Here is a 57671-nt window from a genome sequence, read left to right as displayed (position 1 = left end):
GGGTCGATCGCCTCCAATAAGCAGTCGGCAACTCCCCTCCGGTGGTCAGCGTAGCACAGCCTGTTTCTACCGCGCACAGGAGGACCAAAGCCGGTGATCGCTTTTTAGGATATCGCGTTCCTCAGTGACGCGAGCCAGTTCCTTCTTCAGCCGCCTGATCTCCTCGGCCTCGTCGTTGCCCTTGGAGTCCGACCCAGCAAACTTCTTCTTCCATTCATACAGCGAATGCTGGCTGACGCCGAGACGCTGCGAAACCTCAGCCACCGGATAGCCCCGCTCCGTGATCTGCCGCACCGCGTCACGCTTAAACTCTTCGCTGAAATTCGATTTGCCCATGATGCTCTTCTTGCCTCAAAATTAGGAAAGAAGGCGTCTACAAATCTCGGGGCTATTCATCTCGGGGCTATTCAGCCATCCCCACCTGAAGGATCACGCTGCGACGGCTCATTCAGGTGAGGATGCTTATCGGATAGTCACGCTCAACCGGCTACCAGCTTCGTCTCGAGGAATTCCTCGATGCCCCAACGCCCACCTTCACGACCATTGCCAGACTGCTTGTAGCCGCCGAAAGGCGTACCGGGAGCGCGTGCAGAACCGTTGAGCTGGACCATGCCGGCTCGGACATTTCTGGCCACGCGCTTTGCCTTGGCAAGGTCTTCAGTGTGAATATAGGCGGAAAGACCATAAACGGTGTCGTTTGCGAGCTCTAGCGCCTCCTCCTCGCTATCGAAAGGTGTGATGGCGAGAACAGGTCCGAACACTTCATCGCGGAATAGCGAATGTTCTGGGGTCACGCCCGCAAATACGGTCGGGCTGACGAAAAATCCGCGTTTGTGGTGCTCGGGCCGGCCGCGACCTCCGGTGACCAAGTTCACGCCTTCGCTGACAGCCTGGTCGATGTAGCGCAGGACCTTGTCGTACTGCACCTTGGAAGAAAGCGGCCCGATGTGGTTTCCGGGGAGATCGGCTCTCTCGACGACAATGCCCTCTGCCACTTCGGTGGCGAGCTTTACCGCCCTGTCGTAGACGCTGCGCTCGACCAGCATACGAGTCGAAGCATTGCAGGACTGCCCAGTGTTGTTGAAGCAGAAGTTTGCGGTCCAGCGAACGGCCTTTTCGACGTCAGCGTCAGCGAAGATGATGCTGGGAGACTTCCCGCCGAGTTCGAGCGACACACGCTTGATACTCGGCGCAGCGGCGTGCGAAATCGCGATACCGGCGCGCGTCGAACCTGTGAAGGAGACGACATCGACGTCTGGATGGGCAACCATGGCAGCCCCGGTCACGGTGCCGGTGCCCTGCAAGAGGTTGAAAACCCCCTTCGGCAGATTGGCAGCCTCGACGATCTCGGCGAAGATCTGACCGGACACTGGCGATATCTCCGAGGGCTTAAGGACCACAGTACAACCTGCAGCCAAGGCCGCGCCGACCTTTAGGGTGATCTGATTAAGCGGCCAGTTCCATGGCGTGATCAGCGCTGCCACGCCAACGGCTTCACGCAAAATTTCCTGATTTTCGGTCCCGATGAGAGCGGGCTCGGCAAAATGGAACTCCTGCAGGGCCTTGATGAAAGCGCGCAGATGGTTCGCGCCCGCGCCGATCTGACTTGTACGAGCGAAATCGATCGGAGCACCCATTTCGGCTGCCAACGCCCTTGCCAGGTCTTCGGTCCGGGCAATGTAAGCCTCAAGAAGCCGACTAAGTGCATCGACACGCACGCTCTTTTCGGAGGCGCTCCATGCCGGCAGAGCGTTTTTGGCGGCCTTCACGGCGCGGTCGACGTCCTCTGCGGATGCAATCTGAAACTCGGCAAATGCTTCTTCGGTGGACGGGTTCACCGCCCAGAACGTGTCGCCTCCCGTGGCCGGCTGCCAAGTATTGTCGATATAGATGCTAGGACTAGGTGGCATTGCAGTACCCTTTCGTTTGATTGTCGAGGTCGGCCGGCCCAAAATCAGGGGTAGGCCGTCGATCGTAAAAATTTGGATTCCAGCCTTCCGACCAGTCTACTCTTCGGTCGGATGGCGAAGCATGAAAGAAGCCGCGGGCCGCTGCGTTCGAAGCTGCGGTCAGTTGGTCAGTACGATCCTGGCGTCGACCCGGCCCTGCTCAAGACGGGACATCGCTTCATTGACTTGAGCCATACCCATCCGTGTCAACGGAATCGGCGTCAGAACGCCATCTTCAGCCAGCCTGATGAGATCCTTGAGGTCTTCGGACGTTCCGGTGATGCTGCCGATAATCGAAAGCCCGGTCACAGCCAATGTGTAGAGCGGGAGGGCCAGTTCGCCGCCGTAAAGGCCGACCTGGATGGTCCGTCCGCCCTTGCGCAGGATACTCAAGGCCAGCCCGGACGTTTCCGAGTTGTTGACGAAATCCAGCACGGAGCTGACCTTACCACCGTTGATCTCGATAACCCTGGCTGCGGTGTCCTCGTCGGCGAGTGCCACAAAATGATCCGCGCCTTCCCCCAACACGAGATCGCGCTTAGCCTCAGATTTATCGAGGACGAGGATCTTGTTTTTCGTCAGCGCCCTCAGCATGGCGACGGCTTGCACGCCGAGCCCGCCCGCACCGATCACGACGAAGAGCTCGTCAGGCAAGAGTGGCATGATCTTGCGAATTGCCGACCGTACGGTCAGGCCGGAGCAAGCGTATGTTGCCGCCAAAGCCGGGTAGATGTTGCCGGTCGAGGCGAGGTATCTTGAGTGAGGCACTATAACCTCATCGGCAAAGCCCCCGTGTTGCATGAAGCCAAGGCTACGGCTACCTATTGCACAAATATTGTCACGACCGTTGAGGCAATCGTTGCATTTCCCACAACCAAGCCATGGGTAGACAATTACCTGATCGCCTATCTTTACGCCCTGTGCGTCCGGTCCAAGGGCGGAAACCTTGCCCACGATTTCATGGCCCATGGCAATAGGGGTTTCAGGCTGCGGTCGCTGCAGAACGCCACGGCTTCCGTAGTCAGTCACTCCTTGCCAAGTATGGAGGTCCGAATGGCAAACTGCGCAGTGCGTCACATCAACGACGACCTGTGTCCCGGTCGCGTCAGGGGTTGCGATCTCGACGGCTTCCAACCTGCTGTGATGCGTTTTGTTCAGCCAGGCCCTCATCTCTTCCTCCGTAGTTTCCTATGGTGATTGCCGCGTGTCGAACCTGGCGGCCTTCTCACGCAATACCTTTGCCCGACAGAGCGACCGGCCTGCGCAGACGGTTGAGTCAGCCGCTCAAGTCGAAAGAGCGACCTCACAGGAGGTCACCTCAGCGCCGAAATCCTCAAAATCCGCCGTCTCGGTGACAAGCGGGCAAAGAGAAATGGAGCCATTGAACTGAAAGCCCGGGTCGAGCTTGGTTCTGCGCGTCCTTACGCTGCGGTTTGATGTTCACGCGAGTTCCCTCGTATCCTCTAACTGGAGTGATGTGGAAATTTCGACAAGACTGTTGAACAACGGCTTGAAGCCTCTGACAGGCAGTTGATCAAGTGCTACCAGGATCCGGGCGCGCCGCTCTTCGTCCAGCACCTGCGAACCGAGCTGTTCGAATTTCTCTTTCACCTGCTCGTAGGACATTGGATTGGCAACATCACCGAGCGGGTGGAGAACAGTGAGTGCTTCTTTGCCATGGCCCTGATCCATGATGACTCGACAAGGCGTTCCTTTGGGAAAGCTTGACGCGAAATCCGGATGGGCCTGCAAAACAGTACGTGCTGATAGCTCAAGAACGGCCTGGTCCGTGAGATAAACGGGATCGACCGGCTGCAGAGCGCGTCCACCGTGGATCGCTGCAAGGGCACAACTAAAGTGATAGCTATACTGCGCACCTTCCAGGCCCGCGGGGTTACGCTCGTTCGACAGTTTCAGCCCTTCAGCGAATGTCTCGATGCGAAGGCTTACTATAGGAGCACTTGGACGGCGTAGTTCAAGTATGGCGTCGATGGCCGCGTGCATGTAGCGGCAGCATGCGTAGGGCTTCAGATAACAATCTTCGAGCCACCAATGAATGCCGAGATCGCCGGTAAGAACCGCGCGCGTGTAGCGCGTCCCATCGTCCAGGAGGTCAAGCGGACCGGTCGCTCCAGCCTGAGCACGGAAGGCCGCCGTCAGCCCGGTCACGACAGCTGGCGGAATGCATTCCTTGACGGTGTTGCCGTCGGCCTTAGAGACCGCTTCGTTGATACCTATCGGGCCTTCGGCACCGGCGATCCCAATTGCATGGGCCATCTGGGAAGTGGTCAGTTTCAAAAGACGCCCTGCGCCTGCCGCGACACCGAAATTCACCCAGCGACCGCTGATATAGGTGTCGATCGTCGCCGTCGGGCGAGCCGTGGCAACGCGCAATGCGATGTCATAGCCAACCGCAATTGCCTCGAAGATCTCCTCGTCGCTCGCGCCTATCTGTTGTGCGACGGCCAGAACAGCCGGAATAATCCCAGCCCCGGGATGCCCGGCTGCGCCACGGTGACCGTCATCGAGATCGAGAGCACTTGCTGCTGCGGAATTCGCCATGGCAGCACCAACGATAGAGAGGCTTCGATCGGTCAACCAGACATCGGCCGTACCTTGGCCATAGGCGGCGTAAGCGGCCTTTCTGGCGGCGATAGCCAGGTCTGAGTTGAATCCCGCCGCACTCGCTGCGAGAAGGTCTGTGATGAGTACCGCGCAAGCTTGCCGTGCGGATTGTGGAAGGCTACCAGCCGGATGGGTAGCCGCGAAATTAGCAAGTTCCTGAATAGCGTGCATGAATGGCATCACCTTTGGCTGAGCGATGGCGCGGGGCGGCGGACGAAATGCCCGTCGCTCTTCATGTTCCAGAGCGCTGGTTCCGGCACGAAACCGATGGGCTTCATCGGGCTGCGTGGTGGTAGCGCCTCTCGCCTTGCCTCTGGTCGAACCAGCCGTTGATCCGGATGGGTAATCGGAATGGCGGAAAGCAAGCGCTGGGTATAGTCATGGCCAGGGCGCCCGATTACGTCGTCCCTGCTGCCGATCTCAACCAGTTCACCAAAGTACATAACGGCAACCCGGTCACAGATTTTCTCCACGGCCGCCATATCGTGGCTGATGAACAGATACGAAATGTCGAATTCCCGTTGAAGGCTCATCATCAGTTCGATGATCTGCGCCTTGACGGCGACATCGAGGGCAGAAACGGCTTCATCGGCGATAATCAACTTCGGCGCCATTGCCAACGCACGCGCGATGCAGATGCGCTGGCGCTGGCCGCCGGAGAATTCATGGGGCAGGCTGTCGGCGCGGTTGGGAGGGATTCCAACCTTGTCGAGCAACCACTCCATTTTCTCGATCAGCGCTTTACCGGATGCGATCCGATGGACTTTCATAGGCTCGATGATCGCCGAGCCGATGGTCTGGCGACTGTCGAGCGACCCAAATGGATCTTGGAAGATCATCTGGATGTCACGGCGCATGCGAGCCAGACTTTTAGGATCGGAATAGTCAATTACGTTGCCATCGACCGTGATCGTGCCACCATGCCGCGATACGAGATCGATGATCGCCTTGCCAATCGTTGACTTACCGGAGCCCGACTCCCCGACAAGGCCGAGCGTCTCGCCCTTACCGATCGCGAATGAGACACCTTCCACAGCATGGACGTGGCCCAGTCTCCGGCCGAGCAACCCGCCGGTATGAACAAATCTAACCGAGAGATCGCGCACCTCAAGAAGGGGCTTGTCACCTTTGCAGCTAAGCGGAAGGGCGTCGAGTTCTGTCGCTGACGCACTCCCGATATCGGTTTTGCCGGCTATCGAGGGAGCTGCTTCGATCAGGATCCGAGTATAGTCGCTTTCCGGCTCGCTGAAAATTTTGTTTACAGTGCCTGCTTCGATCTGGTGACCGCTGCGCATGACCAAGACTTCGTCCGCGACTTCGGCGACCACGCCCATATCATGCGTGATGAATAGGACGGCCGTCTTTGTATCCTGCTGAAGATCTTTCAGAAGTCGAAGGATTTGCGCCTGGACTGTGACATCGAGTGCGGTGGTCGGCTCGTCGGCAATGATAAGTACAGGATTGCAAGCAAGGGCCATGGCGATCATGACACGCTGGCGCATTCCGCCCGAGAACATATGCGGATAATTGTCGATCCGGCGCCCGGGGTCAGGGATCCCGACCTTCTGGAGCATTTCAAGAACAGCGTCGCGGAGAGCCCTGCCCTTCAATCCACGGTGGATCCGGATGGCTTCGGCGATTTGGTCTCCGACGCGCTGGACAGGATTGAGCGATGTCATTGGCTCCTGGAAGATCATACTGATCTTGCCGCCCCGGATCCGGCGCATCTCTGCTTCGGGCAGGTCGAGCAGTTCCTTGCCATTGAGGCGAATGGACCCGCTCACTTTCGCGGTACCCTCCGGCAGAAGGCCCATAATCGCCAGCGAGGTGACGCTCTTTCCCGATCCGGATTCACCGACGACCGCCAATGTCGAGCCGGCGGCAATATCGAAGCTAAGATCGTGGACGATCGGCTTGCTACCGAATGAGATCTTGAGATTTTTGACTGAAAGTACAGGGTATTCGGACATCAGGAAGCATCCTTCAAACGCGGATCGATAATGTCGCGAAGACCATCGCCGATGAGGTTGAAAGCCAGGACGAGGAGAAGGATGCCAAGGCTCGGAAACAGGGCAAGGTGCGGCGAGCTGAGAATGTTTTCAAAGCCATCACGGACCATTCCGCCCCATGTCGGAGCCGGCGGAGCTATTCCAAGACCGACAAAGGCCAAAGAGGCTTCCGTTCTGACAGCGTTTGCCATCCAGAGTGACGCCATAACCATGATTTCGGGAAGAATTGCCGGCAGGATGTGCCGATAGAGGGTTCGATTTGAAGAAAAGCCCATAGCACGGCAGGCCTGCACGTATTCACGGTCGCGCTGGGTGATAACGGCAGCGCGGGCAACGCGGGCGAAGGCCGGTATCGACGTGAAGGCAATCGCGGCAACGATATTGGTCGTCGTCGCCCCCATAAGGGCAACGAGTGCAATGCCCAGAATGAGCGAAGGGAATGCCAGAACGACGTCCATGATCTGCATCAAGACGATGTCGAGACGGCCGCCCCTGAAACCTGCAATCATTCCGATGAACGTGCCAATGACCATGGCAACCACAACGGCCAGGAAGCCGATGATCAGCGAGTAGCGCGCTCCGTAGAGCATGCGGGTCCAGATATCTCGGCCGAATTGGTCGGTACCAAAGATGTGGGCAGCACTCGGCAAAGCGAGCTGGTCGACGATGTTCTGTTTGGCGGCCGGATAAGGAGACAGTTGCGGAGCGAATATCGCGCCCAAAACGAGAAGAACGACGATGAGCAAACCTGCCCAGGTGGAGAAGTTGATCCGGCGAATGACGGCCTGGGTCTTTTCGAGCCGGCTGCCGGAGCTCTTTAGCGTTACATCTGAGCTTGTCATTTGTATTGAACCCTGGGATCGAGGAAGCCATAGGTAAGGTCGGTCGCAAGGTTCACGACAACCACGATGAAGGTATAGACAACGATCATCCCCTGCAGCAGCGTATAGTCGCGCTGGCTCAAAGCCGTCAGAATGAGTTTTCCAAGGCCTGGCCGGGAGAAGACGATTTCGGTCAGAACCGAATTACCAATCAGAATGCCCAGATAAAGGCCGACAATAGTCGTGATCGGAACAAGGCAGTTACCGAGACCATGGCGCCAGATGACGGCGCTGTGGTGCACCCCCTTGGCTCGGGCCGTTCTCACGAAATCCTGACTCAACACTTCCAGCATCGCCGAACGCGTAACGCGCGTGACATAGGCCATCATGATCAAAGCAAGAGATACGGCCGGTAGCACCATCTGCCAGAGACGGTCGCCAATCCCTTCGCCTGTCCCTGCACTGATGACAGGGAACCATCGGAGCTTAATTGCAAATGCGATCAGCAGAATGATCGCCGATACGAACCCGGGAAGCGACAGGCCAAGCAGCGAAACGAAGCGGAGAACGTAATCCACGGCTCTGTTGCGATGCACCGCTGCCCATACGCCCGCGGGAACACCGAAGACGACGCCGAGCAGCAATCCAGCAAATGTCAGCTCTAGAGTATACGGCAAGACCGACATGACTTCTTCAGTCACGGGGCGTCCTGAGGCCATCGATGTGCCAAGGTCACCCTTGAGCGCATTGAGCAGGAAATGGCCGTACTGAACGAGTACCGGTTGATCGAGCCCGAGTCGCGTGCGCATTGCGGCAATGCTCTCGGGGCTGGCCTGATCGCCGAGGATCATCTGGACCGGATCGCCGGGTAGCACTCGGACCATGAGAAAGACGAGCGTCAGAACGCTTATCAACGTGAAGACGGCAAAGCACATTCGCTTTGCGAGATACAATAACATTGAGACCTGCTCCCCTGACGCGCTTTAGGCAATTGGCCTGTGCGAGTTCTGATACGCATCTAGCTTTAGCTGCTGCGAGCGGGATCAGAATTAACAAGATTCAAGTCGCTGTCAACAAATTCTCTTATTTAATATTTTTTTCTATTCAATATTACGATATTTAGAATTTAACGCTGAGACCCGATCAACGGTATGAGACGCGCGGGTGCGGGACCAGACGTTCAGCTTCGAACGATCTTCTCGATGCTGTCCACCTCGGCTTTCAACAATTCGACGATGTGCGTCCTGCGCGAGACGGTCAGGAAGTCCGTCGGCAGGTTCACACTTAACGCTGTTGTGGAGACGCCGTTGAAGTTTCTGACAGGAATGGAAAGAGCGGAAAGACCGGCAATCAGAGTTGACTGGGTCTCGGCATAACCACGCTCTCTGGCATCGGACACTGTGGCAGCGATCACGGCTCGCGTGAGGTCGTAGCGCTCGTAGGAAGGTTCGTTCGCGCTTGTGAGCGCTTCAACGTCGTCTTGGTCCAGTGTGGACATGATCGCGATAGAGGCCGCGCCTACCCCCATGGGCACCATGCTCCCGACGTTATCTGTGAGTGTGGAGATATTCTGGCCGGCCCACACGCGATCAACCACGATGACATGATGATCGTTGCGGCACATCAGGAAGACGGTGGCACCCACCTCCTCGCTAATGCGAACTAGCGCAGGACGGGCAATAGAGCGGATGCCTGCGGCGTCTGCGGCTTTGACGCCGAGCGCGAAGAGTTCAATGCCGAGTCTGAGACTCATCTTATGATCGAGCCGCTCAAGCCATCCGTTTTTCTCGAATGCTCTCGCGAGGCGGTAGATCGTCGGCACGCTCATGTTCAAGGCGGCTGCGATGTCTTTCACCTTGGCGCCGTCCGATCCCGCGGCAGAAATGAACTTCAGCAACGCGATCGACTTGCCGATAACCTGTGCACCCTCGACGCTCTTTTCACTCATAAATCACTCTCCCTGCCACCACATCATATCATTTATCACAATATGATACGATTTTTATTTTCCAAATCATATTGTAATTCTGATTTTCGATGATAGCTTCATTTGCAAGTAAGAAAAAACAAATCTCTGTCTGAGGGGATAGAGCTGGTCGGCACAGTTTTTGTCGAGGATTTCGTTGCGACATGATCGAGCTGCGTGGGCAGGTCACAGAGCGCCATCGAAGGCAATCCGTGAGTTCCTACAGCTTGAGAATGACGGCGGTAACGTAGTGACCGCTAGAGAACCCCAATCCGCGGCGCCGAACTACGCTTTCCCCTTAGCCAATACACCGTTCGGGCTGGGTCGATGTGACCACTGGTCCAGCCGGAACATTTACGAGGTTGGGCCACACCAGCCTCCCCCGACAGCAGACTGGGGGCTTCAAGCCGCCAACAACAAGCGTCAACGGAGAAGTAGATGGGCATTCGTATAGGTTCCGATACTGGCGGCACGCACACAGACCTTGTGCTGCTCGACGATGATCAGGCGAAGATCGTTACATTGAAGGTTCCGACCACACCGGAAGACCTGAGCAATGGTATTGCCAAAGGGATCGAAACGATTGTCGAGCGCGCCGGCCGCCAGATGAGCGAGGTCGATCGCTTCGTCTACGGCACAACGCTGGTCACCAACCTTATCGTCGAAGAGCAGCAAGTCGATATCGGCCTCATAACGACGGGCGGTTTCCGCGATGTCTTGGAAATTGGCCGGGCATCGCGTCGCCCGAATGTCTACGATATTCATTGGCGTCCGCCGACCGCGCTGATCTCGCGCGATCTTCGCGTCACCGTCAGTGAGCGCATTGCAGCCGACGGTTCGGTTGTCACCCCGATCGACGATGCAGATATTGCTGAGCGGCTATCCGAACTGAAGTCTAAAGGCGTGCGCTGCGTCGCGGTCTGCCTTATGAACTCCTACGCCAACCCGGAACACGAACAGCGAATCGGCAAGGTCGCGGCTGAGAAGTTTCCCGATCTCGCGATCTCGCTGTCTTGCGAGGTAGCGCGCGAGTTCCGGGAGTACGAGCGGACCAGCACAACGGCGATCAACGCATTCGTTGGCGGCCCATTGACACGCCACCTCGATGGCCTGGCTGACGCACTCGCCGCGAAGGGTATCACACCGGCTCCCTACATCATCCGGGGCAATGGCGGCGTAATGTCTTTCACCTCTGCCAAGAAGCTTCCCGCGGCACTGACGCATTCCGGTCCGATGGGCGGCATAATTGGCGGCGCCGCTCTGGCGGAAAAGGCTGGTGTCAACAAGATTATCACGCTCGACATGGGCGGCACGAGCGCTGACGTATCCCTGCTTACCGATGGCAAGGCAGAGATGACGACCCGATCGAGCGTCGGCCGTCACCCGCTCCTTCTCCCTATGCTCGACCTCATCACGATTGGTGCAGGCGGTGGCTCGATCGCCTGGGTGGATCAGGGCGGCGCGCTGCGCCTCGGGCCGCGCAGTGCGGGATCGGTTCCCGGTCCGGCATGTTATGGCCAGGGCGGTGAAAATCCGACTGTCACTGACTCCAACCTCTATGGCGGCCGCCTCAATCCGGAATACTTCCTCGCGGGCGCGCGCAAACTTCATCCGGAGAAGTCTCTTGAAGCCATCTTGCGCAAGGTCGCAGAGCCTTGCGGTATTTCTGTCGATGCCGCAGCGAGCGGGATCATGGCCCTTGCTGAAGCGCATATGGTCAACGCCATCAAGCTCATCACCGTTCAGCGCGGGCTTGATCCACGAGACTATACGCTTGTCGGCTTCGGCGGCGCCGGCCCCCTCCACACCCTCCGCCTGGCCGAAGAGCTCGGGATCCGCTCAGCTCTCATCCCCCCCGCCCCGGGCAATCTCTCTGCACTCGGCATGTTGACTGCTCAGGTTCGTCACGATCTTGTTCGCACCAAACTTGCCTATCTCGGCGAAGTCGATGCCGCGGAACTGTCGGCAGGTTTTGACGAACTGATCGAGCAAGGTGAAAAGGCTCTCGCTGACGAAGACATCCCGGCCGGCACCTCTCAATACGTGACGAGCCTTGATCTTCGCTACAAGGGACAGAATTTCGAGCTCAATCTCGAACTTCCCGCAGGCGATATGCAGGCAGCACTCGACGCACTCCAGTCCCGTTTCGCCGAACGTCACAAGCAGATGTACGGGTACGACAACCCTGGCAAGCCGATCCAGATCGTCAACATGCGCGTCGCTGCGATGTCGACCAAGCCCGACTTCGTATGGCCGACTTTCCCGGGCGAAGCCGGCGGCAAGGCCACGGTCATTAGCCGTCGCAAAGCGCTGATCGACGCCAATCGCTGGGAAGAGCTGCCGATCTATCGGTTGGACGACCTGCGCGAAGGCTACACCTTCACCGGCGCTTCGATCGTCGAATATCCCGGTTCCACGCTTTTCGTTCCGCCCGGCTGGACTGCCCGGTGCGATGCTTACCGCATCCTCCATCTGGAACGCTGAGGAGACACTATCGTGAACACCAATATCCAGACCACATCCGCCGCAACCATCGATCCGGTAACGCTCGAAATCGTTCGCAATGCTCTGACCTCGATTGCCGAACGCAATGCCCATCGCATGATTCGCGCGTCGACGTCGATCATCGTCAAGGAAATGGAAGATTGCTCGGCGGCCGTCTTCGACGGACAGGGGCGCCTTCTGGCGGAATCGGCGACCATTCCGATCCACCTGAATTGCACCGGCGTTTGCCTGCGGACCATTCTCGAACAGTATCATGCGCCGGAAACCTGGCGCCCCGGGGACATCGTCATCACCAACGACCCCTATGCGGGCGGTGCGTCGATGTCGACGGCCCATACAAACGACTATGTCGTCTTCATGCCCGTCTTCTTCGAAGAGGTATTGGTCGGCTTCACCGGTCTGATGGTCCATCATCAGGAAATCGGCGCCATGAACATGGCGACCCGCGGCTGGAACCTGGAAATCTGGCAGGAGGGCCTGCGCGTTCCCCCCATGAAGATCGGCGAGAACGGGATCGTCGACGAACGATGCATGCGTATCATCCTCAACAACACCCGCCTTCCCGACAACATGGAAAACGACCTTTTCGCGCAGGTCGCCTCGGTTGCGGCGGCTGCCGAAGACATGAAGGCGATGTTCGACCGCTACGGCCGCGAAACGCTCTTCCATTGCTTCGAAGCGCTGATCAACTATTCCGAGCAACGCACGCGCGCGGAAATCTCACAGATCCCGGACGGTGTCTACGAACACGAGGAACTTATCCTTGACGATGGTGCGAAGGGTGGACCTTACAAGCTGAAGCTCGCGATCCACAAAACCGGTTCCGACATCCTCTTCGACTTCACTGGTACTGACCCGCAGATCCGCGGGCCGATCAACGCACCGCTCGCCACGACCTGGGCCGCTATCTTCTACGCGATGCGTTGTGTGACCGACCCCTCAATCCCGTCGACGGAAGGAAACAAGCGCCCGTTCAAGGTCATCGCACCGGAAGGCACGCTGGTAAATGCCAAGAAACCGGCAGCTGTCTACCAGCGCATGGTCGTATGCCACAGCCTTGTGGATCTCGTGATGGGTGCGCTTTCGCAGATCGTGCCGGAACGCGTCATGGGCGACTCTTGCGGATGCCTTTATAACTTCACCTCAGCCAGGGAGCGCGACACGGGCAATCCGAGCGTTTTTGGCGAAGTGGTACCGGGCGGACTTGGTGCAACGTCCAAGGCTGACGGCATCGACGTCATGTCTTGCCACGTCACCAATTGCCCGATCCCGCCGATCGAAGCGACCGAAGCCGAATGCCCGGTTCTTTATGTCCAGCGCGAGCTTCAATCCGGAACCGGTGGCGCCGGCAAGTGGCGCGGCGGCGTCGGTCAGGTCCTGGCCTATAAGGTGCTGGGCGACCTCGCGGAACTCCAGCACACTTCCCAGAAATCCGTCACCCTCCCGCAGGGTGTGGCCGGCGGTTTGCCGGGTGGCGGCGGGCGTTGGGTGATCAACGAAGGAACGTCGAAGGCTCGTGTGCTCGAGCATTCGATCGGCGAACTCGAAATGCTCGATTACGGCGACGTCGTAACCCACTACACGCCAGGTGGCGGTGGTTTCGGCAATCCGCTCGAGCGCGACCCGGCTCTGGTCCTCCGCGACGTCCGTCATGGTCTCGTAACCCGCGAACAGGCCGAGAAAATTTATGGCGTGAAGGTCGGCACCGATCTCAATGAATGGATCCCGACAAACGATCGAGCAGCTTGATTTCTAGCCCGAACCACAAGGAGAATTGAAATGGCCTTTGCATTGCCGAAATACTTGGCAGCCATCGCTGCTGTGCTGAGCGTGTCCTCTCCCTGTTTGGCTGATGTCCAAATCATTGGATATCAGAGCGTCTTTGCGGACAATTACCGCAAGGCTGTGATCGAGCCCTTCGAAAAGAAGACGGGCATCAAGGTCATCTACAACGAAATCAACCTTTCGGCGCAAAATCTCGGCCGTATCCGCGCCGAGAAGAACAACCCGACCCTCGACCTTTCGATCATGGACGCTATGGTCTCGCGTGCCGGAAACACGGAAGGTATTTTCGATCAGGTCGATCTGACCAAGCTTTCCAACGGCCAGAATCTCTTCGACGAAGCCTATATCAATAAGGGTTTCGGTCCGGGTATTACCTTTGACTACCCCGTATTGATGTACAGCAACTCGCTTGCCAATCCTCCCAAGGCGCTGGCTGATCTGGCCAAGCCTGACCTGAAGGGGCAGGTCGCCATGTGGCCTGCCCCTGAAATCGCCGCCTTGATGAACACGATCCTGCTCACCCGGGCAGCCGGCGGCGACGAGAAGAAGTCCATCGATCAGGGTATCGAGAAGTTCGCGGAGATCGCCAAGAACGTCCAGACCTGGGCACCGGCGCCGGACGCTTACGAGCTGGTATCCAACGGTACGGTCAAGGCGGGCGCAGGCTGGAACGCGCGCGCCCAATTCTTTGCAAAGGATCCGAAGAGCAAGATGAGTGTCGTCATCCCGACGGAAGGCTCGATGTTCCAAATCAACACGATGAACCTCGTTAAGGGCGCACCAAACAAGGAAGAAGCGCTGAAGTTCATTGACTATGCGCTGAGCCCCGAAGCGCAGGCAGCCTTCGCCAATCTGATGTTCTACTCGCCGACCAACAAGAACGCGAAGCCGTCGCAGGATGCCCTGTCGAAGACTGCCTCGACCCCGGAAATTCGTGAAAAACTGAAGCCGCTCGATTGGGCGTTCTTCGTCTCCAAGCGCGAATCCTGGCTGCAGGAATGGCGCCGCAAAGTCATCACTGCGAACTGAGGGACCGATGTAAATGAAAATTGGTGCCGAACTCAGTCTCCAAGACCTCTCGAAGTCGTATGACGATAAGAAGCTTGTGCTCAACAAGCTGAATATCACTGCTGCACCTGGCGAAATAGTATCGCTTCTCGGGCCATCGGGTTGCGGCAAATCAACAGCTTTGAGGATCGTCGCAGGGTTGGTTGGAGCGACCTCCGGCCGTGTGATGCTGGCCGGCAAGGATGTGACATCCTTGCCGACCTACAAACGAAATATCGGCCTCGTCTTCCAGAACTACGCGTTGTTTCCGCATATGACAGTGCTGGACAATGTAGCGTTCGGCCTTGAAATGCGAAACGTCAACCGAAAGGACGCCAGATCCAGGGCGGGAGAAATCCTGGAAATGGTCAGACTCGGATCGCTTGGGCAACGCCGCCCGCGCCAGCTGTCCGGTGGCCAACAGCAGCGCGTTGCGCTCGCCCGCGCTCTCGTCATCCATCCCGATCTCCTCCTTCTCGACGAGCCACTTTCAAACCTGGATGCCAAACTGCGCGAGCAGATGCAGGACGAAATTCGTGACCTCCAGCAACGCCTGGGAACGACCACCATTTTCGTAACGCATGATCAGTCCGAAGCGATGGCGATCTCCGATCATGTGGCAATTATGAACGAAGGCGTGATCGTCCAGTACGGTCGGCCCACAGAAATATACGAGAACCCTGCAAGCAGCTTCGTCGCCAATTTCATTGGCCGCGTGAACAGTATTGTTGGCATTAGCAACGCGGACGGCGATGCAAGCCAGCAGATCAAGACCGACTCCGGCCTGTCCATCAAGCTTGCCAAGCCCTCGCTTGAGGGACCCGTTCAGTTCCTGATCCGCCCAAGTTCGATTGACGTTCTGCCAGGCTCCTCCCCGAGCGAGACTGGGCGAAACCGCGTTCCCGCCTCCGTCCGCAAGGTGACCTATGCTGGTGACATCGTTTCCGTCGCTTGCGATGCCCAAGGGATCGCGATGACAGCGGAAGTACCGGGATCGTCCCCTGCTTGGCGAGGCTTGGAAAGCGGGCAGCAGGTCACTTTGGATTGGCCGGTCGCCAGCGGCTTTGTCTTTGAACGGAAGGTGAATTGATGGCTCACAACGACGAAACAACGTCGGCTGGCGCCGCGGTCGGATGGCTGCTCAGCCTCCCGATGCTCCTTGTGATCGGCTTTTTCTTTGTCTTGCCAATCCTTTCAGTTGCCCTGATCTCGTTTTACGGCTCCGCTGAAGGCGGCGTGCTGATCCCTGAACTCGGGATTTCCGCATACGAGAAGTTCTTCACAGACCCCTTCTCGCGAGAGATCGTCATCCGATCGATCGTATTGAGCCTGCTGGTCACGCTTCTCGCATGCTTTTTGACCTACCCTATTGCGCTTTACCTGTACCGCACCACATCAAAGTGGAAAGGGACGCTTGTTTTGCTGACGGTCTCCCCTCTCCTCCTCAGCGCTGTCGTGAGAACCTACAGCTGGATGCTAATTTTGCGCCCGCTGGAGGATTTCATCCATTGGATCGGCTTCGGCAATGTGCGCCTTGTCAACGACTATCCAGGCGTCGTGATCGGCCTGACCCATATCATGATGCCCTACATGGCCCTTTGCTTGCTGTCTGGCTTCGGCAAGATCGACCCGAATGTCGAGGATGCCGCAAGTTCGCTCGGCGCGACGCCGGCGCGCCGGTTTTTCCGGGTCACTTTGCCGCTCAGCTTGCCGGGCGTTACGCTTGGCTGCCTTCTGACATTCGTGTTGGCAATCTCGGCTTTTGTGACGCCTGCACTGCTTGGCGGGGGTCGCGTTTTCCTGCTGCCGACCGAGATCTTCACCCAGGCCCTGGAAATTCTGGACTGGCCGCTGGCATCTGCGATGTCGATGGTTCTCCTCGGGCTGTTCATTCTCACCATGGGACCTATTCGCGTCTGGGATATGCGGACGCGCGCTAAATCGGGGGGGACGTCTTGACCCATATTGTGAACCGCACCCTTCTGATCCTCCTGTTCGGGCTGCTTTTGGCGCCGCTCCTGCCGGCGATCGTGATGTCGTTCAGCGCGGACAACAATCTGGCGTTTCCACCTTCCGGCTGGAGCTTTCGGTGGTACTCGGCAGTTCTGAGCAATGAACGATTTCTCGCCGGTCTGAAACTTAGCGTGACGCTGGCGATCGCAGCGACAATTATGTCGCTGGCGTTCGGGGTTGCGGCTTCCTACGCGCTGGTCCGTTCGAAGATGCCGTTCGCGAATTCGCTGATCGCGCTCTTCACGGCGCCGCTAATCGTACCTTCGATCATCCTCGGCCTTGGCCTTCTTCTGGTCTTCGTGCAGCTCAAGCTCAACGGGTCGTTCTTCGGACTCGTCTTTACCCATACGATGATCGTGACACCGTTCGTTATCCGGATATTGATTACCGGCCTGCAGACGATGCCCGCCGACATCGAGTCGGCCGCTGCGAGCTTAGGCGCGAGGCCGCTCACGGTGTTTCGGCGGATAACCTTGCCAGCGCTGACCCCCTCTATCACGGGAGCGGCGCTGCTGTCGTTCCTCATCTCGTTCGACGAGGTAGCGATTACCTTATTCCTGGCTGGACAATCTTTGTCGACACTGCCTGTGGCAATCTATCGTTACACCACCGAGCGAACCGACCCACAGATCGCTGCCCTGTCGGTTCTCCTCATCCTCTTGAGCGTCTTCCTCATGTTCCTGCTCGAACGGGTTATCGGCCTTGCTCGCGCGATCGGAAAATAACGGAGCCAGATCGTGCCTGGACGAAGGCATGTGAACCATCGGTTCGAAGGTGCTCGGGTCTTCCTCGCCTCCCCCAGACGAAGAAACCGGCGCGAAATGGCTCAAAGCTCCCGGCACGATCAGTGCTTCCAAAACAAATGGTGTCGTCTAAATCATGCACGCAATAGAACAACTCGCTACCTTCGCAGCTACGCATCCCGCTCGTAGCCTTCCGCAAACCACCAAGGATGTTTGTGCGATCCTAATCACCGATCTCCTTGCCGCGACCGCGGCAGGATTGCATTCGGACCTTGCTGTCGCAGCCCGCCGCGCTGCAATCGCGAGCTATGGCAGGGGACCTTGCACCGTCTGGATGACTGAGCAATCCCTGTCGATAGCGGGCGCGGCAATGGCGAATGCTGCGGCCGCGAGCGCGCTTGACATCGACGACGGACATCGGGGGGCCGCTGGCCACCCCGGTGCAGGTGTTATTCCTGCAGCCATCGCGGTCGCTCAGGCAATCGGCTCGTCCGACGAAGATATCTTTGAGGCGATTGTGATAGGATACGATATCGCACTACGTGTCGCGACTGCCCGCCCGACGGAAACCATTGACAGCTACGCAAGCGGCCGTTGGGTCAATTTCGGTGTTGCTGCAGCCGCCGGCAGGCTTTTAAAGCTTTCGCCGTCGCAGATGGCGAACGCAATCGGGATCGCGGGAGCCGAAGGTCCGATCGGATACAAAAGGGGCACCTCGCGCTACCAGGGTAGCACCGTCAAGGAGCTCATTCCTCCAGCCGTTGTCGCCGGGCTGACCGCAGCGTTCCGCGCTCAGGCGGGTGCGACAGGTCCGCTCGATCTCCTCGACAACGAGGCACTGTATATCCGCTCCATTTTGACCGGCGACCTCGGGGTTCATTGGTGGATCGGCGATTGTTACCTGAAGCCTTATGCGTGCTGCCGCTACATGCATGGTGCCGTCGACGCGATCCTCGAGATGCGCCAACCAGAAGCACCGATCAAGAACCTTCGGATTGAAACCTTCCAGCGCGGAACAGAGCTATCAAACGAGCGTGCACCACGATCGCTCGAAGGCGCGCAGTACAGCTATTACTTCAGTTGCGCACTTGCGGCGTTGCGGGGACGTCAGGCGCTTCAGCCGATGGACCCTGCAAGCCTTCGGGATCCGGAGATCCTCGAATTGTCGTCGCGCATCGAGATGGTCGCCCACGCGGACTTCGATGATAGCTTTCCAAAGGGAACGCCGTCCCGTGTCATCATTGACCAGGGCAACGGACCGGAGAGCCGCACCATCCTCTTCCCACTCGGCGATGTCGCAAACCCGATGAGCGCCGAACAGGTCATGGAGAAGTTCCGCCTGATCGGTGCTGAAAGTCTGACTGAGTACGGACAAAACAGCATTCTCGCTGCGACCTCGAAACTGACAACGAATGGGTTTGGTCCACTGCTTTACGCCCTCGCGGACCATGGCGGCCAAGTGTCAAGCCCAAGCGCCAACGAGGTCGCTTAACGACTGATCCCACTGGAAACTGACGCAAAGCAAGCGCGGTGCACGGCCAAGAATCCGCACCGCGTTTCGTCGTGAAAGAATATTGGCTCACGCCACACTGGAGAACTTTAAATGCTTATGGATGTCAAATCGGGAGTGTTCACGCGCATCGACCCCACGGTCCCTGCCGCACCTGTCCTGTTCGAAACGCCGAGAAGCGGAGGAAATTATCCTCACGATTTTCGCACGATTGCTCTTCTGAAGGATCTGCAGCGCTCCATCTCGATGTATGTCGAAGAATGCTACCTGAATGTCGTTGATAGTGGCGCAACCTGGCTCTTTGCGGAATTCCCGAACATCTATATCGATCTCAACAGGCACGAACTCGATATCGATCCGGGCCAGCTGACCGGCGAATGGCCTGTGGATCTGCAGCCTGGTCCCAAGACCAAGACCGGCATTGGTCTCATCCCAACGGTCTGCGCAGGGACAAAGCCGGTCTACGATGCACCTCTCTCGGTCGCCGAAGTCGCAAGCCGTCTCGACAATTACTATTGGCCCTACCACAATGAGGTAACCCGGCTTCTGAGGAAGTTCAAAGCCGAGCATGGTATCGTCTATCATCTAAGCTGCCATTCGATGCCTGCCATGCCCTCGCCGAGCGCACCGGACGCAGGCCAGCGCCGATCGGACTTCGATCTGGGTGATCGCAATGGCCAGACTTGCGACAGGGATCTTCTTGAACTCGCAACCGAAGTCTTGCGGGGCTTCGGGTACCGGGTCACGCACAACGCGCACTTCATCGGTGCGGAAGCTGTCCGCAAGCACGGCAATCCAGCCGAAAACATTCATAGCCTGCAGATCGAGATGAACCGCAGCCTTTACATGGACGAAGCAACGTCTTTGCGCGGAAAAAAGCTTCCCGAGATCCAGAGCCATCTTAAGACGCTGGCGTCTCGAATTGCCGACCATGCACGTGCGAAGGGCTGATCTGATGGACGCTCTATCACGCGATATCCCATTCAAACTCGTTCGGGTAGACAGCAATGACAAGCTGCCCGAGCAAGCCGATGTCGTTGTCATTGGCGGCGGCATCGCCGGCATTTCGGCCGCCTACTATCTTGCCAAGAAAGGTCACAGCGTCGCCGTCATCGAAAAGGGTGCCGTTGCGGCCGAGCAATCCAGCAGAAACTGGGGCTGGGTGCGACAGCAGAATCGCGACGAGCGCGAGCTTCCCTTGGCGAAGTGGTCGCTCGCAGCATGGCAGGAACTTTCCGATGAAATCGGTCCGGATCTAAGCTTTGTCCGCAAGGGCCTGATGTATGTTACGAGCAGCGAGAAAGAGCTCGCCGGTTGGGAAAAATGGGTGAAGATGGCGGGCGGCTATGGCGTTCAAAGCCGCATGGTGTCGAGTGCCGAAATCAAGGCTGCCGCTACCGGCTCCACCACGCAATGGATCGGCGGCGTTCATTCTCCGACCGATGGGTTTGCCGAACCGACAATGGCGTGCTCGGCTATTGCCAAAGCGGCTCAGAGGCATGGGGCGACGATGCACCAAAACTGCGCCGCCAGAGGTATCGAAACTCAGGCCGGCAAAATACACAGCGTCGTCACCGAGAAAGGAAGCATCCGCACGTCACGCGTACTATGCGCGGCGGGAGCCTGGACCTCGATGTTCTTCCGTTGGCATGGGATCATCTTCCCGCAGGTTGGTGTAAGGGCAACGGCTTTCGCGACTAAGCCAGGCGCGAAGGTGATCGAAGGTGGTTTCTCCACCCCATCATTCACCTTCAGACCGCGCGCAGAGGGCGGCTATACCGTCTCCATCCGCGGGCGAGCAAAGGTCGAATTGACACCTCAGGCCTTCCGGTATGCGCAGCAGTTCATGCCAATGTTCAAGGCGCGCTGGTCAACGAGCCTGTCGCTCGGAATCAGCCGCTTCGCGGTAACCGGGCCCGAGGCTCTGGCCCGGTGGACTTTGAATAGCATTTCGCCTTTCGAGAAAATGCGGGTGCTCAACCCAGCACCGGACGCGAAGACGGTAAAGCTCGCCATGGACGCGTTGATGGAAAGCTTTCCGGAGCTTTCCGGAATCGGTGTGTCCCACGCTTGGGGAAGCTGGATCGACTCGACGCCCGATGCAGTCGCTACAATCGGTCCAGTTCCGCAATTGCCCGGCCTTTATGTGGCGTCCGGGTTTAGCGGGCACGGATTTGGCGTCGGACCTGGCGCAGGTCGGCTCGCAGCCGATCTGATCACAAACGAGGATCCAATCGTTGATCCCACCCCGTTGCGGTTCACCCGCTTCTCCGAGCATGACGTGGGCGCTCCGGCGGCCATGTAAGAACACCTCCCGCCTTCGGGTGGTGAATTCCAAGCCCATCTCATATAGTGGCACTGTACCGCAATTCGCGTGATGCCCAGCCGCATATGAGATGGGCTTTTTGCGTGGGGGAGCCCCGTAGCACGACTGCGCCTTTCCACCGCTAGGATTACTCGCCGTTTGGCCACCCACCACTTCAAGCAAATATGTGGGTCGGAATCCTTCTATTGTTTGACAGGATTGCGTGTTTGGACGAAGTATTAACACATCGCCTCGCGCAAATTCTGATAGTTGTCATGATGAAGCGCAAATCGTTCTCTTAACTGGAATTTTCGGTCGATGAAATTTTCCGCGTCTTCTTCAAATGCCGAACGCGCACTCGACATATTGCTGTTGCTTGGAGAGGTGGGGCCAGAGGGCTATAGCCTTGCCGAGATTGCGAGCCGGATAGGTACTGCGAAACCCGCGGCGCACCGCACTTTAGCGGCTATGGTGTCAAAAGGTTTTGCGGAGCCGACCGAGCGTTATGGACACTATCGCCTGGGCACCGCTGTACCGATGCTTGCGCGCCGGCAGGAACGACTTGAGCCTCTGGTCCAGCGATATCGTCCCGGCATGACCGAATTCGCCCGCAGAACCGGGTTCAATGTCTATCTCCTCGTTCAATCGGGTATCGACGCGATCTGCGCTGAGATGATCAGCCGCTCCTCGCGGCACCAGTTTGCCATGGGCCTCGGCGCTCGGGTGCCAATGGGCGTCGGAGCCGGCAGCCTCGCATTGATGTCGCTGCTGTCAGAGAATGTCGTTGAGCAGATCCTCGATGCAAACGCCGAGCGATATCAGGCACATCCTTCGATACGCCCCGTGGACCGCGACATTATTCGAAACCAGGTGCTTGAAGCAAAGCAGCGCGGATACGCCATCAATCAGGGCTTTTTCTTTTTCGGAGAAGGCGGCGTGGGCCTGCCACGAATGGCTTCAGGCATGTACGAGGTCAACATGGCCTTTTCCTTCAACGCACCGCTCGACATGATGAACGACACCTGGGTCGAGGATCAGGTTGGTCAGTTGCGGGAATGCCTGCCCTAACGCAGCCCGAGCCAGCTGATCAAACCGCGCCTGTAGCGCACTGACAGATCTTTTGCGTTCTAAACATTGAGAGGCCGGACAGTGGAAGCTGTTCCGGCCTCAAGGCCCTCGTGCCCTGCATTTGCTGGAGCGGGTCTAGATCGTAAGCGTCATCTTGACCCCACCTTCCGGATCACCTGGTGATTGACGATGTTGAGCCTGAACAGAGGGCTTGGACATATGTCGATTTCAGAGCTTACGCTTAAAACTAAGGATGAAGAGCCGGTTCGTCGGTTCGAGGTATTTACTGGAAGTGGTCGCCGCCGCGAATGGAGTGACGAACAGAAGGCGCGGATCATCGCGGAAAGTTATGAGCCCGGCGTGACCGTGTGCTCGGTGGCACGGCATCACGGGCTAACATCGCAACAGTTGTTCACCTGGCGACGGCTTGCCCGCAGGCCGCTCGATACAGCGCCGGACGAGGCATTGATGTTTGCGCCTGCCATTGTCGCCCCACAAGACATACCCCCGGCGAAAAAGGTACGGCGAGCACGGTCACCGAGGAAGGCTCATGGTGAGGCTGTGATTGAGCTGGAGTTTGGTGGTGCAATACTGAGGATTGCATCTGGCGCTGACGCCACGACGATTGCAGCCGTCATTGCGGCCATGAAGGCATCATCGTGATTGGTCCGTCCGGCGCGGTGAAAGTCATGATCGCCACCAAGCCTGTCGACTTCCGCAAGGGTGCAGAGGGGTTGGCGGCACTGGTGAAGGCAGAGATGGGAGCCGACCCGTTCTCCGGCACGATCTATGTGTTCCGGGCCAAGCGAACCGACCGCATCAAGTTGATCTTCTGGGACGGTAGCGGCGTGTGCCTGGTCGCCAAGCGGCTTGAGGATGGCGAGTTCCACTGGCCCCGGATGCAGGATGGTGCGATGCATCTGACATCCGCCCAGTTCTCGGCTCTATTTGAGGGGCTGGATTGGAAACGCGTCCATGTGCCAACCGAAACACGCACCCCCGTTATGGCAGGATAACGGCCGCGACAAATTGAATCAGCCGCATTCAATATCTCGTTTTGTGGGGCAAAATATGCTGTTCTTGCCCCATGACGATAAGGGCGGACGATCTTCCCAATGACCTGAACGCGCTGAAAGCGATGGTGCTTTCGCGCGAGGCGGAGAATGCCCGCCTGCGTCAGATCATCAAGGAATTGCAGCGCCACCGGTTCGGTCGCCGAGCCGAAACGCTTCCCGAGGATCAGCTTCTCTTAGGCTTGGAAGAAGCTGAACAGGTCGAGGCGGATGGTCTGGAAGCGAAAGAAGAAGCCTCTGCCGCTGTGCGCCAGGAACGTGTTGCCAAACGGCGAACGAACCGGGGTTCTTTGCCAGCTCACCTGCCACGCATCGAGATGATCGTCGATATCGATGACCATGCCTGCCCAGGCTGCCGCCATGATTTGCATCGGATCGGCGAGGATGTCAGCGAAAAGCTCGACATCGTTCCCGCTCAGTTCCGTGTGTTGGTCGTGCGCCGCCCGAAGTATGCCTGCCGGGCCTGTGAGGATGTCGTGGTTCAGGCTCCGGCTCCCGCCCGGCTGATCGAAGGCGGCATTCCGACCGAAGCAACCGTCGCCCAGGTTCTGGTCTCCAAGTATGCCGATCACCTGCCGCTCTATCGTCAGACGCAAATCTACAAGCGGCAAGGGATCGACCTCGACCGCTCGACACTCGCGGATTGGGTAGGCCGCGCCGCCTGGCATTTGCGTCCTGTTCATCAACGGTTGCTCGACGTTTTGAAGACATCTTCAAAGCTCTTTGCCGATGAAACGACTGCCCCGGTTCTCGATCCCGGACGGGGCAAGACCAAGACCGGGCAACTCTGGGCCTATGCTCGCGACGACAGGCCGTGGCGGGGAGACGATCCGCCCGGAGTTGCCTATGTCTATGCACCGGATCGCAAGGCCGAACGCCCGATGACCCATCTCGACGGTTTTGTCGGCATTCTCCAGGTAGATGGCTACAGCGGTTATCGCCCGTTAGCTGCCAAGAACACCGTATCGCTGGCATTTTGCTGGGCACATGTTCGTCGGCGCTTTTACGAACTGGCCGCTGCCGGTCCCGCACCTATTGCCACCGAGGCGCTACGGCGCATTGCCGAACTCTACAGAAACGAAGACGAGATACGTGGCCGCACGCAGGAAGAGCGCAGCATCGCGCGTCAGGAAAAGAGTCGTCCGATCACCGACAGTCTAGCGCCCTGGCTCACACAACAGCTCGGGCTCATCAGCCAGAAGACAAAGCTGGCCGAAGCGATCCGATACACCTTGTCGCGCTGGGATGGGCTGACCAGGTTCATCGATGACGGCCGCATCGAGATCGACTCCAACACAGTCGAGCGATCCATAAGACCAATTGCCCTCAATCGGAAAAATGCACTCTTCGCGGGTTCCGATGCAGGAGCCGAACACTGGGCGACCATCGCATCACTCATCGAGACCGCCAAGCTCAACGATGTCGAGCCGCTTGGCTATCTCGCCGACGTGCTTATCAGGATCGTCAACGGTCACCCCAACAGCCAGATCGACGAGCTGTTGCCCTGGTCATACAGGAGCGATAAAATCCTCCCGACAAAAGAATAGGCGTGGAGTGTGCCGTGACAGAGCAGAGCATCTCGTGGGAGCAGGATGGAATCGACTCCGGCTGGTTCTTCGCCGCGAATGTCGGCTCCGTGAGAAGCAGTTCCAGCTATCGTCCTGGAGGCTGGTGGTTCCTTCCAAAGTGGTTACCTGACACGGAAGAAAACGATGTCGGCCCCTTCAAAACCAAAACTGCCGCGTTGGCAGAAGCAGAGCGTCTGGCTGCCCACGAACGCACAAAATAGCAGTATCAGCCTCCACCCGCCGTGGCCCCAGAACAGCGCTTACTCTAGATCGCTCTAGTCTTCAAAGTGGGTCGCTTCGGTGACCAACGGTCCGAGCGACATCGATCCCTTGAGGTCAAAACCCCATTTGAGTTTTTGATTGTGGACCCACACCTGGCTTGTTTCGGTGATCGGAATCGCACATACGTTTTTCAGGATCAGTCTTTGAGCTTCTTGCCATAGGGCAATCTGCTTGGCCGGGTCGATCTCGGTTCGAGCTTCTCTGATCTGCTTGTCCGCAACGTTGCAATGACTGAAGTTCGTTACAGCACCTGGCTGGCCGACAATCGAAGCGGAATCGTAAAACTGGGTGAGAAAGATGTCGGCGATCGGGAAACGTGCCGCTCCGTAAAGCACGACCGGGCTCAGATCCTTGCGGATCATCTGGTGCCAGCTCGCGTGCTCGACGGGTTGCAACTGCATGTGGATGCCTGAATCCTCAACCTGACCCTGGAGGACCTGGGCAGTGGTCTCGTATTCCGGCAGCTGGCTCGACAGCATCGTGAACGTCAGGCCGTCCCCGAAGCCGGCCTCCTTGAGGAGGGCCTTTGCTTTTTCCGGATCATAGGGGAAGACGCCTGCATCCTTGAGATAACCCAAATTGTTCGATGGGATGACGGATGTCGGCCGGGTTGTGAACCGAGCGCCCTTGAATTCGGCGACTGCTCGCGGGTTGACCGCGTAGGCGAGAGCCTCGCGTACGCGGATATCGTCAAACGGAGGTTTTGTGATGTTGATATGGAGTAGGCCGACTTCCGCGGGATAGAACACATCGATCACCGCGCCCGGAAGCGGTTCGGTCCGCTGAAGCCAGTTCTTGTTGGCAAGACCTGCAGCGGCCTCGATTTCACCGGCGACGAAGGCAAGATCACGTGACGCATTGTTGTTGATGAAGCGGTAGTTGAGGGCGCTCAGCTTGGGGGCGCCCCGGAAGTAATCCTTGTTGGCAACGAAGGTGACGTTCTGACCGGCGACGATCGACTTGACTTCGAACGGACCAAACCCAACCGGCGCGCGAGCAAAACCTTCCTTTCGCTCTTCGAAAGCCTTCTTTGAGATGATGAAGCCGCCGGCGTAGTTCGTCACGAGGCCAAGCAGGTTCGGAACGCGCCGCGAAAGCGTGATGCGGACGGTGTGAGGATCGACCGCCTCAACCTTGTCGAAAGCCGCGAAATCGGCAGAAAATGCGGAGCGCTTCGGATCGCGAGCCTTGTCGAGGCTGAACACCACGTCATCAGCGGTGACTTCACCATAGCCAGCCTGCCATTTGACACCCGAACGCAACTTGAATGTCCAAACGAGCTTGTCGTCGCTGGATTGCCAGCTCTCTGCCAGATCAGGTTCGAGCGTTGCCGGATCGGTGGATCCCGGGGCAAACCGGACAAGCGCGCCGTAAATCCACGCGACCAGAGTTCTGTCTGATGTACTCGTCGCGTAGTGCGGATCGAGGGTGCCGACATCATTTGCCGCCGCACCCAATGTCAGTGTTGTCTTGGCGGCGAATGCGGGCGAAGGCCCCACCACACCACCGGCAAGGAGGCTGGCAAGAACCAGCGCGCCGAAACCCGTTTTCAAGTTGCTCATGAGCTCCCACTCCATCAAACGAAAGTGCATTCGAAGGCGCAGCCGAAACCACGGACAAACGTCCGTCGTTCACGACCTAGACCTCTTCAGGTTGGTTATAATTTAGAGGTAAGACTCGAGTGCGGATGCACCCCGGCTGCACCTCTCACCCTGGAACAGCTGGTTCATTGCCAAGCGCTCAGGGGCAGTTCCCACTTTTCTTGCCATTGTCCAAAACTGACCAGAGAATATAGATGGTGTCAACGAAATTCTTTTATTCGATATTATAAATCGAAAATGTTCTATTATTTAGAATTTAGACTGTGGGTGACTGGGATCTTTGTACTCTGTAAGAGGGATCGCTCGGGACACGTGCAGAAAATACGATGTCCGACCAGAAAGGCCGGCCTGGCAGGTCAGCCAAGCTCTCAAAGACTATGTCGTCAAAACAGGAAAAGCGGGCGAAACTTTCGCCCGCCACTTCTAAAATTCGGGAGCTTTTTCGAGTTCGCGTCGGTGGATTTCAATCACGAGCTCGGGACTGCTGGGAGGTCAGTCTCCGATACTTAAGCAAAGATATTTGATCTCGACGTAGTCATCGGTCCCATATTTCGACCCTTCCCTACCCTGCCCCGACTGTTTGATACCGCCGAAGGGCGCAACCTCTGTGGAAATCAGCCCTGTATTGATCCCTACCATCCCGTATTCCAGGGCCTCCGCGACGCGAAATACCCGCGAGAGATCCTTGGCATAGAAATAGGAGGCTAGACCGAACTCGGTATCGTTGGCCATCTCGACGACATCGTCTTCAGTCTCGAAGCGGAACAACGGTGCGACGGGACCGAAGGTCTCCTCCTTCGCCACTTTCATTGCCGCAGTCACGCCCGTGAGAACGGTCGGCTGGAAAAACAGACCACCACGCGCGTCGCGCGAACCGCCTACCGCGATCGCGCCACCCTTTTCGAGTGCGTCGGCGATGTGCTCCTCGACTTTGGCGACGGCTTTTTCAGTAATGAGCGGACCGGCCATGACGCCGTCCTCAAACCCATCGCCAACCTTTATGGCCGAAACACGAGCAGCGAGCTTTTGCGCAAACGCGTCATACACACCGGCCTGCACGTAGAGTCGATTGGCGCATACGCAGGTCTGACCATTATTCCGATACTTCGAGATCATCGCGCCGTCGACAGCCGCATCGAGATCGGCGTCGTCGAAGACAATGAATGGTGCATTGCCGCCAAGCTCCAGCCCGAGCTTCATGATCTGTTCGGCACCCTGACGCATCAGGATCTTGCCGACACCAGTGGAGCCTGTGAAAGTCAGCTTTCTGACCTTGTCATTCTCGGTGAATTCTCGACCGACGTCAGCCGATTTCGTCGAGGTCACGACGTTAAACAGGCCAGCCGGCAGCCCGGCGCGCTCTGCAAGAACAGCAAGCGCAAGAGCTGAAAGTGGGGTCTCCGATGCCGGCTTCGCCACGACAGAGCAACCGGCCGCGATGGCAGGGGCAAACTTTCGCGCCAGCATGGCATTGGGGAAGTTCCACGGTGTGATCGAGGCAACAACACCGATCGGCTGCTTCAATACGATGATTCGCTTGTCCTGCTGATGTCCAGGGATCGTGTCACCGTAGATGCGCTTTGCTTCCTCGCCGAACCATTCCACGTAAGACGCACCATACAGGATTTCACCTTTGGCCTCGGTGAGCGGCTTTCCCATTTCCGTGGTTACAATGACAGCCAGGTCGTCCGCATTCGCGACCAAGAGGTCAAACAGCTTTCGTAGGATGGTAGCTCGCTCTTTCCCTGTCTTTTTTGCCCAAAGCTTCTGCGCCTTGAAAGCTGCGTCGATGGCCACTGCGGCGTCTGCGCGCGTCATGTCGGGCAGGACGGCAATCACGTCTCCGGTGGACGGATTGGTAACCTCGAAACTGGCACCCGTTTCACCTCTCGCCTGCCACTGCCCTGCGATCAGTGCCTTGTCGGTCGCAAGCGTTGGGTCATTGAGTCTGGACAGAAGCGAATTTGAAATAGCCATCAATCAAACCTTTCATGGCATGAGAATGATAAGCGCTAATGGGGAGTCGATTGTCAGAGCTTCCCTGCAACAGCTGCCTTCCATAGCGCAGGGCTGTTCATTTTTTTTCTTGATCGGAAAGGAGATGAATCGCCGAAGACGGGCAAAACATATTGACCGTCTCGCCGGCGCGTAGAACACTCTCGCCCCGCGTATTACGGACGCGCACGACCATTGCCGCGCCCCCTTTGAGACGAACAGAATAGAGACGGTCGGCTCCGACATAGACGTCGCTCTCGATTTGACCCGTGAAGACCACGTCGTTGACGTCCCTACGCGTGAAGGTCAACGCTTCCGGCCGCATCGCGATGGTACAATCCGCGTCCACGACCAATCCAGCGATAGAGTTCAGTTTGAATCGGGATCCTGCTGCCAGAACTTCAACGACGTCATTTTGACGCTCCAGGACTTTCGCAGGAAGCATGTTCATATCGCCGATGAAACTGGCGGTGAACCTATCGCCGGGGCGCTCATAGATACCGACGGGGTCATCGACCTGTTGAATTACCCCGGCGCTCATCACGGCAATCCGATCCGACATCGTCAGCGCTTCTTCCTGGTCGTGCGTGACGAAGATGAACGTGATCCCTAGCCGGCGCTGCATCTCCTTAACCTCGATCTGCATTTCTCGCCGAAGCTTGAGATCAAGGGCGCCGAAGGGCTCATCAAGCAGGAGAACAGAGGGTTCATTGACGAGAGCGCGCGCCAGCGCGATGCGTTGCTGCTGGCCACCGGACAATTGCGACGGCTTTCTGCCGGCTGCATGACGCATGCGCACCAAATCGAGCGCTGCTGCAACGCGGTCACTCCGCTCGCTGCGGGGAACTCGCTTAACCGACAGCCCGAACGCGACGTTGTCTTCGACCGAAAGATGCGGAAACAGCGCATAGCTTTGAAAAACTGTGTTGGTGTTCCGCAGATGGGCAGGCTGCCCCGAAACGTCGCGGCCGTCTAGAAGGATTTGTCCCGCAGACGGGCTTTCGAAGCCCGCAATCATCCGCAGCGTCGTGGTCTTGCCGCAACCCGAAGGACCGAGGAAGGTGAAGAATTCACCCGAAGCTATCTTCAGGCTGAGATGGTCTACGGCATAGGCCGGAGGCGCAACCGACGTGTCAAACACCTTACAGACATCGACCAGTTCCACGGCCGTCCGCCCCGGGGTGACCGGTTTGCTCATTTCATCGTTGGACATTGAGAACACTCACCCTGTCGAGAGGCAAAGCAAATCCGTGACAGGCCAGTTGACCCGTCACGGAATGAACTATCGGCTTGGGATTACTGGGCAGTTTTCAGCTTCGTCCAACCGTCCTGATAGAGCTTCATGGCATCCCCGACATCAAGGATGAAATCAACCTTCTTCAGCTTGTCGGCCGGCGGGTAGATTGCCTGGTTCTCGGCCACTTCTTTTGGCAGCAGCGCCTTCGCTGCGTCGATCACTGTCGCTGCTTTGCTGAGGGTTGCTGCCTTGGCAGCGACCTCAGGCTTCATGATATAATCCATGAATTTGTAAGCTGCCTCAACATTCTTGGCGTTCTTGGGAATGGCAAAACCATCGATCCACATCGATCCGCCCTCGTCCGGAATGACGTAGTGAACCTTCGGATTTTCGGTGAGGACCTGGCTGACGTTGTTGTTCCAGGCTTGGACGATGCATGCTTCTCCGGAGGAAACAAGTTCGGGGAAGCTGCTGCTGTTGTATCCGCCGAGAACCTTCTTCTGCTCGATCAACGACTGCGTCGCCTTTTCGATTTCCTCGGGTTTGCTTGTTCCGGCATGGAAGCCGTTGACCTGAAGGGCGACGATATAGGCCGAAAGCATGTTGTCGAGCATGAATATCCGGCCCTGGTATTGCGGGTCCCACAGCGCTTTCCAACTCGTTACCGGTTGTTTGACGCAGTCCTCATTATAGGCGAGCCCCGTGGTCCCCCAGACATAAGGCACGCTGAATTTCAAGCCGGGATCATAGGAGACGTCCTTGAAGGTGGCACCCAAATTGCCAAGGTTTGATAGCTTGGAATGGTCGAGTTCCAGCAGCAGGCCCTGTTTGGCGAGAACCTGCACTGCGTTCTGAGTGGGCTCGACGAGGTCGTAGCCGGAAGCGCCAGCCGACAACTTCGCCAGCATGGTCTCGTTGGAATCATAGGTATCCATGGTGACGTCGATGCCGGTTTCCTTGGCAAAGTCATCCACAATTTCCTGCGGCACCTCGCCGCCACCCCAGGCGTAGATGTGAAGCTCCTCGGCAGTAGCGCTAAGCGCAGTTCCCGTAAGAAGCAGGCTCGTAGTCGCAAGAAGAATTCCGTATTTCAGCATTGCAGTTCCCCTTTTCTTTTTTGGGTGTGTTGAAAGTCGTTATCCAGTGCCCCGAATTGTCTTCAGGTAGCGTCCCATGACGAGCAGAATGGCCAGGACGTTAATGGCGATCAGCATTGTGCCGAGCGCGTTGATCTTGGGTGTCAGTCCGGTCTTCAGCATCGAGTAGATCTGGATCGGAAGCGGCGTAGTGCCGACGCCTGAGACGAAGGTCGACATCACGAAATTGTCGAAGGAAATGACGGACGAAAGAAGCGTTGCCGAAAGGATGGCGGGCATCAGAAGCGGCAGCGTGACACGCATGAAAGTCTGAGCGCCATTGGCGCCGAGATCGGCTGCCGCCTCGTCGAGCCGAGGGTCGAGACCCGCGGCGGCGGCACGGACGATCAGAAATGCGAAGGGCACGGAAACAAGCACATGACCGGCTACGAGCGTCACATAGCCGAGTGTGATACCTGACCAAACGGTCGTCACCAGAAGACCAACCGCCAGCACGATTTCCGGCAGTACGAGCGGCGCGATCAGAATGGTCGAAAAAAGGTTCTTCGCGGGAAAGGATCGCTTGATGACGGCAAGCGCAGCGCTTGTCCCTATTGCTGTGCTGATGACTGCAGAGAGCACCGCGACAATCGCACTGACCTGAAGCCCGCGCTGGAGGCCGCGGTCGTTCAGCGCTTGTGCGTACCAGTCCATCGAGAAACCTGCCCACACGACGGTCGAGCGGCCGGCGTTGAAGGAATAGACGATCAGCACGACAAGCGGCGCGAACAGGAACACGTAGCCGAAGATTGTGACAACCGGGACATAGAATCCGGCGAGGCGGGAGAGCTTCACGCGTGCGCCTCCTCGACCCTACGCAGAATGCGCATGTAAAAGACGATGATGACCGAAGACACCACGAGCATGACGACCGAAACCGCGGCCCCCAGCGGAATGTTGCGAAAATCCAAAAAGAGTTGGACGATCAGGTTACCGAGGATGATGCTTTTACCGCCCCCAAGGAGCACGGGAATGGCATAGACGCCCATTGCCGGCACGAAGACGAAGAGCATCGCCGCCATTACGCCTGGGAGCGAAAGCGGAAACGTCACCCGCCAGAAAGCTTCGATCGGTCCGGCCCCGAGATCGTCGGCAGCCTCGAGCAAACGTTTGTTGATGCCAGAGAGCGCGGCATAGATCGGTAGCACAGTCGTCGGCAGGAACGCGTAGAGCATGCCAACCGTCACTGCCGGATAGGTCCCGATCATCCTGATCGGCTCATCGATCATCCCCATTCCGGTGAGAATGCCGTTAATCGTGCCGTTGCGTCCCATCAGGACCATCCAGCTCGACATGCGGATCATGAAGTCGATCCAGAACGGGATGAGCAGCAGTGCGAGCAGGAGCCCGGAATGCCTATCAGCACGAAATGCTATGAAATAGGCGATCGGATAGCCGATAAGAAGGCAAACAGCGGTCGATACCGCCGCAATCTGCAACGAGTTTACGAAGATCGGCAGATAAGTTGGCTGAAAAAGTTCGATATAGCTTGCGAGGGTAAAGCCGGTGACCGCGCCGCCATAGGCATCCCGGCCAGCAAAGCTATAGGCAGTCACCACCAGCAGGGGTACCGCAAGTAATAGCACTGACATGACGAGCGAAGGCGCCAGCAAAAAGAGTGTGACCAGTTCCTGCCGCCGATTTAACATTTTTTTCGCGCACTCCCTGTTTGAAGTAAGTCGGACCTGATGGCTCGACTTTGGCGACTAATGTCGCGTTCAGGCCTCTATCGAAAACGGTTACCTGACTAGCGATCATGTTGAATCCGGCAGGTACATTTTCTTCCAACCACACCGCTCATTCGATGTCCTGAGCCCGGAACGGCCCTAGACGACAATTCCCTCGATCAAGCCGATCAAAAGCGGGAGGAGTGAACCGGCACGCTGGATCGATGCATTTATTTCTGACCTAGTGAGGCTCGAACATTACGCGTGTGCAGACGAGGTGCGGCAATTGCCGCAGCGCAGCCCTCAGCGTCACATTCCCCTATTCGACTTATTTTTTGTTTCTATGAGAAAGGACAAAAAACGCACCAAAGTCAACTAATTCTTTTAATTGACACATTATTCCTATAATAATTCTGATTATAGAAATTTACGCGCACTGGGACGAGCTCTAAGTCAGCACGACTTTGAACCCATCACCCGCGAAATTGAAAAAATCTCGAGCGATTTTACCGCGAGCTGGCAAGTTTCCGGCTCGCGATATAGGCGCTGTCAATCGATCACAAGCTGGACAAGCCCTTGTCCATCGCATCGACGATCTCATCGATCTGCGACGCCTCGATGGTCAAAGGAGGCGACAGGATGATCATGTGACCGCCTTGGCGCACCAACACACCATTGTCTGCGGTTGCCTTGACGAAACGCTTCATCATCTCGGCGCCGAGCGGCGTCTTGGCGGACCGATCGGAGACGAGTTCGACCGCTGCCATAAGACCCCGACCGCGCACGTCACCAACCAGCTCGCGCTTGTCTTTCATGCGCTGAAGTCCGGCCATAAGGCGCTCACCGAGACGGCCGGCATTTTCGACCACGCCAAGCTCGCGGGTGAGCTTCAGCGTAGCGAGACCTGCGGCACATCCTGCAGGATGACCGGAGTTCGTGTATCCGTGGCCGACATTCGCGACCGGACCCTTGGTGTTCTCGAAGGCCTGCGCGACCTTTTCGCCGATCATCGTTGCACCGAATGGGAAGTATCCGGAAGTGATCGCCTTCGCCAGGATCATCATATCCGGCTTCACGCCCCAGCCTCTCACGCCGGAATCGAACCCGGTACGACCAAAACCTGTCACGACCTCGTCGGCGATCAGCAGCACGCCATACTTGTCGCAAACCTCGCGCACCATCGGCCAGAAGCTCTCGTGCGGGACGATGATCCCACCAGCACCCTGAACCGGTTCAGCGATAAACGCAGCGACGGTCTCGGGCCCCTGGAAGATAATCTCCTCCTCGAGCAGACGCACGCAAATCTGCGCGAGACGTTCCGGAGAAGTTTCGTCAAAAGCGTTGCGGTAGGTAATCGGCGCGGGAATGTGGAAGCAACCCGGCATTAATGGCTCGTAGTTGCGGCGCAGATGAGCGCCTCCGCTAACGGAGGAGCCGCCGAAATGGGTGCCGTGATACGAACGCTTAAGGGAGATGAACTTGTAGCGGTCGTTCTGCCCCAGGATTTTCCAATACTGGCGTGCAAGACGTAGAGCGGTTTCGACGGAGTCTGACCCGCCGGACGTGAAAAATACTCTTGCCATTCCGTCAGCGCCGAACCAGTCGTCGACGAGGGTCTGGGCAAGTTCTTCCGCCACGCCAGTGGTGTTGCCTTTGAACACTGACGTATAGGCCAGTTCTTCGAGTTGCTTCGTGATCGCCTGAGTGATTGATGGCTGGCTGTAGCCGAGATTGACGTTCCAGAGCCCACCGACAGCATCCAGCAGTCTGCCGCCATCGTCGGTGACATAGACGCCGTCGCCGGATGCGACGCGGCGCGGTGGGTCCATCAAGATTTCGGATGGCGTATCGAAGGGACGCCAAAAGGATTGGACAGAATTACTGTTCGCGATTTCGTTAGCCATTTTTCTTCCTCACTCTGCAGGTGACAGTTATTGGGACCGACGCCATCAGAAGCTTCGCATCGGCTATTTCGTTGAAGTAGGCGCAAGCCGGAGACTTCGGACCGGCTTGCGCGATGGCGGCTAGAGCCGCCTTTGCGACCGGATTCGGAAGAAGGCGATACCCAGCAGCGGCAGCCCGATCGTGATCGCGACCATCACCGTTCCCAGCGCATTGATCTCAGGGCTCACCGAGTCCCGGAGCATGCTGTAGATTTCAGTGGGAAGCGTTTCCGTGCCGATCGGCCGCCAAAAGATCGAGGCGGTGACGTTGTCGAACGACAGGGTGAATGACAACAGCAACCCTGCGACAACTGCTGGCATGAGCAGCGGAAGGGTGACTTCGCGGAAAACCTGCAACCGGTTGGCACCCAGCGTCGCAGCCGCTTCCTCAAAGGTCTTCTGGATTGTGATCAGGCGCGCATGAACGACCAGAACCACATAGGGCAGCGCCAGCATGATGTGGCCCATCAACAGCAGGCTGAAGTTGCGCGGCTGCTTGAACAACTGCATGAACAATAGAAGCCCCACGGCGAGAACCGTCTCGGGAACGAGAAGCGGTGTCAGCAGAAAGACGTTCATGAGGCGCTTGCCCCGAAATTCATATCGGGCAAGCGCGATAGCGGCCAATACGCCCACGACACCGCAGATGCCGGCGGTCAAAAAACCGAGCACCAGCGACGTCTTAAGAGCCCGCATGACACTCTCGTTCTGAAAAAGCTCGGCGAACCAGCGGAGCCCGACCCCTTGCATGGGGAAGGAAGCAAAGTCGGCGGTGTTGAACGAAAGCAGGACTACCGCGGCGACGGGTCCAAAGAGAAACATGTAGACTAGCGCCGTGAAGATTTTTAGCGGCCAGCCAACACCGGGTTGATCAGCGTTCATCGCGTCAATCCTTTCGTGATGGAGCCGATGCCAAGGAAGCGGCTGTAAATGGCGGTGAGAAGCAGGAGCAGGAATGTCAATGCGAGCGACAAAACCGCGCCCATCGGCCAATTCAGCTCAAGGCTGATCGTGTCGGCGATGATGTTGCCGAACATGAAATTGTCCGGACCACCCAACAGGGCGGGCGTGATGTAGGTGCCGGCAGCCAGGACGAGCGACAGGAGGACGCCAGAGCATAGTCCTGGAAAGGACAACGGAAGCGTTATTTCCAGGAATGCCTGCCATGATGTGCAACCCAGCGTTCGAGCAGCGTGAAGCAAGTTCCGGTCGATGCCATCGAGGCTCACATAGATGTTCAGGATGATGTAGGGCAGCACAAAACTCAGTATGCCAAGGATCACCGAGAATTCAGTGTATAGAAGCTTGAGCGGGCTATCGGTCAGGCCAAGCCCCATCAGCAACGCATTTATGGCGCCGCGCTCTCCCAGAATATTGATCCAGGCAAGGTTTCTGATGATGAAGCTGATCCAGAAGGGAAGCACGAGCAAGATCAACAGGAACGGGCGCCAAACCCGGGAGCTGAAAGCGATCGTATAGGCCACCGGATAGGCGATAAAGACCGCGATCACCGTTGCCTCAACAGCGATGCGCATCGTCTTCCAGAGCCCAAGGTAGTAATAGGGATCCGAGAAGAACATTTTCCAGTTCTCGAGACTGAAGCCCGAAGCGTCCCGGCCACCACCGATATAGGTGTTGAAGCTGTAGCGGATCATGGTCGCTGTCGGAACGACGATCAGCAGAAGAAGCAGGATGATTGCAGGCGCCAAGAGTAGGAGGATGCGCAGCCTATCATTTTTTTGAGAATGAGCCGCCGCCATCTCAGCTCCTTCCTTCTATCGGAAGATATTGACCGTCAGCATCGAGGAGAGTAATCCGCGCCGGGTCGAAATTCAGTTCGGCAAGATCCCCGACATGAAGGGGATGGCTATTGTCACCAGCAGATGCAGCGACGCGTGTCCCTTCAAGATCGATGACATACGCTGTCTTGTCCCCAAGAAACGTCCGCTCGATAACCTTTCCGAGATGAAGCGCAGGGTTCGCCGATTGCTGAGCGGCGCTGACCTTAATATGCGCCGAGCGAACAACCGCCTCGATCGTATCGCCGACCTTAGCACCAACATTTCCGGATAGACGCGTTTGCACGCCGCCGATATCGATGAGGAAAGATCTTTCGGCGCTCTCAACGACCTTGGCTTTCAAAAGGTTCGCATGACCGATGAATTCAGCAACAAAACGGGACTTTGGCGTGCGGTATATTTCCTCAGGCGCACCTGTCTGAACGATGCACCCGTCCTTCATCACGACGACGAGGTCGGCCATTGCCAGAGCCTCTTCCTGATCGTGAGTAACGAATACCGTGGTGATGCCGGTGGCCTGCTGGAGGGCGCGGATCTCGCTTCGCATATCCGCGCGAAGATTTGCGTCCAGCGCCGAGAGAGGTTCGTCCAGGAGCAGAACGTCCGGTTTAGTGACGATCGCGCGCGCAATGGCGATGCGCTGCTGCTGACCGCCGGACAGCTGGAAAGGATAGCGATTTGCCGTATGCGGAAGCCGGACCATTTCGAGGGCTTCGGTAACCTGCCGCTTGATGTCGGCTTTTGAAAGGCCGCGATATTTCAGGCCGAAAGCGATGTTGTCGAAAACGGTCTTGTGCGGGAAGAGGGCGTAGTTTTGAAAGACGAGGCCGACATTGCGCTTGTGGACCGGGACGTCTGTGACCGGGCGACCGTTGATGAGGATCTCGCCGGTCGTGTTGCCGGCGAGGCCGGCGACCGAGCGCAGTAAGGTCGTCTTGCCGCAGCCAGAGGGTCCAAGCAGCGCGACGAACGCGCCGGTTTCAACGACGAGATTGATGTCGTTGACCGCAACGATTGGGCCGTAGCGGAGTGTGGTAGATCGAAATTCAAGCATGATAGTGTCTTAATCCTGTCGCGGAGCGGGGGCTGAGGTTCGCATTTGGCCGCCTCTGACGCGGCCATCTGCGCGAAAAGCTCATGCACCCCTGGCGACACGCCGCCACTGCGGCTCAAGCTTGTCGATCTGTTCTGCCCAGTAGGCTCCGTCGGGGATATTAAAGCCCTCGAACGTTCCACTGGGATCGAAGCCAGGCTGGTTCTTCAGCTGATCCGGGAAGTTCGTCTTTCTGGGATCAAGCGCAGAGCCGTTATTGGTGCGCATGCAATATTCGAAGTTGATCTCCGGCTTGAGCATGAGATCGAGGAGCTTTTCGCATGGCTCCATCGGTGCGCCTTTCAGGACGAACAAGTTCTGGACCCAGGCCTGGCACTGTTCGGGTTCGAGATATTCGATTGGATAGTTGTCCTTCTTCAGCGCAGCTGCCCGCGTCGACCAGGTCTCGGCGACGACAACCTCTTCCTTTGCGAGCAGGTCCATGACTTCCGAGCCGGACTCCCAGTATTTCTTGACGAGCGGCCGCTGTTCGCGAAGAGCCGCGAAAATCGCATTGGTGTCGCTGAGCTTGTTCGGGTCTTGGCCCGTGTAAAGCGCCGCCGACCAGATGCGGTCGAGTGCGTAGTTGCTCAATGCGATCTTGCCGGAGAAGCGCTTGTCCCACAGGAGCTTGTAGCCGAGCTTTTTAGCCTCCTCGCGCGAGACGTGTTTTGTGTTGTAAGCGATGCCGGTGGTACCGTAGAGGTAGGGAATCGCTGAGAGCTTGCCATTCGGCGTGAGCTTGCGCAGCTGCTCGATCAGCACCGGAGAAACAAGCTTGAGGTTCGGAATGTTGTCTTCATTGAGCTCAGAGTTGGCTCCCAGGTCTACATAGCGCTTGTACATATCGAAGCCAGCATTCGAGAAGACGCTGAGATCCCCGGCACCACCGGATTTCAGGCGAGTGATGATTTCGGTTTCGTCGCCAAACGTTCCTTCAACTACTTCAATGCCGGTGGCCTGGGTGAAGGGCGTGAAGACGACTTCATGCATGTTCTTCTTGCTCTGGCCGCCATAGCCGTAGAAAGTAATCTTCTCGCCGGCAGCCCAGCTTGGACCCGCACGCATTGCAACAAGCGCAACGGCCGACCCCAATCCGAGAAGATTGAAATTACGGCGGCTGATACGCGCTTCCATTGTGCCTTTATTCTCAGACATTGAGTTCCCCTTTTTGCTTTTGCAGTGGTCGACCGTCCGGAGCACCCGAACTGACTGGAATTCAGTGCCAATTAACGAATTCTTACAATCAGGCATCTTGCGATATTGACGCAAATCTGCAATTTTCTTCCAGAATACGGAAGAAATGATAACTCAATAACGGATTATCGCCAAATTATGGAAAATATCGACACGTCTCAATCAAGTCTGGGCAAGGCGGTCTTGCTATTGAAAGCTATAGCCAGGTCGGGGGCGGCTGGTGCCCGTCTTAAGGATATCGCCCAAGGTATGGATGTAAGCCTGCCGACGGTACATCGGCTGTTGAAGACCTTGATCAGTGAGGGGCTCGTCGAGCACTCGGACAAGAATTACCGCCTCTCGTATGAATTCTTCTGTATGGCCGCCAGATCCAGACAGATGAACAGCATTTCCGAAACCGCCAGACCATCTTTGTTGCGCGTGTTCGGTATGTTGAAAGAAGCCGTCATATTGATCGAAAGGTCTAAGTTTGACGCGATTTGCACCGATTGCTTCTGGGGAAGTCATCCTATCCGAACGTTCTATGGCGGTGTCGGAGGGCGCGTTCCATTGGGTGTCGGCCAAGGCGCACTGGCCATCCTTGCGTTCCAGCCTGACGAAGAGCGTGAACAGATCATTCGCTTCAACATGCCGCGTATCGCTGCCGAATACCCGATTGATGAGCTAGATCTGCGTACGATGATCAATGAAATCAGGGAAATGCGAGCTGCTGTGTTCGACTTCAACATCAACGACGGAATTTCTGCGATAGCGGTCCCGATTTTCGACCAACTGGGGATCGCGGTCGCGTCACTCAGCATTGCAGCTCCCCTGGTAAGGCTTTCGGGTTCGCGTCAGAAGACGGTAATTGACCTTCTGACGAAAGAGGCACGTCTGATTTCCCAGTCGTTGAACCCTCTTGGTCAGATCGAAGAACCGGTCATCTGGGGTGAAGCAGCATCCAAGCTGACTTGACGGTCATGATCCCCTGACCAAACACATCACTCTCTTTCTTGCTGCCTTCGCTCAAACCTAAAGTAACCAGGTTTTTTTCGTGGAAGGCACCAAGGCCTTCGGGAGCCAACGTCCGAGACATGGACACAATCGTTCGCTAAAATGCGCTCATGACGACCTGTCCTCAACGCTTTGTGTCTTGGCCATCCGTCAGCAAACGACGTCCAGTCCGCTGATTCAAACAAGCATATTAAACCGAGCGTCGCGAGCACCTCATCGTGCACTGGACAATGCATGTCTGCGACATCTCGCATTTTCCATCATTCAGTGATTTGGCACATCAGTCACACAAATTGTTCCGTATGCTGGAAATTTTCAACGTTCGTTCGGAATTTCGCGGCACGCCCGATTGTTGGAAAACCCATTTCGCTCTGAATTCCTGCCTGATCCGCCGACTGAATTTCACCACTCGTGCAAAAGTGCGATGTGTGAGTATTGCCGACGGAAGCACCGGATCAAGCGATGCGCGCAAATTTAGGCGCGCGCCAACAAAGCCGGCAGATTAGGATCGGAGAATGCAGGCGAACAGCTTCGCCGGCCCTCAGTGCTTGCGAGCTGTGCTCGAAAAATTCAATAGAATTGAAGTCCTTCAAAAATATTGCCGCAGTTGAAAGGGAATAATCCCGTTGACCCCGCTAATTTCAGTATCAGTGGCGTAAGAGGTATTTATGAAACAGCCGATGATACATGTTGCTGACCTCATAGTCTTCTGGATGAGGCTCCGCAGGCTTTATCTGGAAGAGGTCGGTGCCAACGGCGCGTCCAACCTGCTGCGCAACGACCTCAGAATTTCAGGTCCTCTTATCGTGACACTTTGCCGGCAGAGGGTCCGCAGGCCCCTGAGCTTCCGAATGGTTGAAGCCAATCGGCTACAAGTTCAGCTACATAGGATTCGACGCCATTGTAAAAGTGATCGCAGTTTGGAACGATGACGATGTCGACCTTCCCCCCGCATCGCTCCGCGAATTGTTCCGCCGGGTAAAGTTCCTGCGGCTCGCGATCTCCGCGGATGTAAAGGACAGGGCAAGTGATGAGCGAGGCAAGATCAAGTACATCCGGCAGATTGTCCACCTGATCGCAAAACACCTTGGCAGTCATGACGTGCCACCAGCCAGGAAAGAGCATTAGTTCCTCTCCCTTGCCCTCGGCCACCATTCGTCGCGCGGTTAAAAGCATTTCCTCGTAGCGATCACAAGCCATCAATCCGTTACGGCTGGCACGTTCGATCATCGTCTTTCCTCCTCGATGTGCGGACATCAGAACAAGCGCGGGAGTGTCCGGATGATCGGCCACATGACGAACGCCCAGCATGCCGCCATTGCTGTGCCCGATCACGATCGGTGAAAAAAATCCACGATCTTCGAGGAACGATCGGGCAAGAACATTGTCTTCGAGAGACATTTCCACAGTCGCGAACGCGTTGCCTTCAGGGTTCCTGCTATTGCGTGTTGTTAGCGTTCCATGTCCGCGCCGGTTGTATGCGAGACAAGTGAAGCCGATCGCCGTCAGCGCCGGAGGTAAAAAGCGGGAATGCCCCACATAGAAATTCATGGCATTGCCATGAAGGAGTTGAATAGCACCGCGGCTCTCTGCTGCATCGTAGAAAGCACCGTCCAAGGGTTGTCCAGTAGGGGTCGGGATCGAGATCAATTCCATTCTCATTTTGATAGTCCTTTTTATCGATCATAGATTTGAGGTTGGGCCAGCTCGCTCGTTTCGATAGAGCCCCTCAAGCCTTCGCCGCTGCCGACACGACATGGTCCGTCGGTCGGGCGTCATCGCGTTCCTTCGAAACCAGTATTGCGACCGCGCCGATAAGCGGAACAAAGCTGAGTTGAATGGCAGCGGCGTTACCCCAGCCGTACGCGCCGACAAGAGAGCCGAGAACGTATCCAGAGATCGAAGCTGGCAGGTAGACTGTGGTCACGAATATCCCGGAGGCCTTGGCAATATACGAAGGAGGAACGCGTCGCTGCATAAGTGAGGAGATATTGGCTATAACCGCTGTACCCGCGAACCCGACCAAGAAGCTCAAAATCGCATGCTGTGTTGGCGTCGATGCTACGTTAAACAGCATATAGCCGGCAAAAGCACAGCAAACCAATGCGATGAAGATGATCCATTTCTGGCTTAGCCTGTCTCCAAGATACGCTGCTGGTACGGCAAGAATTGCTCCCGCACCGAACATACTCATTGTAAACCCCACAGTGCCGGGCGCATGTTGAAGCTGCTTGGCGAGATAAGTAGGGTAAAGAGCAATATAGCCATATTGATAGACGCCAAAAGTCCCAGCCGCGATCGCGGCGAGCACCAAATTGATGCTCCAGACCCTCTCGGGGACGATGGCTGAGCTTGAGGAGACCTCTCGCGCCTGTTCTCGATGTTCCGTAAAGTCTTTGGGGACAAACGAGACCAGGATGGTGAAAGCGATACCTGCGAGACCGAAAACGATCAGTGGTACCTGCCAGTTATCATAACTCTGGAGAAGGCTTCCCGCGACCAGTGGTCCAATAAAGTTGCCAGCGCCAAAAAGGGCACTGAGGATGCCGAACATGAGGGCGCGGTGTTTTCGAAAATAGGCACCGGTGGCAGCGTACAGTGCTGCAATCTGCATGCCTTCGCCGACCCCGGTCAGAGCTCTGTAAATGAGCATGTCGGTGAAGCCGTGAGCGTACGCTGTCATGATCGTGAAGACCGAAAAAACCGCTATTGAGGTGATCATGACCGCTCGCCGCGACAGACGCTCCATCAGATAGGCGGCCGGGATTCCCGCTAGACCGATCCCCAGTGTGAAAATTGTTACGAGTAGCCCCCCTGTGTTCAGAGGAAAGCCATATGTCTGCATAACTGTTGGGAGGAGCAGCGAGAAGACCTGCCGGTCCATGGCATTCACGATGTAAGAGCATCCTAAAACGCCGAAGCAGATCAGCGCGAGCGGCAGTGGTAGATTCCTAGCGGCATAACGCGGTTGGCTATTGATATTCATATGGATCCCTCCTCCAGGGTTGTATTATCGAGAATTTCACTCGATTCCTCGCGGCTGCTCGCGTCGCGGACCTGCTTCCCGTTGTCAGCCGACCACTCGCATTGCGCGATGGCCCAGCTTATCGGACCGCTTAGCTTCGACACGCGGACAACCATAGCTGCTACTTTGAGGCTGCCTGATAGTAGCTCATGTCGTAATACTTTTCGGGGCCACCGAGTTGCTTTTTCGGCTCGGCGAATTCGCTACGCAGCTCCAAAACCTTAGCAACGCCCGCCCTATCAATCGCAGCGTCCTTGAAGAAGCCTGAACTTGAATCAAGCAGAACATTATAGGTCGTCTGCGCCAGCGGCTCGGACATGTCCGGCAGGTTTTTTCGCAGGATACCAATCGCGGCTTGCTTATTGTTGGGATCGTACAGCCAGTTCAACGCCTGACGATAGGCGCGGACATATTGTTTCACCTTCCCCTCGTTCGCCTTGGTCCAATCCCGACGGGCAGCCGCGACGACACCCTGATACGCACCGAGCGAGGTTGAAGTCGCACCGAGCACCGTGAACCCCTGCTGCGAGGCTGCGGCTTCGAAAGGAGACACGAGGAGGGTCGCCGCGATCTCCTTCTTCATCAGCGCTTCGAAGCGCTTAGACACACCGCCGGCTTGCACAAACTCGATATCCGAGGGCTCAATTCCCTTGTCGATCAGCATCTTGCGAAGCGCAAATGCGTATCCCGTCGTCAGCGCATCCACCCCGATCTTTTTACCTTTGAGATCAGAATAGGTCTTGACCTCCGGAACCGCCACAACGCTGAGAAAGCCGCTATCGCTGCCCATGAACGCGAAGATGTCGGGTATCTTTTGAGTAGGAGCTGCGCCCTGCCCTTCCGAATAAGCGATCACGTTATCGATGGCAGTCATTGCAATGTCGAACTTCCCATCGATCAGTCCGACCATTTGTGTCTTGGAATCTGGCGTCGGGGTGATGTTTACTGATATACCTTCAGCAGCAAATAGTTCTTGCTTCTGCGCCACAAAGATTGGCCAGTTGAAACCGCCTGGAAAGACGACTACCTCCAATGGCCTGTCCTCCTGCGCATTCGCCATTTTCGCTATGGGCAGGCCAGCTACACACAGAGACAGCGTCAACAAAAGATTTGTCGAAATATTCATATAGGTATCCTCCAATCGACTGGCAGTTTTAGATGCAGGCGTGAGCGGCAGGCCTAGACTCCGCCGCAGCGTGATCAATCCAGGAACCCATCCGGCGGCATTGACCCCCACATATTGGCGGCAAGCGGCACATCGGTCCACACCTTGCCGCGTTGAGGGAACTCTTGGTGAGTGCGCCTCGGCTCGTAGATTTCCAGCTCTTCGTTCACCCTATCGAGTTCGCAGAACAGTTCGATGATCTGACCGTCGGCATTACGATGGTAGGTGGAGATGTTGTGTCCGATACCGTGGCGAACGGGACCCCAGACGAGCGGTATGCGATCTGTCGCGAGCAAATCGCAGGCGTCGCGGATATGCGTCCAGTCCCGCAGTTCGAAGGCGATGTGATGCATCTTGTCAGTTTTGCCGGTGACCAGATTGATAGAATGATGGTCCGGCCCGCAGCGCAGAAAGGCGAAGAAATCGCCCATCCAGTCGCTGACCTTGAAACCAAGCACATCGCAGTAGAATTTTACGGCTGCCTGAATGTCGGTGACGTTGAAGGCGACGTGGCCGAGCCTGTTCGGCACGATCCCGCGATCGCGCGGTGCGACCCCGGCCGGCTCTGCCGCCACGAAGACCTCGACGCGAGTGCCCTTGCTGTCCTCGAAAGCGATCAGGTCGGAGATGTTCGGCTGGCTGTCGGAAAGCCTTCTGGTCTTGATGCCCAGCGCCTCGACCTGACTGGCGTAATCTCCAAGGTCCGCTCCGCCCGGAAGCTGGAAGCCGAGCGCGTCGCATGTCGACGTGCTTCCCGCTTTCAGCACCACCGTGTGGTGATCGCCCCCCGTCGACAGGTAGGCAGCATCCTTCTCTTCGCCGACAAGCGTCAGTCCCATGACCCGTGTGTAGTGGTCGACCTGGCCCTTGAGGTCGGCGGACGTAAATGTTGCATGCGTAATTCTGTTCGCCTTGATCATTTTACTCTCTCATGGCTCCAATTAGACGAAGTTGTTTTCCAGTCGGCCCAGTCCCTGCACCGAGACGGTGACTACATCCCCTGCCGTGATGAATTCGGGGGGCCTTTTTCCAAATCCGACGCCGGCCGGCGTACCCGTCGCAATTAGGTCGCCTGGTTCCAGTGTCATGATCGACAGCAGGTGCCTTACGACATCGGCGACGCCGAAAATCATGTTGCAGGTATTGGACTGCTGCTTGACGATCCCGTTCACCATCAGTTCAATCGGCAGGTCCTGAGGATTTGCCACAAACCGGGCTGGTGTGATCCAAGGGCCTGTCGGCTGGAATTTGTCCCAGGCCTTCTGCATGACCCAATCGATCCCAACATGAGGCCGGGTCGCGATCCAGTCGCGTGCCGAAATGTCGTTGATGACCGTATAGCCCGCCACGAGCTCCATGGGATCGGGCGAACTGCCTTGTTCCGCCCGCTTTCCGATCACGAAGCCGAGTTCGGCCTCCCAGTCGACCATCCTCGGAAGGCTGGGGAGCTTGATCGTCTCGCCATGAGCGGCAAGTGACGTATTCGGGCGCAGAAAGGCATAGGGAAAGTCGGGAAGTGTCGTCACCTTCATCTCGGCAAGATGGTCCTTGTAGTTGGTGCCGATGCAGATGAGCTTCGGAGGATTGCCAAGCGGAGTGCTGAAGGTGATGGAAGACGGATCGCGGGCACCCTGCGGGAGGCCCGAAACGGCGCCTGCCAATTCACCGTCGAGACGCTGCCAGTCCCTGAAAACATCGAGCAAATCCGAAGGTGCGCCGTCGCCAAGAACCTCACTCAGAAGCCACACCCGGCCGTCCACCAGAACGAGGGGAGTGGGCTGGCCGTCTATCAGGCCCGTCGCCAATTTATAGTCTCTCATACTCAATCCTCCAATGCGGTTGCATGATAAAACGGTACTGTTAGGCCGGCCTTGCGGGCGGTTGCCGCATAGATGGAGGCAACATCGTGATTGCCGTGCCCCTGTTCCAAGGCGTCCTGGTAAATTCCCGAAATCGCGGAGAGGAGCGACAGGTGGAAGTCCACCTCCTTGCCCTTGGCCTGGATGAGGTCGATATCCTTGGCTAGCGTGGCGGTGCTTCCCATGACCTTGTGCCAGTTTCCGGTCGCCATCCGCTCCGCGCGCGCGGAGAACTGGACCGACCCCCCTGCCCCTTCCCTCAACGCGGCGACCAGCATCAGCGGATCGATGCCGGCCTTGCGACCGAACGCGATCGTTTCGGCCGTGGCCGCGATATTGATTGCGACCAGCATATTGGCGCAGAGTTTCGTCGCGAGCGCCGCTCCGAACTCCCCCATGAAGAACACTTTGTTTGAGAGCGCAGGGAGAATGTCTTCTATCCGGGCAAAGACGCCCTTGTCGCCGCTGAGGAAGAAGACAGCCGATTTTGCGGAGACCATGGCAGGCAGCCCGCTGATCGCCCCATCAAGCATCCGCCCCCCGGCCCTTTGCAGCGCCTCGGCCTGCCGAAGCTTGTCGGCGGTGGCCAACGTCGACAGTTCGACCAAGATCTTCCCGGTGCAATCGACCGCGATTATTCCCTCCGGACCACATACGATCTCTTCCAGCGCCACCGCATCTGGAATGCAGCTGAAAACAATGTCGCACTGCTCGGCGACATCCTTTGCAGATGCCGCCAACCCCCCCCCGAGCGCTACAAAATCGGAAGAGTCGCCTCGTCTGTAGCCGATCACTTTATAACCGGCCTGGATCAGGTTTGCGCTCATCGGCAAACCCATTTGTCCAAGGCCGATTACGCCAATCTTTTTCACAGTCATCATCATCCCGCCAGCTTACTTGAGTTTGCATTCGGCTTGGTGGGCGTCGGCCTTGTCCTTCAGGACCGTCGCGACCAGTTCGTTGTGCAAGCCACCACCCGGCGCATCAGTGACGCGGCTCAGATAGAAATCCTGGATAGGAAAATTGTTGTTCCCGAAGGTGAATGTCCCTCTGATTGAGTCGAACTTCACGTTCTTCAACGCGGTGCGGAAGGCGTCGGCATCGCCGACCTCACCCTTGGCGTCCTTGACCGCCTTGTCGAGAAGCATGGCCGTATCGTAGGACATCGCAGCTAGGATGGACGGGTTGCGGCCGTATTTCGCCTTGAACTCGTTGACGAATTTCTTGTTCGCCTCGTTTTCGAGGTACGGGTTCCAAGGGCCCGCGTTCATTAGGCCCTTGGCCGACTCCCCGAGTGCGTTGAAGGTCGTCTCGTCCGCCTGGAAGGTCGCTGCGTAAGGCTTGACTGACGACTGCAGACCGCTCTGGTGGAACTGCCGCATGAAGGCGATTCCCGATCCACCCGGCAGGAAGACAACGACCGCATTCGCACCGGACGACCGAATCTGGCTGAGCTCCGCCCCGAAATCCGATTGGTCGAGTTTCACCAGAACTTCGGCGGCGAGAACCTTCTGGAAACCCTTCTTGAGGCCTTCGACGGCATCCCAGCCGGCCTGGTAGTTCGTGGCCACAACGGCGACCTTGCCCACCTGGTCCGCTGCGAGCTTCGCGCCGATTGCTTCGAACATGGTGTCAGTATTCCACGACACCATGAAGAAGTTCTCGTTGCACTTTACCCCCGCCATGGCCGATGAGCCGCCCACCGACGCGACTACGAGTTTACCGGCCGGCAGCACGACGGAATTGACCGCATCGACCACATGGCTGAACAACAGGCCGGAGAAGAAGTCGACATTGTCGCGCTGCATCATCTGGCGCGCGAGCTGCACGGCCGTCTGCGGCTTGGCCTGGTCGTCTCCGGTGATCAGGGTCACCGGAATGCCCCCCAGTTTGCCGTCCGTATGTTCCAGAGCAAGCTTGAAGGCGTTGAGCATCTCCTCTCCGAGGCTGCCGGCCGGACCCGACAGTGTGCCGATATATCCGATCTTGATGTTGTCCGGCGCCCCGTAGGACGGTGCAATGCCTGTGCTGGAGAGAGCCAGCGCGATCGCCAAGGTCTTCACGATATTCATAGTGTTCCTCCCTTAAACTCCCAGATGAAGCTGGTGTACCTCCGGGGCCACCGCGAATGCAGAAGCCGAACCTTCCCAAACTGTCTTCCCCTTCGCGACCACCACCACCCGCGTGGCGATCCTGGAAAGAGCTGCGATATCCTTGTCGACGACCAAGACCGACAGGCCTTCATGCGCAATGGTTTCGAGGCAGACCCAGATTTCTTTCCGCACCAGCGGTGCAAGACCTTCCGTCGCTTCGTCGAGAATGAGGAGGCGCGGCGCAGTGACAAGCGCCCGCCCAATGGCCAGCATTTGTTGTTCTCCGCCCGAGAGCGTGTTGGCGAGCTGCGCGCGCCTTTCCTGCAGTCTTGGAAAGAGCCTGTAAATCCGCTCCCGCGTCCAGAGAGATGCGCCGGCGCCGCTGCGCTGAGCGAGGATCAGGTGTTCCTCGACGGTGAGATTGTGAAAGATCTGTCGCCCCTCCGGCACCAATCCCATCCCCAACCGCGAAATCCGGAAGTCGGCCAAGCCTTCCAGCGACCGGCCGGCGAATTCGATCGTGCCCCCGCCGAGCGGCAGGGCTCCCGTCAGCATGCGGACTGTGGTCGTCTTGCCCATTCCGTTGCGACCAACCAGAGCCACGACTTCGCTCTCCCCCACCGAAATATTGATGTCGTGCAAGACCTTGACCGGGCCATATCCGCCTGCCAGCGATTCGGCATGAAGCAACATGGTCACGCATCCTCCATTCCGAAATAGGCTCGCTGCACCTCCGGATCGTTACGGATTTTGTCGGGAACATCGCAAGCAACCAAGGCTCCCGAGACGAGCACCGAAATCTTGCTGGCCAGTGAAAAAACCACGTCCATATCGTGCTCGACGAGAACGATCGCGCATTCCCGTCCCACCGTCTTGAGCAGGTCGGTCAGCGCGCTGCTTTCGCTCGGTCCCACGCCCGCCATTGGCTCGTCCATGAGGAGAAGCTTTGGAGAAAGAGCGAGCGCCATCGCGATTTCCAGATGCCGCCGCTCGCCATACGAGAGCTTCCCGGCGATCATGTTGGTGCGATATTCGAGTCCGACGCGCCGCAAAGCGGTTTCGGCCTCAACGGCCGCCATCTCGAAGCTCTCCACAGCTCGGACGCTCTGGGCAATCCCAAGAGACGGACCAAGCGCCGCGAGCCGTACATTGTCGGCGACCGACAGTTCCGGTAGTATACTCGATATCTGGAACGTGCGAACCATCCCGCGCCGGACGCGTTGATGCGGCGGGATGCCGCCGAGATCCTCGCCATTCCAGCGGATTGTACCGCTGTCCGGCTTGATGTCTCCTACGATCTGGCCGATCAGCGTCGATTTGCCTGCCCCGTTCGGCCCGATCAGGGCATGGATTTCGTTCGGCACGACGTCGAGGTCGACATTGCTCGTCACCAACAGGCCGCCATAGGCCTTGCGCAGATTGCGGATGGACAGGATCGGATCAGTCATATCGCCCTCCCGCCAGCCGCCGGATCGACGGTTCCAGCCCCTGCTTAAAGAAGAGCACCGAGAGGATAACCATGGGTCCGAGGAAGAGCCGCCAGTAGGTGGTATATTCCGATACCGCGGCTTCCACGCCGATCAGCAGCGCGCTTCCGAAGAGGCCGCCAGCGATTGGCCCCAATCCCCCGAGGGCCGCCATCACCAGCAATTCGCCGGAGAGCAGCCAGCTCAGGAAAACCGGACTGACGAAGAGATAGAAGTTTGCCGCCAAAGCTCCGGCCAGTCCCGTCAGCGCCGCGGAGAAAATGAAAGCGGCCAACTGGATGCGATAGGTATCGAAGCCGAGCGAGATGACGCGACGTTCGTTCTGACGAATGCTGCGAAGCGCCAGACCGAAGGGAGAGCGGCTCAGCATCTTCATGAAGATCACGCAAACGGCCACGATCGTCACCACGACGAAATGGAAGCTAAGGTCCGCGGCGAGCGAATATCCCGCCAGGACATTTCTCTCGGTCAGGCCCATGCCGTCGGAAGAACCGATGGGCGGCAGGCTCGACAGAACGAAGAAAATCATCTGCGAAAAGCCGAGCGTGATCATGATGAACGCCACGCCACGCGTTTTCAGCGACATCCCCCCGATCACGAAGCCGGCAGCTGCCGCGATCAAAGCCGCAAGCGGCCAGACGATCAACGCCTCGTTCAATCCGGAAAGCTGTGCCACCAGCACCGTGTACCCGCCAATTCCGAAGAAGGCCGCATGCCCGAAGCTGACAAGTCCGCCATGGTAAATGAGGAAGCCGACCGCGCCAGCGGCAAGCCCGTAGACCAGTATCCGCGTCAGGCCAGAAACGAGATAGCTCTCCACGAAAAGAGGAAGCAGAACGGCGATCAGGAACAGGCACACAGTCGGCGCCTCGCCGAGAACCAATCGTCCCGACATCCCAGTGTTGCGTGCGTTGGACGTCATCGATTGTTCGTTCATCGTGTGCCCAGCCCCTGCGGACGCGTCATCAGCACGACCGCCATCAGAACGTAAACGAGGGTCGCCGAGATCGCCGGAGCTAGGCTGGACACCGTTCTTGCACTGAAAGCGCCGCTTAGCAGATAGGGCATGTAGGCCCTGCCGAGCGTATCGAGAATGCCGATGGACAAAGCGGCCCAGAAACTGCCCTTCATCGAGCCGAGGCCGCCGATAACCACGATCACGAAAGCCAAGATCAGGACCTGTTCCCCCATGCCGACCTCGATGGACACGAGCGGCCCCGTCAATGCGCCGGCGAACGCCGCAAGTGCGCCGCCCATTGCGAACACCAGCATTGCGACGACCCGCACGTCATAGCCGATGTGGCGTACCATGGACGGATTGGAGGCGGAGGCTCGTATTAGCATGCCGATCCGTGTCCGGGCGAGAACGAGCCACATGCCCGCGGCAACCAGCGCGGCGGTCACGGTGACGGCCAGCCGGTAGGACGAGTACTCCAGACCCGGCCACAGGCCGACTGCACCGTCGAGAGCGGATGGCATGGCGAGGAAGACCGGGGCGCCGCCGGAAAGCCAGCGTATCGCCTCGTTGAAGAACAGGATCAAGCCAAACGTCGCCAGTACCTGATCCAGATGGCTGCGTCCGTAGAGATGCCGGATAATCACACGTTCGACAACCATCGAGATGACGAAGCAGCCAGGCAACGAGAGCAACAGCGCCAGAAAGAACGAGCCGGTCAACGTGGCGCAGGCAGCGGCAGCGAAGGCGCCCAACATGAAGAAGGAGCCATGCGCCAAGTTGATGAGGTGCATCACCCCGAAGACAAGGGATAACCCGGCCGCGATTAAAAATAGAAGCAGCCCGTAGTTCAGACCGTTGAACAACTGCTCTAAGAACATAGGGCATTTTCCTGGGTACCCGCCCGCGAACCCGAAAGTCTGGCAGAATACGATGTGACGAAAGCTAAATATGAGGGCGAACAGCCAAAGCCACGCGGCACCAGAATTTCCTCCCCTGAGCACGCCTTGTGCAATATTTTGGAAACCAGCCAACAATTTCCAAAATTACCGTAGATCTCGAAGGCAATTCATGTCAAGGAAGACTTCATGAAAAGATCAGCTTTATCCGACACCAACCCGTCCTATTCGAACGACGCTCCGAGGACGATCACCGAAATCGTCTACCGGCGCCTTCGGCTTGACATAGTCTGGGGCGTGCTGGCGCCCGGCTCGGCGCTCCGGTCGGATGACCTTCGCGAGCGGTACGGCGTGGGCGTCAGCCCGCTGCGCGAGGCGCTGACACGGTTGATGGCCGAGCGATTAGTCACATCGGTCGGACAGAGGGGCTTTCGTGTTGCTGACATCAGCAACCATGATGTGATCGACGTGATGGAAACGCGACTGGTTATCGAAAAGGCCGCATTGAAGGCCTCGTTGGAAAAGGGCGATATCGCGTGGGAAAGCCGGTTGGTGGCGGCGTTTCATGCCCTGAGCCGTATCCCGATCCCCCGTTCTCAAGACGACGGGTCGGCGGAAGAATGGGCCGAATGCCATCGGAACTTCCACATGTGCCTGTTGTCCGCATGCGGTTCGTCTTGGCAAATGAATCTCGCCTCGCTCCTCTTCGATCAGGCCGAACGGTTTCGCCTGGTCAGGGTGCGTCGGATCGACAAGCCGAAACTGACGCGCGATACGATGGAAGAACACAAGCAGATCGTCGATGCCGCTCTCGGCCGCGACTTTGAGAGTTCCTTCGCCGCTCTGGAACAACACTACAGAGCGACGAGCAACGAAGTTCTCGCATCGATTGAGCATGGGAAGCCGCTCGAAGATGTCTGATAGCAAGTCCCTGACCGCCGACGAACTCATGTCCCGGATGATGAAGAAAGAGTTGTTCGTCATCCTCAACACCGCGGCTGTTCCAGCCGCAGAACTTCGGGGAAACCTCAAGGCTCACCTCGACTACCTAATCGCGCTGGAGAAGCAGGGCGTGCTTTTCGCGTCCGGGCCCCTATTCGCCTCCGGTGGCGAGATGACGGGTGAAGGCCTGACCATCATCCGGGCCGGCTCGTACGAAGAGGCGAAGAAGATCGCCGCCGCGGATCCTTTCGTCGTCGCCGGCCAACGGACACCGGTGGTGAAACGTTGGATCGTCAATGAAGGACGCATCTCCGTCACGGTCGATATTTCCGATTGCACGGTCAGCCTTGTGTGATGGCTCCTGCCAATGACCGAGGACTGTCTCGGTCTAATGTCTCTATCCGCACCAGGGCATCCAAGGCCATCACACCGGTCGCCGTCACACGCAACGGATTGATCTCGATCTCAACGATTTCCGGATGCTCCGACAGGATCCGGCCGATCGTCACGACTGCTGCCGCAATTGCCTGCTTGTCGCATTTCGGAAGGTCGCGAAAACCGTCCAGAACTCTTTTGCCGCGGAGGCTCTCGATCATATTCTCGGCAGTCAGGGTCGCGAGCGGCGCGATGCCCACGGCGGAATCGGCCAGCACCTCGGCCATGACACCGCCCAGGCCAACGACGACAGTCGGACCCCACGATCTATCCCGTAATCCGCCGACGATCATTTCGACGCCGACCGGCGCCATTTCCTCCAGAAGGACGCGACCGGGATCATTCGTGGGGATGCGTTCGATGCGGTTGAGCGCCTCCTCCAGTTGCTGCGTGTCCCCTACATTGACAATGACGCCACCGACCTCCGTCTTGTGGGCGATATCGTTCGCCGCGATCTTCACCACGACGGGATGGGCAAGCCGTGCGAAAGCCGCGCGCGCTTCTTCCCGGCTCAGGCAAAGCACGCTTTCCGGCACGCGAATGCCGTAGCTGCGCAGCAGGCTCTTCGCGCGGCTTTCATCGAACGGGCCGGAGAGCGCCTCCGCCGACGTCGCCGTATCTTGCGCACCGGCGGTCTGCAAAAGCCACTGGCCGCGGGCGTCCGCAACCAGGGTTTGAGCAGCGAGCGCCAGGCGCTCGGGTCCGACCGCGGCGCGAAGACCCTGCGAACGCAATTCCGCCAACACTGGCCGAACCTCATCTGCCAGTCCCAATGTTCCGAAGATGACTGGTTTGCCGTGGGCGGAAGCTGGCGGACCGAGCACCCTGGCAGGGTCCAGAACCGAAGGCTCATTGAGGCCGAAGACGAGAAGCCCGTCTATGAGAGGATCAGCAGCAACCGCATCGAGGATCTGTGGGAACGTCAGCCCGGGGCGCCCCGTATCTACCGGATTCTTGATATAGGTCATCGGCGGCAGGAGCGAGGACACGGTCTCCAGCGTCTTATCGGACAATTGCGGGAGAGCGACGCCGCAAATTCCCAAGCTGTCGGCAATCAACAAACCCGGACCGGCCTGTCCCGTCACCAATGCGAAGCTGCCGGATTTCTTGGCAGGCATCCGGCCGTAGCTTAGGAAGACCGCAGCCTGCGCGAGTTCCTCGGTCGTGTCCACGACGATCGCTCCGGCCTGCGTCAGAGCCGCCACGGTGCGATCGCGCGACCCCATCAGGTTGCCCGTATGGGACACCGCGAAATCGCCAATTTCGGCCCTGCCGGCAACCATGGCGACCACTGGCTTGCGGGGTGTGACGGTTTTGAGGACGTCGTAGAGGCGACGGCCGTCCGCGACACCTTCCAGATGCAATGCGATCGCCGAAGTGGCCGTATCGTCAGCCAGCATGGAAAGAACATCGGCGGTATCGACATCGACCGCATTGCCAAGTCCGACGGCAACCGAAATCCCCTCTCCCAGGGCAGCGATCAGGAAGGCAAGGCTCAGGTTCACGCCACCGGACTGGGCGACGACCGCAACCTTGCCAGATAAAAGCCGGTCCACTCCGGGGACAAAGCTCGCGACGCATTGATGGTGCGTGTTGATGAAACCGGATGTATTTGGCCCAAGCAGCCGCAGGCCCGTGGAGCGGCAGACCTCGGCAAGCTCCTCCTGGTAGCGCAATCCGTCTCCGCCCGCCTCGCCGAAGCCGCCGGAGATGATAAACACACCGCCCACACCCCGTTCCGCCGCTTCCGCCGCGGCTGCGGCGCAATGCTGGGCCGGAATGGCTAGAATGGCCAAATCGACCGCGTCTGGCAGATCCTCAAATTTTGGGTAGGCGGGGACCCCGTTGATCTCTCTTTCTCTCGGGTGCACGAGGGACAGCGCACCTGGAAAGCCTCGCAGCGATTGCAGCGCCTGCGAGCCGGCCTTCGAGGGATCCTTCGACGCGCCGACGATGGCGATCGACCTCGGATTGAGCAGTCGCTTAAGATTGCTATCCCGTTTTTGCCGCAGATGCGCATGCATGTCGGCCGAGGATACTGAACGTGTCATAAGAGTCCTCCGTCATTTATTCGGTTCACGTTCCCCGCCCGGACCTCCGCCCTGCGGCAAGGCAGCACGCTGCCGCCTTCCGGCGCTATTCAGCGTCGGGTTGGCGCTCGGGCTCGGCGCGTTGGAATGCCGGCAGCTTCGCGGCATTCGCGGCCACCCGGCAGACCTCGCTGAACGACGTCGCGTCGAACCCGAAGCGTTTTGCGCTTGCCATCTGAGGCGCCAGGCAGATATCCACCATGCTTGGCTCGTCCCCATGGCAATAAAGCCCCGTCTGGCCTGATTTGAGCATCTGCTCCAGCGCGGGAAAGCTGTCCTGGAACCAACGGTGACACCAGGCCTTCGTCTGGTTCTCGTCCGCGCCCAGCTTGTCCTGAAGGTAAGCGAGGACGCGTAGATTGTTCAGCGGATGCGTGTCGCATGCGATGACGCCCGACATCGCCCGTACCCGGGCCCTGCCTGCGATATCGCGGGGCAGCAGGCGGGCCGTCTCAGGATAGGATTCGTCGAGATATTCGATGATCGCCATCGATTGGGTGATGATGTGATCCCCATCGACCAGCGACGGAACCAGCCCCTGCGGATTGATCGTCATATAATCCGGAGCACGTTGTTCGCCCTTGCGCAGATGATGGGAAACCTGCTGGTACACCAACCCCTTTAAATTAAGGGCAATCCGTGTCCTATGCGAAGCGCCGCTCCGGAAATAGTCGTGCAATGTCAACATGCGGATAACCTTTGCAAACGGTTCCGATATAGATCGTCATTCGGCAGGGCCGATCGACAGCTTGATCGGCTCCAGCCCCTCGATCGTGCCTTCGATTACATCTCCGGCCACCACCGCGCCCACTCCGGCGGGAGTGCCGGTGAAGATCAGATCACCCGGCATGAGGTGGTAGTATCCCGACAGATGCGCGATGATTTCCTCGACCTTCCAAACCAGGTCATCGAGCAAGGCCGATTGCTTGACGACACCATTGACCGACAGCTGGATCTTCCGTCCTTCAAGAGAGGAAATGCTCTCTGCCCTGGTCATCGGCGAGAGAATGGCGGACTGCTCGAAAGCCTTGCCGAGGTCCCACGGGCGCCCCTTGGCGCGGGCATCGAGCTGCAGGTCGCGTCGCGTCATATCCAGACCACAGCCATAGGCGAAGACGGCTGCGGCAGCCTGCTCCTCGGTGACCTTGAAGGCAGGCTTTCCCACGGCGATGACCAATTCCATCTCGTAATGGTAGTTCGCAGTTCCCGGCGGATAAGGGATGGTGCTGCCCGTCACCACTGCAGCCGAGGCGGGCTTCAGGAAGTAGAAGGGTGCCTCGCGATCCACCTCGACGCCCATTTCCTTGGCGTGCTCGGCATAGTTCCGGCCGACACAGAATATCCGGCTGATCGGATAGGGCCGCTCCAAGCCCAGGATATCGACCGTTGCCGGCGGCGCGACCGGAAACAAATATTCTTGTGCCAACTCAGCCATTCATACATCCTCATTCCATTTAGGGGTGAATTCAACCTGCACGGTCCTAGATCTCAGAGGCCGCGCTGCTTCAAGGCCTGTCTGTCGATCTTGTCGGTCCCCGTTTTGGGCAACGCTTCCATGTATTCGACGGCGCGCGGATATTTGTAGGGCAGAAGGCGACCTTTCACGAAGGACTGCAGGTCCTTGGTCATAGCCTCGTTCGCGGTCAGGCCCGGCTCCAGCACCACGAAGGCCTTGAGTGTCATCCGTCGATCAGGCATTTCCATTCCGAGGACTGCGCATTCGCGCACGGATTCGTGCTCGAACAAGGTCAGTTCGATCTCGAGGGGGTAGACCCACTGTCCGCTGACCTTGATGAGGTCGTCGACCCGACCGGAGAACGTATAGAAACCGTCCTCGTCCTCGATCAGGAGATCACCTGTCCAGATCCAGCCTTCCCGCATGGTCTGCTCAGTCTTGTCCGGCCTGTTCCAGTAGGTCGGCGCATTGGAGCCACCGCGAACCCACATGACACCTGCCTCGCCGCGCGGCACGATCTGACCGTCGGGATAGGTCAGCTTGATCTCGTAGCCGGGAACGGCCTTGCCAGCCCTGCCGACCTTTTTGTGATCCACACTGTTCGAAAGGTAAATATGAAGAACCTCGGTTGATCCCAATCCTTCGATGATTTCCAGACCGTACCGTTCTTTCCAATCGTCGAACAATTCCTGCGACAGGACTTCTGCAGCTGAAAGGCACAGCCGTACGCTGCTGAAATCTGCTTCTTTCGATCGCGGATGTCCGAGCACGGCGTTGTAGAGCGTCGGCAAGCCAAAGAAGAGCGTCGGCTTGAAAAATTCGACGCACTCGATCACCGCAAGCGGGTCGGGGCGTCCCGGGTGCAGAACGGCGCTAGCGCCTACAGAAAACGGGAAGGTGATCGAATTGCCGAACCCATAGGCGAAGAAGATCTTCGGAACCGAGAAGCAGATATCGTCTTCCCGGATCCCCAGCACCCGCCGGCCATAGCTTTCCATCGTATAGGCCATGTCGTGATGGAGGTGGATGATTCCCTTTGGCTTTCCGGTGCTTCCGGAGCTGTACATCCAGAACGCCATGTCATCCCGATGGGTATCGGCGGCGGCAAGCTCGCTGCCGAATTCGCCTTTCCATTCCGACCAGTCACGCACGTCGACGCCGCTGACCGGTTCCTTCGGCTGCGTCGCGAACACCAGCGTCCGGAGCGTCGTCCCGGAGAGCGTTTCGGCGGAGAACAATCGGGCATATTCGCCGTCCGACACCGCAATGGTGGCGTCGGAATCCTCAATGTAGAACCGGACGAGCTCGGGCGTGGACAGGGTATTGCACAAGATT

General features: G+C 57.7%; 50 protein-coding genes and 1 pseudogene (1 of these 51 only partly in view). 17 read left to right on the top strand and 34 right to left on the bottom strand.

Going from position 1 to position 57671, the window contains the following annotated elements; translation table 11 throughout:
• Window positions 1-87 precede the first annotated feature (87 nt).
• The 8 genes and pseudogenes from J5276_RS29105 to J5276_RS29070 form a co-directional block, all read right to left on the bottom strand.
• A pseudogene (locus J5276_RS29105) lies at window positions 88-336 on the bottom strand (transposase); the annotation flags it as partial.
• A gap of 143 nt (window positions 337-479) precedes the next feature.
• Window positions 480-1910 carry an aldehyde dehydrogenase family protein gene (locus tag J5276_RS29100; RefSeq protein WP_209160220.1) on the bottom strand — a complete coding sequence of 477 codons (1431 nt, stop codon included), beginning with the start codon at window positions 1908-1910 and terminating at the stop codon, window positions 480-482.
• 159 nt (window positions 1911-2069) lie between these two features.
• Window positions 2070-3119, bottom strand: a complete 1050-nt coding sequence (locus J5276_RS29095; RefSeq protein ID WP_209160219.1) for an alcohol dehydrogenase — start codon at window positions 3117-3119, stop codon at window positions 2070-2072.
• Window positions 3120-3389: 270 nt separating this feature from the next.
• Entirely contained in the window at window positions 3390-4745 is a 1356-nt protein-coding gene (locus J5276_RS29090) for an MmgE/PrpD family protein (RefSeq protein ID WP_209160218.1), read from the bottom strand.
• Window positions 4746-4753: 8 nt separating this feature from the next.
• The gene (locus J5276_RS29085; protein WP_209160217.1) at window positions 4754-6544 is read right to left on the bottom strand and encodes an ABC transporter ATP-binding protein; all 1791 of its coding nucleotides are present in this window, start codon (window positions 6542-6544) and stop codon (window positions 4754-4756) included.
• Window positions 6544-7425: an ABC transporter permease gene (locus tag J5276_RS29080; RefSeq protein WP_209160216.1), complete on the bottom strand. Its 882-nt coding sequence runs from the start codon at window positions 7423-7425 to the stop codon at window positions 6544-6546. Before J5276_RS29080 ends, J5276_RS29085 begins: the two co-directional genes overlap by 1 nt.
• Window positions 7422-8363, bottom strand: coding sequence for an ABC transporter permease (locus tag J5276_RS29075; protein WP_209160215.1), 942 nt, complete (start codon window positions 8361-8363; stop codon window positions 7422-7424). Before J5276_RS29075 ends, J5276_RS29080 begins: the two co-directional genes overlap by 4 nt.
• Window positions 8364-8584: 221 nt before the next feature.
• Window positions 8585-9352, bottom strand: coding sequence for an IclR family transcriptional regulator (locus J5276_RS29070; RefSeq protein WP_209160214.1), 768 nt, complete (start codon window positions 9350-9352; stop codon window positions 8585-8587).
• Between the two features lie 456 nt (window positions 9353-9808).
• On the opposite strand from J5276_RS29070, the gene J5276_RS29065 reads away from it, so the two are divergent.
• The 14 genes from J5276_RS29065 to J5276_RS29000 all read left to right on the top strand — a co-directional run bounded on the left by J5276_RS29065 (window position 9809) and on the right by J5276_RS29000 (window position 25208).
• Window positions 9809-11854 (top strand): hydantoinase/oxoprolinase family protein, encoded by a 2046-nt coding sequence (locus tag J5276_RS29065; protein ID WP_209160213.1) that lies wholly within the window; start codon window positions 9809-9811, stop codon window positions 11852-11854.
• Between the two features lie 12 nt (window positions 11855-11866).
• Window positions 11867-13624, top strand: coding sequence for a hydantoinase B/oxoprolinase family protein (locus J5276_RS29060; protein WP_209160212.1), 1758 nt, complete (start codon window positions 11867-11869; stop codon window positions 13622-13624).
• Window positions 13625-13654: 30 nt separating this feature from the next.
• Window positions 13655-14689 carry an extracellular solute-binding protein gene (locus tag J5276_RS29055; protein ID WP_209160211.1) on the top strand — a complete coding sequence of 345 codons (1035 nt, stop codon included), beginning with the start codon at window positions 13655-13657 and terminating at the stop codon, window positions 14687-14689.
• Window positions 14690-14702: 13 nt separating this feature from the next.
• Window positions 14703-15797: an ABC transporter ATP-binding protein gene (locus J5276_RS29050; protein WP_209160210.1), complete on the top strand. Its 1095-nt coding sequence runs from the start codon at window positions 14703-14705 to the stop codon at window positions 15795-15797.
• A complete protein-coding gene (locus J5276_RS29045) occupies window positions 15797-16666 on the top strand; it encodes an ABC transporter permease (RefSeq protein WP_209160209.1) in 870 nt (289 codons plus the stop codon). Before J5276_RS29050 ends, J5276_RS29045 begins: the two co-directional genes overlap by 1 nt.
• An 8-nt stretch (window positions 16667-16674) precedes the next feature.
• A complete protein-coding gene (locus tag J5276_RS29040; RefSeq protein ID WP_255610393.1) occupies window positions 16675-17445 on the top strand; it encodes an ABC transporter permease in 771 nt (256 codons plus the stop codon).
• A 154-nt stretch (window positions 17446-17599) separates the two neighbouring features.
• Entirely contained in the window at window positions 17600-18955 is a 1356-nt protein-coding gene (locus J5276_RS29035; RefSeq protein ID WP_209160207.1) for an MmgE/PrpD family protein, read from the top strand.
• Window positions 18956-19066: 111 nt separating this feature from the next.
• Window positions 19067-19924 carry an N-formylglutamate amidohydrolase gene (locus tag J5276_RS29030; protein ID WP_209160206.1) on the top strand — a complete coding sequence of 286 codons (858 nt, stop codon included), beginning with the start codon at window positions 19067-19069 and terminating at the stop codon, window positions 19922-19924.
• Window positions 19925-19949: 25 nt separating this feature from the next.
• Entirely contained in the window at window positions 19950-21278 is a 1329-nt protein-coding gene (locus J5276_RS29025) for an FAD-binding oxidoreductase (RefSeq protein ID WP_209160221.1), read from the top strand.
• A 318-nt stretch (window positions 21279-21596) separates the two neighbouring features.
• Entirely contained in the window at window positions 21597-22346 is a 750-nt protein-coding gene (locus J5276_RS29020; protein ID WP_209160205.1) for an IclR family transcriptional regulator, read from the top strand.
• A gap of 189 nt (window positions 22347-22535) precedes the next feature.
• Window positions 22536-23009: a transposase gene (locus J5276_RS29015; RefSeq protein ID WP_229002291.1), complete on the top strand. Its 474-nt coding sequence runs from the start codon at window positions 22536-22538 to the stop codon at window positions 23007-23009.
• Window positions 23006-23362, top strand: coding sequence for an IS66 family insertion sequence element accessory protein TnpB (tnpB, locus tag J5276_RS29010; protein WP_209160203.1), 357 nt, complete (start codon window positions 23006-23008; stop codon window positions 23360-23362). Before J5276_RS29015 ends, tnpB begins: the two co-directional genes overlap by 4 nt.
• A 71-nt stretch (window positions 23363-23433) precedes the next feature.
• Window positions 23434-24966, top strand: coding sequence for an IS66 family transposase (locus tag J5276_RS29005; RefSeq protein ID WP_209160202.1), 1533 nt, complete (start codon window positions 23434-23436; stop codon window positions 24964-24966).
• Between the two features lie 14 nt (window positions 24967-24980).
• On the top strand, window positions 24981-25208 hold the full coding sequence (locus J5276_RS29000) for a hypothetical protein (RefSeq protein ID WP_209160201.1): 228 nt from the start codon (window positions 24981-24983) through the stop codon (window positions 25206-25208).
• Window positions 25209-25262: 54 nt separating this feature from the next.
• On the opposite strand, the gene J5276_RS28995 is transcribed toward J5276_RS29000, so the two are convergent.
• The 11 genes from J5276_RS28995 to J5276_RS28945 all read right to left on the bottom strand — a co-directional run bounded on the left by J5276_RS28995 (window position 25263) and on the right by J5276_RS28945 (window position 38898).
• The gene (locus J5276_RS28995) at window positions 25263-26831 is read right to left on the bottom strand and encodes an ABC transporter substrate-binding protein (RefSeq protein ID WP_209160195.1); all 1569 of its coding nucleotides are present in this window, start codon (window positions 26829-26831) and stop codon (window positions 25263-25265) included.
• Window positions 26832-27362: 531 nt separating this feature from the next.
• A complete protein-coding gene (locus tag J5276_RS28990; protein ID WP_209160194.1) occupies window positions 27363-28847 on the bottom strand; it encodes an NAD-dependent succinate-semialdehyde dehydrogenase in 1485 nt (494 codons plus the stop codon).
• 97 nt (window positions 28848-28944) lie between these two features.
• The gene (locus tag J5276_RS28985; RefSeq protein ID WP_209160193.1) at window positions 28945-30078 is read right to left on the bottom strand and encodes an ABC transporter ATP-binding protein; all 1134 of its coding nucleotides are present in this window, start codon (window positions 30076-30078) and stop codon (window positions 28945-28947) included.
• 83 nt (window positions 30079-30161) lie between these two features.
• Window positions 30162-31199, bottom strand: coding sequence for a spermidine/putrescine ABC transporter substrate-binding protein (locus J5276_RS28980; RefSeq protein ID WP_209160192.1), 1038 nt, complete (start codon window positions 31197-31199; stop codon window positions 30162-30164).
• Window positions 31200-31238: 39 nt separating this feature from the next.
• Entirely contained in the window at window positions 31239-32033 is a 795-nt protein-coding gene (locus J5276_RS28975) for an ABC transporter permease (protein WP_209160191.1), read from the bottom strand.
• A complete protein-coding gene (locus J5276_RS28970) occupies window positions 32030-32887 on the bottom strand; it encodes an ABC transporter permease (protein ID WP_209160190.1) in 858 nt (285 codons plus the stop codon). The genes J5276_RS28975 and J5276_RS28970 overlap by 4 nt, the downstream gene beginning before the upstream one ends.
• A gap of 575 nt (window positions 32888-33462) precedes the next feature.
• A complete protein-coding gene (locus tag J5276_RS28965; RefSeq protein ID WP_209160189.1) occupies window positions 33463-34809 on the bottom strand; it encodes an aspartate aminotransferase family protein in 1347 nt (448 codons plus the stop codon).
• Window positions 34810-34929: 120 nt separating this feature from the next.
• Window positions 34930-35730, bottom strand: a complete 801-nt coding sequence (locus tag J5276_RS28960; protein WP_209160188.1) for an ABC transporter permease — start codon at window positions 35728-35730, stop codon at window positions 34930-34932.
• Entirely contained in the window at window positions 35727-36608 is an 882-nt protein-coding gene (locus J5276_RS28955) for an ABC transporter permease (protein ID WP_209160187.1), read from the bottom strand. The genes J5276_RS28960 and J5276_RS28955 overlap by 4 nt, the downstream gene beginning before the upstream one ends.
• A 1-nt stretch (window position 36609) precedes the next feature.
• Window positions 36610-37701 carry an ABC transporter ATP-binding protein gene (locus tag J5276_RS28950; RefSeq protein ID WP_209160186.1) on the bottom strand — a complete coding sequence of 364 codons (1092 nt, stop codon included), beginning with the start codon at window positions 37699-37701 and terminating at the stop codon, window positions 36610-36612.
• Window positions 37702-37782: 81 nt separating this feature from the next.
• On the bottom strand, window positions 37783-38898 hold the full coding sequence (locus J5276_RS28945; RefSeq protein ID WP_209160185.1) for an ABC transporter substrate-binding protein: 1116 nt from the start codon (window positions 38896-38898) through the stop codon (window positions 37783-37785).
• 177 nt (window positions 38899-39075) lie between these two features.
• On the opposite strand from J5276_RS28945, the gene J5276_RS28940 reads away from it, so the two are divergent.
• Complete coding sequence (locus tag J5276_RS28940) at window positions 39076-39891, top strand: IclR family transcriptional regulator (RefSeq protein ID WP_209160184.1); 816 nt, start codon at window positions 39076-39078, stop codon at window positions 39889-39891.
• An 840-nt stretch (window positions 39892-40731) separates the two neighbouring features.
• Here J5276_RS28940 and J5276_RS28935 read toward each other — a convergent pair.
• The 11 genes from J5276_RS28935 to J5276_RS28885 all read right to left on the bottom strand — a co-directional run bounded on the left by J5276_RS28935 (window position 40732) and on the right by J5276_RS28885 (window position 51395).
• Complete coding sequence (locus J5276_RS28935) at window positions 40732-41592, bottom strand: alpha/beta hydrolase (protein WP_209160183.1); 861 nt, start codon at window positions 41590-41592, stop codon at window positions 40732-40734.
• Between the two features lie 67 nt (window positions 41593-41659).
• Window positions 41660-42916, bottom strand: coding sequence for an MFS transporter (locus J5276_RS28930; RefSeq protein ID WP_209160182.1), 1257 nt, complete (start codon window positions 42914-42916; stop codon window positions 41660-41662).
• A 160-nt stretch (window positions 42917-43076) separates the two neighbouring features.
• Window positions 43077-44081, bottom strand: a complete 1005-nt coding sequence (locus J5276_RS28925) for an ABC transporter substrate-binding protein (RefSeq protein WP_209160181.1) — start codon at window positions 44079-44081, stop codon at window positions 43077-43079.
• 74 nt (window positions 44082-44155) lie between these two features.
• Complete coding sequence (locus J5276_RS28920) at window positions 44156-45040, bottom strand: VOC family protein (RefSeq protein WP_209160180.1); 885 nt, start codon at window positions 45038-45040, stop codon at window positions 44156-44158.
• A gap of 21 nt (window positions 45041-45061) precedes the next feature.
• Window positions 45062-45940, bottom strand: a complete 879-nt coding sequence (locus J5276_RS28915; RefSeq protein WP_209160179.1) for a fumarylacetoacetate hydrolase family protein — start codon at window positions 45938-45940, stop codon at window positions 45062-45064.
• Between the two features lie 2 nt (window positions 45941-45942).
• Window positions 45943-46863, bottom strand: coding sequence for an NAD(P)-dependent oxidoreductase (locus tag J5276_RS28910; protein WP_209160178.1), 921 nt, complete (start codon window positions 46861-46863; stop codon window positions 45943-45945).
• Between the two features lie 9 nt (window positions 46864-46872).
• Window positions 46873-48051, bottom strand: coding sequence for an ABC transporter substrate-binding protein (locus tag J5276_RS28905; RefSeq protein ID WP_209160177.1), 1179 nt, complete (start codon window positions 48049-48051; stop codon window positions 46873-46875).
• A gap of 12 nt (window positions 48052-48063) precedes the next feature.
• Window positions 48064-48762, bottom strand: a complete 699-nt coding sequence (locus J5276_RS28900) for an ABC transporter ATP-binding protein (protein WP_219256771.1) — start codon at window positions 48760-48762, stop codon at window positions 48064-48066.
• Window positions 48763-48767: 5 nt separating this feature from the next.
• Window positions 48768-49520 carry an ABC transporter ATP-binding protein gene (locus J5276_RS28895; protein ID WP_209160176.1) on the bottom strand — a complete coding sequence of 251 codons (753 nt, stop codon included), beginning with the start codon at window positions 49518-49520 and terminating at the stop codon, window positions 48768-48770.
• Window positions 49513-50496: a branched-chain amino acid ABC transporter permease gene (locus J5276_RS28890; RefSeq protein WP_219256748.1), complete on the bottom strand. Its 984-nt coding sequence runs from the start codon at window positions 50494-50496 to the stop codon at window positions 49513-49515. The genes J5276_RS28895 and J5276_RS28890 overlap by 8 nt, the downstream gene beginning before the upstream one ends.
• Window positions 50493-51395 carry a branched-chain amino acid ABC transporter permease gene (locus J5276_RS28885; RefSeq protein WP_209160174.1) on the bottom strand — a complete coding sequence of 301 codons (903 nt, stop codon included), beginning with the start codon at window positions 51393-51395 and terminating at the stop codon, window positions 50493-50495. The genes J5276_RS28890 and J5276_RS28885 overlap by 4 nt, the downstream gene beginning before the upstream one ends.
• A 207-nt stretch (window positions 51396-51602) precedes the next feature.
• Here J5276_RS28885 and J5276_RS28880 point away from each other — a divergent pair, with 207 nt between their 5' ends.
• Window positions 51603-52334 (top strand): FCD domain-containing protein, encoded by a 732-nt coding sequence (locus J5276_RS28880; RefSeq protein WP_209160173.1) that lies wholly within the window; start codon window positions 51603-51605, stop codon window positions 52332-52334.
• Complete coding sequence (locus J5276_RS28875) at window positions 52327-52710, top strand: YciI family protein (RefSeq protein WP_209160172.1); 384 nt, start codon at window positions 52327-52329, stop codon at window positions 52708-52710. The genes J5276_RS28880 and J5276_RS28875 overlap by 8 nt, the downstream gene beginning before the upstream one ends.
• Here J5276_RS28875 and J5276_RS28870 read toward each other — a convergent pair.
• The 4 genes from J5276_RS28870 to J5276_RS28855 form a co-directional block, all read right to left on the bottom strand.
• Window positions 52697-54841 carry an acetate--CoA ligase family protein gene (locus tag J5276_RS28870; RefSeq protein WP_209160171.1) on the bottom strand — a complete coding sequence of 715 codons (2145 nt, stop codon included), beginning with the start codon at window positions 54839-54841 and terminating at the stop codon, window positions 52697-52699. The two genes, J5276_RS28875 and J5276_RS28870, sit on opposite strands and share 14 nt — an antisense overlap.
• An 85-nt stretch (window positions 54842-54926) precedes the next feature.
• Complete coding sequence (gene maiA, locus J5276_RS28865) at window positions 54927-55565, bottom strand: maleylacetoacetate isomerase (RefSeq protein WP_219256770.1); 639 nt, start codon at window positions 55563-55565, stop codon at window positions 54927-54929.
• Window positions 55566-55604: 39 nt separating this feature from the next.
• The gene (locus J5276_RS28860) at window positions 55605-56315 is read right to left on the bottom strand and encodes a fumarylacetoacetate hydrolase family protein (protein WP_209160169.1); all 711 of its coding nucleotides are present in this window, start codon (window positions 56313-56315) and stop codon (window positions 55605-55607) included.
• Window positions 56316-56368: 53 nt separating this feature from the next.
• Window positions 56369-57671 carry the 3' portion of a benzoate-CoA ligase family protein gene (locus tag J5276_RS28855; protein ID WP_209160199.1) on the bottom strand. It continues 278 nt past the right edge of the window, so the window shows 1303 of its 1581 coding nt (coding positions 279-1581); its start codon lies beyond the right edge, outside the window — the gene reads right to left on this strand; the stop codon is at window positions 56369-56371.

Source organism: Agrobacterium sp. S7/73, from assembly GCF_019355535.1.
In the GTDB taxonomy this organism is placed as follows: domain Bacteria; phylum Pseudomonadota; class Alphaproteobacteria; order Rhizobiales; family Rhizobiaceae; genus Agrobacterium; species Agrobacterium tumefaciens.
This window is presented reverse-complemented; position numbering and strand designations above follow the sequence as displayed.

Coding starts and splice junctions, on each gene's coding strand:
- J5276_RS29100 (WP_209160220.1), bottom strand. CDS start 1,910: ATGCCACCTAGTCCTAGCATCTATATCGACAATACTTGGCAGCCGGCC.
- J5276_RS29095 (WP_209160219.1), bottom strand. CDS start 3,119: ATGAGGGCCTGGCTGAACAAAACGCATCACAGCAGGTTGGAAGCCGTC.
- J5276_RS29090 (WP_209160218.1), bottom strand. CDS start 4,745: ATGCACGCTATTCAGGAACTTGCTAATTTCGCGGCTACCCATCCGGCT.
- J5276_RS29085 (WP_209160217.1), bottom strand. CDS start 6,544: ATGTCCGAATACCCTGTACTTTCAGTCAAAAATCTCAAGATCTCATTC.
- J5276_RS29080 (WP_209160216.1), bottom strand. CDS start 7,425: ATGACAAGCTCAGATGTAACGCTAAAGAGCTCCGGCAGCCGGCTCGAA.
- J5276_RS29075 (WP_209160215.1), bottom strand. CDS start 8,363: ATGTTATTGTATCTCGCAAAGCGAATGTGCTTTGCCGTCTTCACGTTG.
- J5276_RS29070 (WP_209160214.1), bottom strand. CDS start 9,352: ATGAGTGAAAAGAGCGTCGAGGGTGCACAGGTTATCGGCAAGTCGATC.
- J5276_RS29065 (WP_209160213.1), top strand. CDS start 9,809: ATGGGCATTCGTATAGGTTCCGATACTGGCGGCACGCACACAGACCTT.
- J5276_RS29055 (WP_209160211.1), top strand. CDS start 13,655: ATGGCCTTTGCATTGCCGAAATACTTGGCAGCCATCGCTGCTGTGCTG.
- J5276_RS29050 (WP_209160210.1), top strand. CDS start 14,703: ATGAAAATTGGTGCCGAACTCAGTCTCCAAGACCTCTCGAAGTCGTAT.
- J5276_RS29045 (WP_209160209.1), top strand. CDS start 15,797: ATGGCTCACAACGACGAAACAACGTCGGCTGGCGCCGCGGTCGGATGG.
- J5276_RS29035 (WP_209160207.1), top strand. CDS start 17,600: ATGCACGCAATAGAACAACTCGCTACCTTCGCAGCTACGCATCCCGCT.
- J5276_RS29030 (WP_209160206.1), top strand. CDS start 19,067: ATGCTTATGGATGTCAAATCGGGAGTGTTCACGCGCATCGACCCCACG.
- J5276_RS29020 (WP_209160205.1), top strand. CDS start 21,597: ATGAAATTTTCCGCGTCTTCTTCAAATGCCGAACGCGCACTCGACATA.
- J5276_RS29015 (WP_229002291.1), top strand. CDS start 22,536: ATGTTGAGCCTGAACAGAGGGCTTGGACATATGTCGATTTCAGAGCTT.
- J5276_RS29005 (WP_209160202.1), top strand. CDS start 23,434: ATGACGATAAGGGCGGACGATCTTCCCAATGACCTGAACGCGCTGAAA.
- J5276_RS28995 (WP_209160195.1), bottom strand. CDS start 26,831: ATGAGCAACTTGAAAACGGGTTTCGGCGCGCTGGTTCTTGCCAGCCTC.
- J5276_RS28990 (WP_209160194.1), bottom strand. CDS start 28,847: ATGGCTATTTCAAATTCGCTTCTGTCCAGACTCAATGACCCAACGCTT.
- J5276_RS28985 (WP_209160193.1), bottom strand. CDS start 30,078: ATGTCCAACGATGAAATGAGCAAACCGGTCACCCCGGGGCGGACGGCC.
- J5276_RS28980 (WP_209160192.1), bottom strand. CDS start 31,199: ATGCTGAAATACGGAATTCTTCTTGCGACTACGAGCCTGCTTCTTACG.
- J5276_RS28970 (WP_209160190.1), bottom strand. CDS start 32,887: ATGTTAAATCGGCGGCAGGAACTGGTCACACTCTTTTTGCTGGCGCCT.
- J5276_RS28965 (WP_209160189.1), bottom strand. CDS start 34,809: ATGGCTAACGAAATCGCGAACAGTAATTCTGTCCAATCCTTTTGGCGT.
- J5276_RS28960 (WP_209160188.1), bottom strand. CDS start 35,730: ATGAACGCTGATCAACCCGGTGTTGGCTGGCCGCTAAAAATCTTCACG.
- J5276_RS28955 (WP_209160187.1), bottom strand. CDS start 36,608: ATGGCGGCGGCTCATTCTCAAAAAAATGATAGGCTGCGCATCCTCCTA.
- J5276_RS28950 (WP_209160186.1), bottom strand. CDS start 37,701: ATGCTTGAATTTCGATCTACCACACTCCGCTACGGCCCAATCGTTGCG.
- J5276_RS28945 (WP_209160185.1), bottom strand. CDS start 38,898: ATGTCTGAGAATAAAGGCACAATGGAAGCGCGTATCAGCCGCCGTAAT.
- J5276_RS28940 (WP_209160184.1), top strand. CDS start 39,076: ATGGAAAATATCGACACGTCTCAATCAAGTCTGGGCAAGGCGGTCTTG.
- J5276_RS28935 (WP_209160183.1), bottom strand. CDS start 41,592: ATGAGAATGGAATTGATCTCGATCCCGACCCCTACTGGACAACCCTTG.
- J5276_RS28930 (WP_209160182.1), bottom strand. CDS start 42,916: ATGAATATCAATAGCCAACCGCGTTATGCCGCTAGGAATCTACCACTG.
- J5276_RS28925 (WP_209160181.1), bottom strand. CDS start 44,081: ATGAATATTTCGACAAATCTTTTGTTGACGCTGTCTCTGTGTGTAGCT.
- J5276_RS28920 (WP_209160180.1), bottom strand. CDS start 45,040: ATGATCAAGGCGAACAGAATTACGCATGCAACATTTACGTCCGCCGAC.
- J5276_RS28915 (WP_209160179.1), bottom strand. CDS start 45,940: ATGAGAGACTATAAATTGGCGACGGGCCTGATAGACGGCCAGCCCACT.
- J5276_RS28910 (WP_209160178.1), bottom strand. CDS start 46,863: ATGATGATGACTGTGAAAAAGATTGGCGTAATCGGCCTTGGACAAATG.
- J5276_RS28905 (WP_209160177.1), bottom strand. CDS start 48,051: ATGAATATCGTGAAGACCTTGGCGATCGCGCTGGCTCTCTCCAGCACA.
- J5276_RS28895 (WP_209160176.1), bottom strand. CDS start 49,520: ATGACTGATCCGATCCTGTCCATCCGCAATCTGCGCAAGGCCTATGGC.
- J5276_RS28890 (WP_219256748.1), bottom strand. CDS start 50,496: ATGAACGAACAATCGATGACGTCCAACGCACGCAACACTGGGATGTCG.
- J5276_RS28885 (WP_209160174.1), bottom strand. CDS start 51,395: ATGTTCTTAGAGCAGTTGTTCAACGGTCTGAACTACGGGCTGCTTCTA.
- J5276_RS28880 (WP_209160173.1), top strand. CDS start 51,603: ATGAAAAGATCAGCTTTATCCGACACCAACCCGTCCTATTCGAACGAC.
- J5276_RS28875 (WP_209160172.1), top strand. CDS start 52,327: ATGTCTGATAGCAAGTCCCTGACCGCCGACGAACTCATGTCCCGGATG.
- J5276_RS28870 (WP_209160171.1), bottom strand. CDS start 54,841: ATGACACGTTCAGTATCCTCGGCCGACATGCATGCGCATCTGCGGCAA.
- J5276_RS28860 (WP_209160169.1), bottom strand. CDS start 56,315: ATGGCTGAGTTGGCACAAGAATATTTGTTTCCGGTCGCGCCGCCGGCA.